The organism is Pseudomonas sp. TMW22089, assembly GCF_022496645.1.
In the GTDB taxonomy this organism is placed as follows: Bacteria; Pseudomonadota; Gammaproteobacteria; order Pseudomonadales; family Pseudomonadaceae; genus Aquipseudomonas; species Aquipseudomonas paraversuta.
In genome coordinates this window covers 229,431-287,101 of sequence record NZ_SCFG01000003.1, presented here as the reverse complement: position 1 = coordinate 287,101, position 57,671 = coordinate 229,431, and the positions used below count along the sequence as shown (strand labels likewise).

Here is a 57,671-nt window from a genome sequence, read left to right as displayed (position 1 = left end):
GACGTGATCATGCAGAGCCAGCTGGACCAGCGTGTCCACGAAGTTCAGCAGACCATTGCCAAGCGTGGCCAGGGCGTGCCGCCTGCCAGCGTTCTGGATCAGCAAGTACTTGAGCGTCTGATCGTCGAAAACCTGCAACTGCAGCTCGGCGAACGCTCAGGCATCCGGATCACGGATGAAGAGCTGAACCAGGCCATTGGCACCATTGCCCAGCGCAATAACATGACCATTGACCAGTTCCGCCAGGCACTGGCTCACGACGGCCTGTCCTATGAAGATGCCCGCGAGCAGGTTCGTCGCGAGATGATCATCAGCCGTGTGCGCCAGCGTCGTGTGGGCGAGCGCATTCAGGTGACAGAACAGGAAGTGAAGAACTTCCTCGCATCGCCTATGGGCGCAATGCAAATGTCCGAAGAATTCAATCTGGCCAATATTCTGATTCCAACGCCGGAAAGCGCGAATTCGGAAGCAGTCCAGACGGCTTACAAACAGGCTGAAGAGATCTACAACCAGCTCAAGAAAGGCGCCGACTTCGGTCAAATGGCCATCGCCCGCTCCGGCAGCGATACCGCACTGGAAGGCGGCGACATGGGCTGGCGTAAAGCCGCTCAATTGCCACCACCGTTCGACAGCATGCTGAGCAAAATGCCAGTAGGAGAAGTGACGCCTCCGGTACGTACACCGGGCGGCTTTATCATCCTCAAGCTCAACGGCAAACGCGGCGGCGAAACCGTGGTGGTGGACGAAGTCCATGTTCGTCACATCCTGATCAAGCCGAGCGAAATCCGTAGCGAAGCGCAGACCAAGGAACTGATCAACAAAATCTACGAGCGCATCACGTCGGGCGAAGATTTTGCCACCCTGGCCAAAACTTACTCCGAGGATCCGGGTTCTGCCCTTAACGGCGGCGACCTGAACTGGGTCAATCCGGACTCTCTGGTACCCGAGTTCCGTGAGGCCATGGCCGACACGCCCCAGGGCGTATTGTCCAAGCCGTTCCAGACTCAATACGGCTGGCATGTTCTGGAAGTCCTTGGCCGCCGCGCCACCGACAGCACCACCCAGGCCCGTGAACAGCAAGCAATGAACGCACTGCGTAACCGCAAGTACGACGAAGAGCTGCAAACCTGGTTGCGTCAGATCCGTGACGAAGCCTATGTAGAGATCAAACTTCCTGGCGCCACCTCGCAAGAGAGCGGAAACCAGGCAGCGCAGTGAAAACACAGCGTTTTGCACTGACACCCGGCGAGCCGGCAGGCATAGGTCCAGACCTGTGCCTGCTACTCGCCTCACAACGCCAGCCGCACCCCCTGATTGCCATTACCAGCCACGACCTGCTCCTTGAGCGGGCCGTGCAACTGGGCGTGGCTGTCAACCTGCTGCCGGTGAGCCCGGACAACTGGCCTGATCAGCCAGCCCCTGCAGGCAGCCTGTATGTGTGGGATACCCCGCTGAAAGCGAAGGTAATTGCCGGCACACTGGACAAAGCCAACGCCGGGTTTGTCCTGCAAACCCTGACCCGGGCTGCCCAGGGCTGTGTCGACGGGCACTTCGCGGGCATGATTACCGCCCCTGTACACAAGGGCATCATCAATGAGGCCGGGATTCCATTTTCCGGTCACACTGAATTCCTCGCAGACCTGACCCACACCGGGCAGGTTGTGATGATGCTCGCCACGCGCGGCCTGCGCGTAGCCCTGGTTACCACTCACCTGCCCCTGCGCCAGGTGAGCGACGCAATCACCCCTGAGCGACTGATGCGGGTTACCCGCATTCTGCACGCCGACCTGCAACAAAAATTCGGCATTGCCCGGCCCCGCATCCTGGTTTGTGGGCTCAACCCCCACGCCGGCGAAGGCGGCCATTTGGGCCATGAAGAAATCGACATTATTGAACCAACTCTGGAGCGCCTGCGCAGCGAAGGTATGGATTTGCATGGCCCGCTGCCCGCCGACACTCTGTTTACCCCCAAATATCTGGAGCACTGCGATGCAGTGCTGGCGATGTACCACGACCAAGGCCTGCCCGTACTGAAATACAAAGGGTTTGGTGCCGCTGTCAACATCACCCTGGGCTTGCCGATCATCCGCACCTCTGTCGACCATGGCACCGCCCTGGATCTGGCAGGCAGCGGCAAGATCGATACCGGCAGCCTGCAAGTCGCGCTGGAAACCGCCTATCAGATGTCCGAGACCCGTATATGAACGAGCAATTCCAACACAAGGCGCGTAAGCGTTTTGGCCAGAACTTCCTGCACGATGCGGGTGTCATTGACCGTATCCTGCGCGCCATCAACGCCAAGCCCACTGACCGTTTGCTGGAAATCGGTCCGGGACAGGGCGCCCTGACCAAAGGCATCCTTAACAGTGGCGGCCAGCTTGATGTCGTGGAGCTCGACAAGGACCTGATCCCGATCCTCAAGCAGCAGTTCGCAGGCATGAGCAACTTCACCCTGCACCAGGGCGATGCCCTGAAGTTCGATTTCAACAGCCTGGGCGCTGCACCACGCACCCTGCGGGTTGTCGGCAACCTGCCGTACAACATCTCCACCCCGCTGATTTTTCACCTGCTGAAAAACGCCGGCCTGATCCGTGACATGCACTTCATGCTGCAAAAAGAAGTGGTTGAGCGCATGGCTGCCGGCCCGGGCGGTGGCGATTGGGGCCGTCTGTCAATCATGGTTCAGTATCACTGCCGCGTGGAACACCTGTTCAACGTAGGTCCAGGCGCGTTCAATCCGCCGCCTAAAGTAGATTCGGCAATTGTCCGCCTGGTGCCACACGAAGTGCTGCCACACCCGGCCAAAGACCATCGCCTGCTTGAACGCGTGGTTCGGGAAGCCTTCAACCAGCGCCGCAAAACCCTGCGCAATACCCTCAAGGCCTTGCTCAGCAACGCCGAGATCGAAGCGGCTGGTGTTGACGGCAGCTTGCGTCCAGAGCAACTCGACCTCGCCGCCTTTGTGCGCCTGGCCGACGTACTCAGCGAACAAGCTGTGGCAAGCCCAGAAAAAGACTGATCATCTCCGGGCCAAGTGCCAGGCCTGTGCAGGAGCGTCAACCGGCGACTCCTGCAACTGCCCCGCCTTAACCGGCTGGCCTAGTCACCATTACTTGGCCTAGACTCAGGCATCAGTTTTATCCCGAACTGTGTCTACGCTTTCAAGTAAGGCCTCTCGCATGCCCGATCCCCGCTATCTGGTCGACGTCAACGTCGTCACGCGTTACCTGCCAGAACAATCCCAACCTGAACTTCAGCGTTTCGCCTTTGCTTACACCATTACGGTGCACAACAAGGGATCGATAGCCGCGAAGCTGTTGTCCCGGCATTGGGTGATCACCGATGGCGACGGTCATGTCGAAGAAGTCCGTGGCGCTGGCGTCGTCGGTCTGCAGCCATTGATCGAGCCGGACGGGCAGCATGTCTATAGCAGCGGCTCGGTGATCACCACCAAAGTCGGCACCATGCAAGGCAGCTATCTGATGCATGCCGAAGATGGTCACGAGTTCAAAGCCATCATTGCCCCTTTCCGCCTCGCCGTGCCCGGGGCACTGCACTGATGCCGGTGTACGCCGTTGGCGACCTGCAAGGCTGCCTGCAGCCACTCAGGTGCCTGCTGGAACGCGTAGCTTTCGATCCTGCCAAAGACAAACTGTGGCTGGTGGGTGACCTGGTAAACCGTGGCCCCGAATCGCTGGAAACGCTGCGCTTTCTATACCGCATCCGCGAATCGCTGGTGTGCGTACTGGGCAACCATGACCTGCACTTGCTGGCCGCCGCGCACAATATCGAGCGTCTGAAGAAAGGCGATACGCTGCGTGAAATCCTGCAAGCTCCCGATTGCGATGAACTGCTGTCCTGGCTGCGCCAGCAACCTTTGCTGCATTACGATGCCGAACGCAACGTCGCCCTCGTACATGCAGGAATACCGCCGCAATGGAGCCTGAAAAAGGCCCTGAAGTGCGCCAGCGAAGTCGAACACGCTTTGCGTGACGACAACCTGCTTGGCCCCTATCTGGATGGCATGTACGGCAACGAACCTGCCAAGTGGGACAACGACCTCACCGGTGTCGCCCGTCTGCGGGTGATAACCAACTATTTCACCCGTATGCGTTTTTGTACCCGCGACGGGAAACTCGACCTCAAAAGCAAAGAAGGCGTGGGCAGCGCTCCCCCCGGCTATGCCCCGTGGTTCAGCTATAAAGAACGCAAGACCCAGGACCTGAAGATCATCTTTGGTCATTGGGCGGCACTTGAAGGCAACTGCAAGGAGCCCGGGATTTTCGCCCTCGACACCGGCTGTGTCTGGGGTGGAGCCATGACCCTGCTCAACGTCGACTCTGGCCAGCGCCTCAGCTGTGATTGCGACGACCTTGGCCTTGCAGCCCACTCGACCATCGCGCTCCCCGACCAACCTTCCCAACCCTTGGGCGCCGTCTAGCCGCGCCCGCAGTCAGGCCACAGGAATCCTCCATGACCGAATTCAAACGTATCCCGCCCGAACAAGCACAGGCCTTGCGCGAAAAAGGCGCCGTGGTGGTCGATGTCCGCGACCCGCAGGCTTTCGCTGCCAGCCACATCAGCGGTGCGAAACATCTGGATAACCACTCGCTGCACGATTTCATCACCCACGCCGATCTCGATGCCCCTCTGATCGTTGCTTGCTATCACGGCAACTCCAGCCAGAGCGCTGCTGCTTATCTGGTGAGCCAGGGCTTTAGCGAGGTGTACAGCCTTGATGGCGGTTTCGAGTTGTGGCGTGCGACTTATCCGCAAGAAACCTCCCAGCTCCCCGCAGAATAATTTTTTATCAGCGCCAGCCCCCGTTATCCGCGGGCTGGCGCCCTGCCTGACCAACGGTCGAACGTAACAAATCTCGCATCGCGCCTTGACCTCTCCGATTACCAACTATCCTTTAGATCAGGCCATCCGAATCTGGGGAGAGCCGGTACTCCGGCGTATGGATTATCAGTAGTAAGTTCAAGGAGTTAACCACCTTGATGGTGTCCTGGGGGGTACACAGCAGCTGAAATGCTGCTGCATGCCAGCACTCGAACTGACCGATCTATCGCCGGCTCCACGTATCGAGCGAGGTGACGTCATGAGTATTTTTAGCCACTTCCAACAACGCTTTGAATCCACACGCCAAGAAGAACTGACCCTTCAGGAATATCTTGAACTGTGCAAACAAGACAAAAGCGCTTACGCCTCTGCCGCTGAAAGGCTGCTGCTGGCCATTGGTGAACCGGAACTGCTGGACACCTCCAACAACTCTCGCCTGTCGCGAATCTTCTCCAACAAAGTGATTCGCCGCTATCCGGCCTTTGAAGACTTCCACGGAATGGAAGAATGCATCGACCAGATCGTTTCCTACTTCCGCCACGCTGCGCAGGGCCTGGAAGAGAAAAAACAAATTCTCTATCTGCTGGGCCCGGTGGGCGGCGGTAAATCATCGCTGGCAGAAAAACTGAAGCAACTGATCGAGAAAGTCCCCTTTTATGCAATCAAGGGCTCGCCGGTCTTTGAATCGCCACTGGGGCTGTTCAATGCCACCGAAGACGGCGCAATTCTCGAAGAAGACTTCGGCATCCCGAAACGCTACCTGAGCACCATCATGTCGCCGTGGGCAACCAAGCGCCTGGCCGAATTTGGTGGCGACATCAGCCAGTTCCGCGTGGTGAAGCTCTATCCTTCGATTCTCAATCAGATCGCCGTGGCCAAAACCGAGCCGGGAGACGAGAACAACCAGGACATTTCGGCACTGGTGGGCAAGGTCGATATCCGCAAACTCGAGGAGTACCCACAGAACGACGCCGATGCCTATAGCTATTCGGGCGCACTGTGCCGGGCCAACCAGGGCCTGATGGAATTCGTGGAGATGTTCAAGGCGCCGATCAAGGTCCTGCACCCCTTGCTGACCGCGACCCAAGAGGGCAACTACAACAGTACCGAAGGTCTGGGCGCTATCCCGTTTACCGGCATCCTGCTGGCCCACTCCAACGAGTCAGAGTGGCACACCTTCCGCAACAACAAGAACAACGAAGCGTTTATCGACCGGATCTACATCGTCAAGGTTCCGTACTGCCTGCGCGTCAGTGACGAGGTGAAGATCTACGACAAACTGTTGTTCAACAGCTCGCTGGCCAAAGCCCACTGCGCACCCGACACCCTGAAAATGCTTGCCCAGTTCACGGTTCTGTCGCGTCTTAAAGAGCCGGAAAACTCGAACATTTACTCGAAAATGCGGGTCTACGACGGTGAAAATCTTAAAGACACCGACCCGAAAGCCAAATCGATCCAGGAATACCGCGACAGCGCAGGCGTCGATGAAGGCATGAATGGCCTTTCCACCCGTTTCGCCTTCAAGATCCTGTCCAAGGTCTTCAACTTCGACCCGCACGAAATTGCAGCCAACCCAGTGCACCTGCTCTATGTCCTGGAGCAACAGATCGAGCAAGAGCAGTTCCAGGCGGAAACCCGCGAGCGTTATCTGCGCTTCCTCAAGGAGTACCTGGCACCGCGCTACATTGAATTCATCGGCAAAGAAATCCAGACCGCTTATCTGGAGTCCTACAGCGAATACGGGCAAAACATCTTCGACCGCTATGTGCTCTACGCAGACTTCTGGATTCAGGATCAGGAATACCGCGATCCGGAGACCGGAGAAATCCTCAATCGCGTAGCCCTCAACGAGGAGCTGGAGAAAATCGAAAAACCGGCCGGCATCAGCAACCCGAAAGATTTCCGCAACGAAATCGTCAACTTCGTACTGCGGGCCCGCGCCAACAACAACGGCAAAAACCCGACCTGGCTCAGCTACGAGAAACTGCGGGTGGTTATCGAGAAAAAAATGTTCTCCAACACCGAGGACCTGCTTCCGGTTATCAGCTTCAACGCCAAGGCAAGCAAAGAGGATCAACAAAAGCACAACGACTTCGTTACTCGAATGGTCGAACGTGGCTACACCGACAAACAAGTACGGCTTCTCTCCGAGTGGTACCTGCGGGTCAGAAAGTCGCAGTGAGGCAGCTGTAAGCCTCTAGCCTCAAGCTGCAAGAAGAAGCACGCGCTACCGCTTCGACTTGCAGCTTGCAGCTCACAACTTGAAGCTGCCCGGAGGGCCTAATGAGCTATGTGATCGACCGACGCCTCAATGGCAAGAACAAGAGCACGGTGAACCGCCAGCGTTTCCTGCGACGTTACCGTGACCACATCAAGAAGGCCGTAGAAGAGGCCGTGGGCCGCCGTTCCATTACCGACATGGAACATGGCGAACAAATCAGCATTCCCGGCCGCGATATCGATGAGCCGGTGCTTCACCACGGCCGCGGTGGCAAGCAAACGGTGGTGCACCCTGGCAACAAGGAGTTCACCAGCGGCGAACACATTCAACGCCCACAAGGTGGCGCGGGAGGTGGTGGCGGCCCCGGCAAGGCAGGCAACTCCGGCGAAGGCATGGATGAGTTTGTGTTTCAAATCACCCAGGAAGAGTTTCTGGAATTCATGTTCGAAGACCTCGAACTGCCCAACCTGGTCAAACGCAACCTTACGGGGACCGACACCTTTAAAACGGTGCGTGCGGGCATCAGCAACGAAGGCAACCCGTCGCGCATCAACATCATTCGCACCCTGCGCTCGGCTCACGCACGGCGTATTGCCCTGTCCGGCAGCAGCCGGAAAAAACTCAAGGAAGCCAAAGCCGAACTTGAACGACTGAAGCGCGAAGAACCGGACAACTTCGGCGATATCAAGGCAGTAGAGGCTGAAATCGAGAAACTCAGCGCACGCATCCATCGCGTGCCATTCCTCGACACTTTTGACCTCAAGTACAACTTGCTGGTCAAGCAACCCAACCCCAGCTCGAAGGCCGTCATGTTCTGCCTGATGGACGTTTCCGGCTCCATGACCCAAGCCACCAAAGACATCGCCAAGCGTTTTTTCATCCTGCTGTACCTGTTCCTGAAGCGTAACTACGACAAGATTGACGTAGTGTTTATTCGCCATCACACCAGTGCACGGGAGGTTGATGAAGAGGAGTTTTTCTATTCGAGGGAGACCGGCGGCACCATTGTTTCCAGCGCACTCAAACTGATGCAGGAAATCATGGCTGAGCGCTATCCCACAAATGAGTGGAATATCTATGCAGCGCAGGCTTCAGACGGCGATAACTGGAACGATGATTCACCCATTTGCCGGGATATTCTGATCAATCAGATCATGCCGTTCGTGCAGTACTACACTTATGTAGAAATAACCCCGCGCGAACATCAGGCCCTCTGGTACGAGTACGAACGTATCAGCGAAGCGTATTCAGATACCTTCGCCCAACAGCAACTGGTCTCGGCCGGCGACATCTATCCGGTCTTCCGTGAACTCTTCCAGCGCAGGTTAGTGACATGACCGCCAAAGAGAATAAACGCCATCCCATTTCCACTGGCTCCGAGTGGACCTTTGAACTGATCCAGGCTTACGACCGCGAAATCGGCCGCCTGGCCGAACGCTATGCCCTGGATACCTACCCCAACCAGATCGAGGTGATTACCGCCGAGCAAATGATGGATGCCTATGCCTCTGTGGGCATGCCGCTGGGCTACCACCATTGGTCCTACGGCAAACATTTCTTGAGCACCGAAAAGTCCTATAGCCGCGGCCAGATGGGACTCGCCTACGAGATCGTGATCAACTCAGATCCATGCATCGCCTATCTGATGGAAGAAAACACCATCTGCATGCAGGCCCTGGTGGTGGCCCATGCCTGCTATGGCCATAACAGCTTCTTCAAGGGTAACTACCTGTTTCGCACCTGGACCGATGCCAGTTCGATCATTGACTATCTGGTGTTCGCCAAGCAGTACATCATGCAATGCGAAGAGCGCCACGGTATCGATGCCGTTGAAGACCTGCTCGACTCCTGCCACGCCCTGATGAACTACGGCGTTGATCGTTACAAACGGCCTTATCCGATTTCAGCCGAAGAAGAACGTCGGCGGCAGAAGGACCGTGAAGAGCACCTGCAAAAACAGATCAATGATCTGTGGCGCACCATTCCCAAAGGTGCAGACAAGTTCAGCGAAAAGGACAGCGCACGATTCCCCGACGAGCCCCAGGAAAACATCCTGTACTTCATCGAAAAACACGCTCCCCTGCTCGAGCCCTGGCAGCGTGAAGTCGTACGCATCGTGCGCAAGATTGCCCAGTACTTTTACCCACAACGGCAAACCCAGGTAATGAACGAGGGCTGGGCGACGTTCTGGCACTACACCTTGATGAACGATCTCTACGATGAAGGGCTGGTTACCGAGGGCTTTATGATGGAGTTCCTCATCTCCCATACCAGCGTGGTGTTCCAGCCAGGCTTTGACAGCCCTCACTACAGCGGGATCAACCCCTACGCACTGGGTTTTGCAATGTATTGCGACATCCGGCGCATTTGCGAACATCCAACTGACGAGGACCGCCACTGGTTCCCGGACATGGCTGGCAGCGACTGGCTATCGAGCATCAAATTCGCCATGAGCAGCTTCAAGGACGAAAGTTTCATCCTGCAATACCTGTCACCCAAGGTCATCCGCGACCTGAAACTGTTCAGCATCATGGACGATGATCAAAAGGACGACCTGCTAGTACCTGCCATTCATGACGAGAACGGCTACCGCACCATTCGTGAAACCCTGGCGGCTCAGTACAACCTGGGCAATCGTGAACCCAACGTGCAAATCTGGAGCATCGACCGCCGCGGCGATCGCTCTCTGACCCTGCGTCACCAGCAACATGACCGCAAACCCCTGGGCGACTCCACCGACGAAGTGCTCAAACACCTGCATCGCCTGTGGGGGTTCGATATTCATCTTGAAACCCTTCAAGGCGACCTGGTCATGAAAGTCCACCATGTCCCGCCAAAAGGAGAACATTCAGACTCTGACTACGGGCGTTTGGATATGAGCGCCATTCACCTGTAACACGGGAACCTCCGTTCTCACGGCGCAAGCGTTATCCTGTCGTGCTAACGGAGGTTTTTTATGCAGATTTATAAAGTTGGCGGTGCCGTAAGGGATCGCCTGCTGGGCAAGCCCGTCACAGATATAGATTGGGTAGTGGTCGGCGCAACAGTCGAACAAATGCTCAGCAAAGGGTTTCGCCCCGTGGGCTCGGACTTTCCGGTATTTCTTCACCCTGTAACCGGGGAGGAATACGCACTGGCCCGCACAGAGCGCAAAAGCGGCCAGGGCTATGGCGGCTTCATCTTTCATGCAAGCCCCGACATTACCCTTGAACAAGACCTGATCCGGCGCGACCTGACCATCAACGCAATGGCTGAGAACGACTCAGGTAATTTGACCGACCCTTTCCATGGTCAGCGCGATCTTGAGGCGCGGATTTTACGCCATGTTTCACCCGCATTCGCCGAAGATCCCCTCCGGGTATTGCGAGTTGCCCGGTTCGCCGCGCGCTATGCCGGACTCGGTTTCAGCATCGCACCCGAGACCCTGGAGCTGATGCGCCAACTGTCTCGCTCAGGCGAACTGCAAGCGCTGACCCCGGAGCGTTGCTGGAAAGAAATCTCCCGGGCCCTGATGGAAGATCAGCCTCAGGTATTCCTGGAAGTACTGCGCAGCTGCGAGGCTCTGGAAGTGCTGCTACCGGAGATCAATGCCCTGTTTGGTGTACCCCAGCCTGCTGCACATCACCCGGAGATCGACAGCGGCGTACACACCTTGAGCGTGCTTGAGCAGGCAGCCCTGCACAATCAGCCACTGACCGTGCGCTGGGCCTGCCTGCTGCATGATCTGGGCAAAGGGCTTACACCTGAAAAGGACTGGCCAAGACACATTGCCCACGAGCACAAAGGGCTGCGCCTGATCAAAGCGGTCAACGAGCGCTACAAAGTGCCGCGCGACTGTCAGGAACTGGCACTCCTTGTGGGCGAATATCACACCCACGGCCACCGCGCTCTGGAACTCAAGGCATCAACGCTACTGGAACTGCTGCAGCGTTTTGACGTATATCGTCGACCGCAGCGTTTTGAGGAATTTATCGTAGCCTGCGAGATGGACGCCAAAGGGCGCCTGGGACTGGAGAATCGCCCGTATCCACAGGCCGATTACCTGCGCGGAGCTGCCAAGGCTGCCCAGGCCGTGGCCGTCCAGCCTTTACTTGAGCAGGGTTTCAAAGGCCCTGAACTCGGGGAAGCGCTAAAGCACGAACGGCTAAAGGCGCTGCAAGCCTACAAAGAAGCAGCAAAAGCCTGAGACATCGTTCTTGTAGTCGATGGCGCAGGCTGCGCTAAGGGCCGAAGGACCTTCACCGCAGGGTCGCCAGGCAACCCATCACAGCCTGCACCAGCGACTACTAAGGCAAAAGCATCCCGGCCGGGGTCAACTGCTCCCCCCGCCATTCAAATGCTGCAGGCGCCAGAACTTGATCGATCTGTGCTTCTGCCCACATCTGAGCCAGAGTCTTGCCCACGCCCGGATGCACCTTGTCTGGCGCTATCAACGATAAGGGCCACAAGACAAAAGCATTTTTGAGAATCTCTGCACGGGGCAAAATCAAGCCATCAAAGTTGCCTTCCAGATCACCGTAAAACAACACGTCGATATCCAAAGGCAAACCTTTGCGATCTTGGGCATAACGTCCGTTATCCGCCTCGATCAACTTCAAACGTCGACTTAGTTCAGCCAGCGGAAAGTCAGTTTTTGCCGACACCACCAGGTTGAAAAAAGGCCCGCTCCTGATGCCCACCGGCTGACTTTCAAACACTGCAGAACAGCTCATGTCCTGCAAAAATCCCGCAAGGGCGTCAAGCCCGGCGCACAAATGCTTTTCACGCTCGACATTACTGCCCAGCCCGAGGAAAACCTGAGTTAGCGACATCCGCGCTCAATCTCCACGCCCACACCGGTGGCCGCCGAAACGGCGCCGGGCTTGGTCAGCTTCAGATGCAACCACGGAATATTGAATTCAGTCATCAGCACTTCGGCCAGACGCTCAGCAAAAGTCTCCACCAACTGGAACTGAGCTGCCTCGGCAAATGCCTGGATTCGCGAAGAAACACTCGCGTAATCCAGGGCCAGCGTCAGGTCATCACCGGCCGCAGCCGGGCGATTATCCCACGCGAAACTCAGGTCAAGCCGCAAGCACTGGCGGATGCCACGCTCCCAGTCATAAGCACCGATCACGGTGTCAACTTCCAGGCCTTCGATAAACACTCTGTCCAAGCACTTTTCTCCGCAGCACGACAAGGGCGCAATGCGCCGTTAGAATCAGGGCGTCCTCGCCCGGAATAGTTAGCATGTTTTGGTTACTGGCGATTTTCGCCTACCTGCTTGGCTCTCTGTCCTTCGCCATTTTGCTCAGCCGCCTGACGGGAAATCCCGACCCGCGAATGAGTGGCTCGGGCAATGCCGGCGCGACCAATATGTTGCGCCTTGCCGGCAAAAAGCTCGCCGTCCTGACTCTGCTCGGCGACCTGTGCAAAGGCTTGCTGCCTGTACTTTTGGCCAACCAGCTCGGTCTCCCGCTCCAGCAACAAGCCTGGATCGGTATCTGCGCCGTCTTCGGCCACATGTACCCGTTGTACTTCCGCTTTCGCGGCGGCAAAGGCGTTGCCACTGCCGCAGGCATGCTGGTGGGACTCTACCCGCCTGCCGCCCTGCTGGCCGTTGCCGCATGGCTACTGACCTTCCAGCTAAGCCGCACCAGCTCACTGGCAGCGTTGATAGCCACACCCCTGACCCTGCCATTGCTGGCCTGGCAAGAGCCTGCTGCCCTGCTGCCCATGTGCGCCTTGACGGCGCTGATTGTATGGCGCCACCGCAGCAATTTACGCGACCTGATGGCCGGGCGCGAACGGCATTTCTGAATAGCGCGCATGAAATACGCTCACGCAACACCGACTCATGCCTTACGCCCCGCACTCACAGCGGCTTCAATTGCTCCATCGGCCAGCGCGCCTGCACACTGATCGCCAGGCTTTCATGCTGACCGGCCTGCAACCGCTGGCAGCCGGCAAAGGCAATCATTGCGCCGTTGTCCGTACAAAACTCCGGTCGGGCGTAGTAAACATTGCCATTCATGTCGCCGAGCATTTTTTCGAGCGAAACCCGCAGCGCCTTATTGGCACTGACCCCGCCCGCAATCACCAGACGCTTCATGCCTGCGTGCTTCAAAGCCCGCTTGCACTTGATGGTCAAGGTCTCGACCACCGCCTGCTGGAACGCCAGAGAGATATCGCAACGGGTCTGCTCTGTGTCATCACCAGCCGCCACACAGCGCTGCCAGGTATTCAAGGCAAAGGTTTTAAGGCCGCTGAAACTGAATTGCAGCCCCGGACGGTCAGTCATGGGCCTGGGGAACACAAACCGCCCCGCAACGCCCTGAGCGGCCAGTCGCGCAATCTCAGGGCCGCCTGGGTAGTTGAGCCCCATCATCTTCGCCGTCTTGTCGAATGCTTCTCCGGCCGCGTCGTCCAGGGTCTCGCCCAACAACTCGTATTGGCCGATGCCATCCACACGCACCAACTGCGTATGACCGCCCGACACCAACAAAGCGACGAACGGGAATTCCGGGGGCTGCTCTTCCAGCATTGGAGCCAACAAATGGCCCTCCATGTGGTGCACACCCAAGGCCGGAATACCCCAGGCAAACGCCAGCGCCTGGGCACATGAAGCCCCAACCAGAAGGGCTCCGACCAATCCAGGCCCTGCCGTGTAGGCGATCGCATCAATCTCTGTAGGCACACAGCCAGCCTCAGCCAGCACCTGACGAATCAAGGGCAGCATGCGCTTGACGTGATCCCTTGAAGCCAGCTCCGGAACCACACCGCCATAAGCGCGGTGCAAGTCGATCTGACTGAACAGTGCGTCGGCCAAAAGCCCGCGTTCACTGTCGTAAAGCGCGACGCCGGTCTCGTCGCAGGAGGTTTCTAATCCCAGTACTAGCATGGGTTTACGCCTTGTAGAGGCTAAATTCGAAGGCGCGCATAATAGTCGCCACTCCCGCCCCCGGCCAGCGGTTTTCGATCAGAGGCTTTGCATTCCGGGCGATGAGGGGTTAACATCCGCAACCCTTAAAAACCGACGTCTTCCAACGCGATTTTGCCTTGAGACGTTGACCCCGGTAATGAATGAAGGTAGCTCTGGATGCCAGCCGTCAAAGTAAAAGAGAACGAACCCTTCGACGTAGCTCTGCGTCGTTTCAAGCGCTCCTGCGAAAAAGCCGGTGTTCTGGCTGAAGTTCGCAGCCGCGAATTTTACGAGAAGCCGACTTCTGAGCGTAAGCGTAAAGCAGCAGCTGCTGTTAAGCGTCACGCGAAGAAAGTTCAGCGCGAGCAGCGCCGCGCCGTTCGTCTGTACTAATACACAGACGTTCGAAGCACGCTTCTGCCAAGCCCGGCCTAAAGCCGGGCCGTAGGCAGTTGCAGCTTTAGTTACATGTTTTATTGTCAAGGCCGCAGATGCGACCGCGACAAAACGCTACATCACGTCAGACCTGGCCTAATAGCCAGCGGTGCACGTCTTTACTGACGAGCCTTCCAAGGCTACCGACGAGCACACCCCTCTGATTTTCCCAAAGACGATCAGCCCAAGGTACCTCTCCAGTACCTGCTTATGAGCTATCCGAGACCAGCCATTGGTCAATGCCGGACTCAGAGCGCGACACCTATCGAAGCCATTTACCCTGATTAAAAATAAATCAGTGACGTTTCGACAGATACACTCCCCCAACATGATTGAGCAGACGTCCCGCGATCTGGCAGCACACTTGCCTGCACGTACAACGACCAAGCCCTCATGCGGGTTAATTTCTGCGCAGAGATGACGAGAACGCCATGGCCGGGTTAATCCCCCAGAGCTTCATTGACGACCTTCTTAACCGTACCGATATCGTCGATGTCGTCAGCTCACGCGTGCAAATGAAGAAAGCCGGCAAGAACTACACCGCCTGCTGCCCCTTCCACAAAGAAAAAACACCATCCTTCAGCGTCAGCCCCGACAAACAGTTCTATTACTGCTTCGGATGCGGCGCAGGAGGCAATGCCCTCGGCTTTATCATGGACCACGACAACCTGGACTTCCCCCAGGCTGTAGAGGAACTGGCCAAAGCCGCGGGCATGGAAATCCCCCGGGAAGAAAGCGGCCGCCCACACAAGCCAAGGCAGCCCACCGACTCTCCGCTCTACCCGCTTCTGACAGCCGCAGCCGACTTTTATCGCCAGGCCCTAAAAGGCCATCCGGCACGCAAAGCGGCCGTGGACTACCTGAAGGGACGCGGCCTGACCGGCGAAATAGCCCGCGACTTCGGACTGGGCTTCGCCCCGCCCGGCTGGGACAACCTGTACAAGCACCTGAGCAGCGACACACTGCAACAAAAGGCCATGATCGACGCCGGCCTGCTGGTCGAAAATGCCGAAACCGGCAAACGTTATGACCGCTTTCGTGATCGAGTCATGTTTCCGATCCGCGACAGTCGTGGCCGCATCATTGCTTTCGGCGGCCGGGTACTGGGCGACGACAAACCAAAATACCTGAACTCCCCCGAAACCCCGGTCTTCCATAAAGGCCAGGAACTGTACGGGCTGTTCGAAGCGCGCAAATTCAACCGCAGCCTCGACGAAATCATCGTCGTCGAAGGCTACATGGATGTTATCGCTCTCGCCCAGCAAGGCCTGCGCAATGCCGTGGCCACACTCGGCACGGCAACCAGCGAAGAACACATGAAGCGCCTGTTCCGCGTGGTGCCCAGCGTCCTGTTCTGCTTTGACGGTGACCAGGCCGGCCGCAACGCTGCCTGGCGCGCACTGGAAGCGACCCTGCCTTGCCTGCAGGACGGCCGTCGCGCGCGCTTCCTGTTCCTGCCCGAAGGCGAAGATCCGGACACGCTGGTGCGTTCCGAAGGTACTGACGCCTTCAAGGCGCGTATCAACCAGCATGCACAGCCGCTGGCCGATTATTTCTTCCAGCAACTGACAGAAGAGTCCGACCCGCGCTCGCTTGAAGGCAAGGCCCACATGGCAACCCTGGCAGCACCGCTGATCGATAAAGTTCCGGGGGCCAACCTGCGGACCCTGATGCGCCAACGCCTGAGCGAGATAACCGGCCTCACCAGTGAAACCGTCAGCCAGCTGGCACAGAACGCACCCGCAAAGGTGCAGGCGCAACCTGCTTATGACCCGGGCATTGATTACGACGGCATGCCTGACTACAGCGACTTCCAGCAACCGGACACCTACCTCCCCCAACAGGAGTGGACGCCGAAAAAAACTGGCGCTGGCGGCAAGAAGTGGGAAAACAAGCCCTGGGACAAAAAATCCAAGCGCGGCGGCGACAATGACCAGCCCCGCGGGCCACGCATCCCGGCAGCGGTCGAGCCGCCAACCCTGGCCGCCCTGCGCACACTGCTGCATCACCCACAACTGGCTGCGAAAGTTGAAGATGCCGGGCACTTTGCCGCAGAAGACCAGACTAATAATCAACTGCTGATCGCTCTGGTCGAGGCCGTACAGAAAAATCCTAAGCTAAGCTCTATTCAGTTGTTATCCCGTTGGCACGGGACTGAACAGGGTCGTTTATTGCAAAGATTGCTGGAAAAGGAATGGTTAATTGATGCCGACAACCTTGAACAACAGTTTTTCGACACTATAACTAGCCTGTCAGCTCGCCAACGCGAGCGAAATCTGGAGCAACTTCTTCGAAAAGCACGTCAAGGCGAGCTCAGTACCGAGGAGAAAAATCAGTTACGCGACCTTCTAAGTCGCAATAATCCCGCATCAAACCCGACCTCAACTGGCGCGTGAGGTCATAGCTAAGGTATAATCCTCGGCTTGTTTTTTGCCCGCCAAGACCTTCAGTGGATAGGGTGTTATGTCCGGAAAAGCGCAACAGCAGTCTCGTATCAAAGAGTTGATCACCCTCGGCCGTGAGCAGAAGTATCTGACTTACGCAGAGGTCAACGACCACCTGCCCGAAGATATTTCAGATCCGGAGCAAGTGGAAGACATCATCCGCATGATTAATGACATGGGGATCCCCGTACACGAGAGTGCTCCGGATGCGGACGCCCTTATGTTGGCCGATGCTGACACCGACGAAGCAGCTGCTGAAGAAGCAGCTGCCGCGTTGGCGGCAGTAGAGACCGACATTGGTCGTACTACCGACCCTGTACGCATGTATATGCGTGAAATGGGCACGGTAGAACTGCTGACACGTGAAGGCGAAATCGAAATCGCCAAGCGTATCGAAGAAGGCATCCGCGAAGTGATGGGCGCAATTGCGCACTTCCCTGGCACGGTTGACCATATTCTCTCCGAGTACACTCGCGTCACCACCGAAGGTGGCCGCCTGTCCGACGTTCTGAGCGGTTATATCGACCCGGACGACGGTATTGCGCCGCCCGCAGCCGAAGTACCGCCTCCTGTCGACCCAAAGGTGAAAGCCGAAGGTGACGACGAAGAGGACGAAAAGGAAGAGTCCACCGAAGAAGAGGAAGAGGTCGAAAGCGGCCCTGACCCGATCATCGCGGCTCAGCGTTTCGGCGCCGTTTCCGATCAGATGGAAATCGCTCGCAAGGCACTGAAAAAGCACGGTCGCGGCAGCAAGCAGGCAATTGCCGAGCTGGTTGCACTGGCCGAGCTGTTCATGCCGATCAAACTGGTCCCGAAGCAATTCGAAGGCCTGGTTGAGCGTGTTCGTAGCGCCCTGGAGCGTCTGCGTGCACAAGAGCGCGCCATCATGCAGCTGTGTGTACGTGATGCACGCATGCCGCGCACCGACTTCCTGCGCCTGTTCCCGGGTAACGAAGTCGACGAAAGCTGGAGCGACGCGCTGGCCAAAGGCAAAAGCAAATACGCTGAAGCCATTGGTCGCCTGCAACCGGACATCATCCGTTGCCAGCAGAAGCTGTCTGCACTGGAAGCTGAAACCGGCTTGAAGATTGCCGAGATCAAGGACATCAACCGTCGCATGTCGATCGGTGAGGCCAAGGCCCGCCGCGCGAAGAAAGAGATGGTTGAAGCCAACTTGCGTCTGGTGATCTCCATCGCCAAGAAGTACACCAACCGTGGCTTGCAGTTCCTCGACTTGATCCAGGAAGGCAACATCGGCTTGATGAAAGCGGTAGACAAGTTTGAATACCGCCGCGGCTACAAATTCTCGACTTATGCCACCTGGTGGATCCGTCAGGCGATCACTCGCTCGATCGCCGACCAGGCCCGCACCATCCGTATTCCGGTGCACATGATCGAGACGATCAACAAGCTCAACCGCATTTCCCGCCAGATGTTGCAGGAAATGGGTCGTGAACCGACCCCGGAAGAGCTGGGCGAACGCATGGAAATGCCTGAGGATAAAATCCGCAAGGTATTGAAGATCGCTAAAGAGCCGATCTCCATGGAAACCCCGATCGGTGATGACGAAGACTCCCATCTGGGCGACTTCATCGAAGACTCGACCATGCAGTCGCCAATCGATGTAGCCACCGTTGAGAGCCTTAAAGAAGCGACACGCGACGTACTCTCCGGCCTCACCGCACGTGAAGCCAAAGTACTGCGCATGCGCTTCGGCATCGACATGAATACCGACCACACCCTTGAGGAGGTTGGTAAGCAGTTCGACGTTACCCGTGAACGGATTCGTCAGATCGAAGCCAAGGCGTTGCGCAAGCTGCGCCACCCGACGAGAAGCGAGCATCTGCGCTCCTTCCTCGACGAGTGATACCAAAACCCCCGGCCCTGCCGGGGGTTTTGCTTTATAGCAAACTGCCCTCCCCGTTCTTTCGCCTGCCAGGCGCATGTCACGTCCGCAGACCACTCCACGACTGCAACCTCTTGCCCCCTGCCTGCGAAGAAACCCCCGACAAAACCATCATTAGCGACGAGTGCCGAGACCTGGGCTCGACAGGATTTTCTTGCCGCACAAAGCTGCGAACGGATACAGACCCGCATCGCCAGCACGGCGCAAACCGCAAAAAATCGCAGAGACCATTGTTCAGGCCTCTATTTCAGACTTTTCGGATAGCACTCACGAGAAACCATCGTTATAATCCGCGACCTACTGAGGGCCTATAGCTCAGTTGGTTAGAGCAGGGGACTCATAATCCCTTGGTCGTAGGTTCGAGTCCTACTGGGCCCACCATACTCAAAGCCGCGCACTGCGCGGCTTTTTGCTGTCTGCGAAAAAAACAGCTAGACCAATCCTATGGTCCGCAGGTACAAAATCAGTACAGTGCCAATGCAACGGTGCGATTTTGGAGCAGCAACAAGATGGCCACCATCGTCAAAACAGATGCCGGCACCTGGAAAGCTTTAGTGCGCAAGACAGGCTGGCCCGCAAACGCGAAGACCTTTCGTACCAAACGTGATGCCGAAGACTGGGCTCGTCGTACAGAAGATGAAATGGTCAGGGGTGTGTACATTCAGCGAAGTGGCTCAGAGCGCATGACATTGGCTATGGCGCTGAAGCGATACCTTGCCGAGATCAGCCCTACGAAAAAACTTAGCACGCAGCGCTCCGAGGTAACGAAGTCTAAGCAACTGATAAACCATCTGGGCAAGTACTCGATGGCAGCACTCTCTGCAGAAATCATCGCTAATTACCGAGATTCACGCTTAGCCTCGATCACCAATCGCGGTATGCCAACAAGCAACAACACTGTGCGCCTGGAGCTCGCACTTCTAAGCCACCTATACACCGTAGCGATTCAGGAGTGGGGATTGGGGCTGAGCTTCAACCCTGTCCTGAACATCCGTAAGCCAAGCCCAGGTGAAGGCCGAGACCGGCGTTTATCTGCAGAGGAAGAACGCCGATTGCTAGCCGCAGTGAATGCTCACAGCAATCCCATGCTTGGTTGGATCGTTCGAATCGCCCTGGAGACCGGCATGCGCTCGTCGGAGATAACATCTTTGCGCCGGCATCAGGTTGACCTGAAAAAGCGCGTTGTACGCCTCTCTGACACGAAAAACGATAGCGCCCGCACTGTGCCACTGACCCGGTTAGCCACTGACACCTTCCAAGTGGCGATGAACAATCCAATCCGCCCAATCGATTGCGACCTGGTATTTTTTGGGGAGCCTGGCAAAGAGGGCAAGCGCAACGCGTATGCCTTCACCAAAACCTGGGGCAAACTGAAGACCCAGTTAGGAATGCCGGACCTGCGTTTTCATGATCTTCGCCATGAAGCCGTCAGCCGGCTGGTAGAGGGTGGCCTTTCTGACCAAGAGGTGTCTGCCATCAGCGGGCATAAGTCAATGCAGATGCTCAAGCGCTACACGCATCTGCGCGCGGAGGATCTGGTTGGCAAATTAGATAAACTTCCGGCAAGACGCTAGTAACTGGGTAATCGCATGGGCTTGCTAGCCCGTACACATTCGACGTGACCAATCATTCGGATAAAATTTCGGGACAACAGCAGGAAATCCAATGCGCCAGGAGGGACCTAACTGCGGGATCTCGGTGAACTTCAAGACCTATAACCACTGCTATGCACCCTATGGCCCAAGTTCTGAATAATTAAAAACGGTACATGAGAATTATGACGGATCAAGATCTTACGAGGAGCCAGCACTATGTTGCGCGCACCTATCAGAAAGGATGGTCGCCGCGTCGATGGCAGGTAGATGGTTACCCCACGGACTGTGTAGTGTGGATTCATGACCTTGTAAAAAAACAAGAGCGAGAAACAGGCCCGAATGCTCTATTGACTTCAAATTGGTTCTATGAGTCCAACAAGGCAGCTCCCGATAACGAGCATGAGAAGTGGTTTGGAGATTTCGAGTCTGCATATGCGAAGACGATGCGTTTCATAGACTCGATCCTTACGACGGTCGAAAAAAATATACCGGCTCCGGACCTGGGGCAGGGCCTCGCATCCGCGCTTGCAGAAATTGCTAAACGATCACCTGAGCTCATGATTGTGCTGAAGGAGTTTGCCGCACTCTCTTATGCACGCACTCCTGCGATGATGTTGCTTAAGCATGGGGAGCTAAAAGCAGATGCCACGGTCGGGCCTGAACTAGCGAATGCCTTGACCGAGCCATATACTTTTATCCAGCACTTCCGAGAGTCGACACTGTTGCAGCGGTTCAACTCGCTCAACATTCAGTTCTGGATATCTCCAGAGAAAGGTTTTTTGACATGTGATCGCCCGTGCTATGACTTTGGCGATGTCGCCTCGGGGCACTGGCCGCTTTCAGGGTATGATATTGGCCGTCGGGATGACGTAGCGGCATTCATGCCGCTCACACCCCGGGTGGCTATGCTTATGGCACCTACAACAGCGGTATTCCTTGGCAAAAAAATGAATTTCGCGCCCTTCAGCACCAAGGTTATAACGAACGAATCGTTGGATGTCGCCAATACGATGACCATCAATATGGCCGGGCGATGGGTTATCGGGAGTGAAAGACTCCTAGACATTTACGAACGGCGGGAAATGCCTCTGAGGAAAAAGTAGGGATTGGCTAATCCACCACCTAACTCCAGAGATACGGAAAAATCAGTAATCTTTATTCCCTCCTAGAGTGCAAACAGGTTTCTTGCTGTATATCGCGAACGTCTGCCACTGGCAGGTATCTGCCGCTCGTAAAATGCAATGCGCTGGTCAGATCAGATGCAAACGTTCGCTTAATCAGAACGCAATTGTACTGGTCGATAAATGCACGGACGAGTGGGCAATTCAGTGACCCACCTGACCCAACGCCATCGTCACTAGTCAAAGCTTCAGCCGCTTTTGCCCCGGCTGAAAATCCGCCGGAGCAAAAGCGGCTAGCACTGTGCTTTTGCTTTTAGCCCTCCATCAGACGTACCAACCCATCGACAGTCCCCTTGCTGAGCCCCACCTCCTTAGCGATTACCGTGATCGATAGCCCTTTCATGGCGGCATCCCTTATCGCCTTTCTAATTGGTTCCGGAACCTGCGCCTCGCCGGTTAGCGGGTTGATGTAGCTGCCTGCATGGTGCGTATTCATCAATAACTCTAGGCTTTTCTTGGCTTTTGATATCGCCTGACGCGATATTCCCAACCGCCTTGCCATCTCTGATTGGCTGATGCCCTCTTCGTGCATGAGCCAAACTTTTTCGCGTAGCCCAAGTGATGAGGGCTTACCTGTCGTCACAACGTGCAAGCCTGAGTGCACCTGGTCATAGGCGAGCTTTCTTATTTCCTGGATATCAGGGGAGCTGGGGGGCAGGAAATTGAACGCAAACTCAGATCTTCCCGACCTGCTGAGTGCGGATAGATGATTATGAAACGCAGCCTTGTAGCGTAAGTCAGCATGGTATTTTGCCGACCCGGGCTTGTGTACGGCGCAGTACCGGTAGCTTAGGTTCCCCGCCACGATTTTCTCGATACGAAACCGCTCGAATACGACGCGTAGCTTTGCAGCCTCTGCTTTCGATATCAAAGTACTGGATGGAGAAAGCTGGAGGCTGCTTACCAGCATCCAAGCCTCTGCCAGCCTGGCGCCCTGTTCTTCAGCAGAGAGCTGGCACTGACCTGAACGGACAATTTCGCCGACCTCGTAACGCTGTTGAGCTGCAAGCTCCTGCAGTCTGCTGGACCGAATGCTTACACGCCAGCATAGGTCACAGTAACCGCCATCCTGTGGACGGGTCCGGTCATCTATAGCGGCATCAAAGTCCCTCAATGCCTTTGTACGCAGAGGCCTGAAGTGGCGCATCAATCGAAACAAGTCACGTACAGATTCCAAAGCCCCGCAAAGCGATTCCGAGCCTTCGAACGGCACCCCGTTCGGACTGATCAAACTACGAATGGCGAATCTAATATTTGAATCCCAGCGATCCAAGTTCAGGAGCTGCCAGTCGATCTCCGGCATATTTTCTGGTCTATCGGGCATCACACCGCGAGCTAGAACATCTGCCATCAGACCGCCTCCACCTGACTCAGCGCGCGCAACGTAAGGTGCTGCGTAAAATGGTGGTGGGATATGGGCCATTTCCGACAGCCGAGCACCAGTCAGCAAACTCTTGGCCCACTCGCCCTCGTAGCCAGCTAGGCACTGATCAAACGGCGCATCCAAATTCGCCCTCACCAGAGGCCAGATGGGATAGCGCCTGGAGGTTAGGCTCGAGGATGCGTTAAGCCGACCTAACACCGCTCCGTAGCCAGAAGCAAACTGGACTGAACAACGAGGATCGTGATCGTAAACCTTGAGCAGATTCGTCAGATAATCGAGACGCGCCATGTCAACCTAGAAGTTAAAAACATTCGCCTCATTCTAGGCGTAATTACTCGTAATGTTCTACCTACATTACTTACTGTAGGCAAAGAAACATGACAACCGAAGAGCTAATTCTGACCAGCAACGGGGGCTCTCCCCTACTGTCACTATCGCAGGTCGCAGAGATCCTTCATCGCAGCCCTGAGGGGTTGCGCATAACATTATCGGGGGATAACGAAATCGCCCGAAACTTGAAACCCTGCAGGATAAAAATTGGCCGACGCGTCTATTTCCGCGTAGCTGGCATAGCTCGCTTTATCGACGAAGCGTAAGACTAGCCCGTGTCCGCAGTGACCAAACTATCGCGACTAGTGGAACGGGCTTCCAGGCTCCCACCTACTCCGACGGTGGTATCACTGGAACCAGTCCGGTCTGAAAAGGTGCTGACGAGTTGGCCTGACGAAGTAAGAGGCGTACCCAATATCACTCTCCGGTCTGCGCTTTTCGGGTCCAGTCGCTCCGCTAGCAACGCATTCCTACAGCGCGCCGAAATTTACACTCAGAGGCCCACGCAAATGAGATACACGGGGCCACGTTTGGACCAGGGCGATTTGGATGTCTGGATCACGTTGTTGCATATCGCTCGCCAAAAGCAGATGGGGAAATCTTTTAAAACCAGCGCATACGAGCTTCTGAAACTACAAGGGAAGACGGATGCCGGGAATAATAGAAAAACGCTCTACAAGCGCCTGTTCCGTCTCGCAGCGGGCACGCTTGAGTTAAGTGCAAAACACCAGTCCTATACAGGCGGCCTGATTGACTCGATCTATAGAGACGATATGGAGCAAAAGCTCGTCATCACCTTGAACCTTGAGCTTTCTTACCTGTTTGGACCAAATTACTTTACCCACATTGATTGGGGTGTTCGCAGAAGTCTGAACTCGAAACCATTAGCACAGTGGCTACATGGGTATCTATCGAGCCATGCTGAGCCCTTCCCTGTGTCGATTGATACGCTAATGAAGATGGCCGGTAGTCTCGACAGCTCTACATCAAGCCGTGAGCAAAATATTCGAAGGGCACTGGACTCGCTGCAGCACGCAAGCAACCTGCACGGACAGCCGTTCAGCTACGAAATCAGCGGTGGCAACGTGTATTTCACAAAAACCCCAACCAGTAGCCAGGCTAAGCACATTGCAAGGAAAAACAGCGGCTCCAAAAGCAAGAAATAAGTACCGTACCATTGGCTAGGCAGCACCGTACCGTTGGCTCGGATGTACCGTACCGTCGGCTAAAAAATACCGTACGGTTGGCTAACTTATTAACAAAAAAAAATTGCCACAAGCCGCGCCACTGAAGGGCTGCGCGAACAATCCAAAGCGCCTTAATCCTTTTATAATCATCTTAATACAGCTTGGAAACCATAATGAGTGAGGTCGAAGCAGGCAGCGGCAACGTATACACTGATCTTGGCGACCCTGAAGCGAAGGAAATGCTGGCCAAAGCACAGACGGTTTCCTCGATCATCCGACTCATCGAGGAAAAAGGGTTGTCACTCGGTGACGCAGCACGACTGGCGGACGTTCCACAGGTGCAGCTAAGCAAGCTTCTGATCGGTCAATTTCAAACTAACGCCCTGATCGATTTGGAAGAGATACTAAAAAAAATCCGGGATTACACAAAACATGACGACCGTATCTGTCGAGCAACCTAGCTACTGGCGAGACTATTTCATCACCTTAGACAAAACCCCGCTTGGCCTTGGCGTTTGGCGAGGAATTTTCGACGATACGGAGCTTTGTGAGATCCTCACGCTGCCAAAAAAAAACCGTCGAAGATGCACTTCAGTCAGCGACACCAACGCAAGTTGAAAGCCATGCTGCAGGTCTTGGAGGAAATCAATCTTCCTGAACTGGAATGGCTACCACCCAAAGTGCGGCAACAGTTAGAAATGTGATAGCCCAATCACTTTTAGCGCTCGATATCCGTCTCATGGGGACTCTGCTCTTTCGCGAGACGAATTGCGTCAGCGTCGGCTCTCATCTGCTCAAGCGTCCTGGATGCGCTGGAACGTTCTTGGTCAGGCTTTAACGCCTGATCTCTAACGTGACCTCGCTCCACTGCCTTGGATCGCATCTGCTCGATGCTTGAAACGTTCTGACCATGTACATGGTCGCGGCCTATTTCGCGCCCGCTGCGGCCCAATTGGGCCTTCATCTGTTCCATTGCGCTTGGTATGCCGGCACTATCCTCCCCCCTTTCCCGCTGTAATTGATTAATCCATCGCTCTCCGTGATCGCTTCGCGCTTGCTCCATTCTACGGATCTGGTCGCGGACCTCCTTCTCCTGGTCTGATCGCTCTTTTTGATCTCGTAATTCTTGAACTAACTTTTCCGCCTGCGGAATCTTTTCGATGTGTCGCATGGTTTCAAGGTTTTCGCGGCGCTCATTTTTTTGGGAGAGCGCTGTGGCGATTCGTCCGGCCTCTTCTCTACTAATTCGCTCAGCTCTTTCTTTATTATTAAGACTACGATTGGATTTATCTGACACGTCGCTTTGCCTCCCGACCGGACCGGCCGCAATGATGGTCTGTTGCGGGCTACCACCAGAGTTGTTTTGCAATTGAGTTCGCCGTTCGCGCTCTTTATCGAGGCTAATAATCTCAGCTCCAGCGCTAGGCACTTCGCGCCGTAAATCATCACGAGAACGGGAAAGCTCGGCTCGGGCCTGTCGGAAGTCGATCACCTTCGCACGCAGCAACGGATCTCTCCATTCGCTAGGCAAATATTTCCGCTCTGGGGTTAACCCAGTATCCCGTTCGGCATGACTACGCATGTCGATCCTCTCTGCAGACCCTGCTCGCTGTAGATGTGTGTTGCAGCTCGTCTCCCAGCGGTATCGCAACTGACGTAACTCCGCTTTACGCTCAGCCGCACTCAGTGTGAGTCCAGCGCTTGGGCCATAACCCTTACGAGCACCACCAATAGCTGGATTCTTGGAGTTATAGCGTTTGAAGTACTGCTCAGGATCACGCGCAAAGCCATCACACTGCCTTTCACTGAACATCAAATGCAGATGGGGCTGCTCGTTGCCGTCTGCTGCTTTCGGCGAGTGAATCGCCCATTGATAAGCGTGGCGCTCCCCTATTTCCTGGCGCACAAAGTCATGCACCAGGTCTACACGCTGCTGTGGTGAAAGCTCACGGGGTAATGCTATTTCCATCTCGCGGTAAGTAGTGCCATTTTGGCGCTCATTCGCGTCGGCGGCGTTCCAAAACTCTTGGGGACAATGCTGAGCCCAAGCCGGCATGTTCCCGGACTCGGTCGCCTCCAGTTTTTCATTTCGATCCAGTCGCGCGGCGTACTTACCCTCGCGGGCGATGTAGGCCGCATGCGGCCCTGCCTTCCCAACTCGCCCTACCTTCATACTTAAACGGCCAATAGCCATAGGCGCATCACCTCTACGCTTCTGAATTTTCGCGCCCGAGAAAATCTCACTTTTGATTTTAGCTTCTGCCCCCGGCAGGGCGCGCTGTTTCTGAGGAACGAAGAAACAACTAAGCGCGCCTTCCAATACTGGAAGGATAAAGCAGTCCGCGCGCACATCAAATATATAAAAGTTATAATTAAAATCCTGAAAACAAACTTAGCGTAATTAAGCGAAATGAAAGACAAATGGCTTAGCGATAGACTGCTTCATATAAAGAACTTGAAATCACCAAGTGAACAACAGCGATTACTTCTGCTACTTTCAGAGAAGCATCCTCGCGTAAATGACGAGGAACGAAAGCTCGGTTTTCTCATCAAGGCAGAGTGGGCAGAAGCTAAAGCACAGAAAGCCAGAAGTGATGTTACCCGCATTGTTAATGCCGAGAGGGCGTCTGCACGAAAAGCTCGGGATCGCGAGCTGTATCAAGTAGCAGGGCTGCTCATACTGGCAGATTTGGTTGACACTAAGACAGGACGCCCATTGTTGGATCGAGGCGAGCTATTAGGCGCTCTAGTGGGAATTGATGAAACCCCAGTTACTGATTCAGTCCGAGCCTACTGGAAGCGAACAGGGGATGCACTCATAGCTAGTCGTGAGCGGCCAATAAAGAATTGAATAGAGTCCCCGCCACACGTTGATCACATTTAAGCAGGCTAAAAACATGAGATTCTCTGCGAAGAGTAAATTTTTTGATGACCCCGTGTCGAAGCTAAAACATTGGCTTTTGCACCGAGAACAAAAAAGAATGCGCATTGTCATCAGTCGCAAATATAAGGGCATTCTAGACCCGCAGGTTTATTGGATTACTGGAACTGATACAGAGCATGAGGGCTTGTCTAGTGATCGAATCGAAAGAATGGCCCAGCGACTCTCGCTATCACAGATCGGTATTTTTCTTGCTCAACGTATCTGGGCAAAGCGAACTTGGATACTCGTACCAACGCTGATGATAATCGGTTTGATAATCACCTATATTTTGGTGAATACCGCTGGAGCTACTACAAGCGACAAACTTATCCCACTAGTACTGACAAGCACCGTCTGGCTCAGCTTCCTACTATGTTTCTCTGCAGCACTTTTCGGCCCATTGGTTGCTCAACTATTTCTGCCGAAAACACCAGTACGCCAAGATGAAATTGACTCCGTGAAAAGCGTAATCAGTCGCTGTGTCATTCGTAATTTTGGACCAGATACTCCGCTCGATCTGGCCGACCGCGCTCGCATCTTGGTAACAGACTCCGATGGCCAATCTGTTGCCGGCCAGGTGCTAGCTACTGATCTGGAGTTTTCCGCCGTTCGCGCCGAGTTGATGATTACAAGAGCTGTGCTCATTTTGATGGGCTTAGTCATGCTAGCTCCAGTCCTCGCAACCTCATCACCCATACTTGCGGTCTTGGAATACTTCTCACTTTTGGCCTGGGAAAAGATGGCCTTTTGGATTCCTCGCGATCAGGAAAAGTCACAACCCGGGAAACAGGAAAAAGATCCCTCCGTGTTCTTCTTCGTTCTCAAGGTAGCGATCATCCCACTCATGATTATGGTTGGTCTCTCAGCTTCCTATCGAGAACACCTAGATACTTTCGTTCGACTAGACGCGCAAATGGTCCACTGGATATATGTCATCGGGATGTGGACCTTCGCGATTTACCTCACCTTCACAGCCAAATCTCCACTTACCATTCGCGCCATGCTGCTAGATCAAGCCGTACGTGAAAGTGGTACGGAGCTGTTAATCGACAAGGTCGGACGGGCGTATTTCCAGCACCTCGAGGAAGCACGCACTGAGCAGATCCGAAACGCCCAAAAGGATAGCTCTCCGTTTATCCACCTTGGAACCAGCACTAGCCTGTTAGCGCAACGTCGTGACCCACTGGCTCCTACCGAGGCAGGCATACCTTTCGGCCTGTCCGTAAACGACTTGGCTACCCATGTTGGTGTACTAGGAGCTAGCGGCACAGGCAAAACCTCAGGGGTCATACGCCCCCTAACAAAACAATGGATTGATGGTGACTTTGGGGGGCTTCTAGTACTCGATGGCAAAGGAGCGTTGCCTCTCGAATTTAACGGTATCGAGGGCTATACACTCATCAGTCCGGATCACGGCCCGTTCAATCCAATTTTCGGTATGACGCCAGATGCTTTGGCTGATGTACTGCCCGATGTGTGCGACGACGGAAAAGGAGATACCTTTTGGCGTGACTCTGCACGTCTCATGCTACGCATGGCGGCAATTCTGATAGAAGCCCATCCCGACCTTCCTTACACGCTGACACAAATCCAACAGTTCTGCTTAGCCAGCCACCAAGAGCGCGCGGACTGGCTCGACCCTATCTCTAATGAAATTGACAGTAGTGTGCGTCTGCTCGCAGCAGCCCACTACTGGCTGCTGGAGTACCCCGATTTTCCAGAGAAAACTGCCGGATGTATCAGCAACATGCTTCGAACCTGGCTGGGAAACATCTTGCTTCAGGAAAAGCTCGGTCCTTGGGTCAACACAACTGACACCCAGTTCAAAGTTGAGAATGTGATAACCGGCCAGAAAATTGGGCTTCTGCTCCCTGAGTCGGAATATGGTATTGGCGGAGTAGCCATCTCAGCCATATGCATGCGCCGAGTTTACGATGCAGTGAAGAAACGCGGCGATAACTGGCAATGTTTACCGGGCCATCGGCCCGTCCTGCTCGCCGCCGATGAAGTTCAGAACCTATTGACCAAAGCAGACCTTGAAACTGTTCCCGTCGCCCGCAGTTTGGGACTGTACCTAATGTTTGCAACACAAAACGTCGACGGCCTGTACAAAAGACTAGAGCGTGACGGGGCGGTTCAGATGCTTGGAAATCTGGCTAGCATCATTGCCCTAGCCCCTCGTACAGATGACTCAAACAACTACGTATCCAAGCGGGTCGGTAATGTATGGAAGGCCTCTACACAGAGCTTTCAGGGGCTACCAGACGCAGCCAGCGACTTAGGTCTATACGCTAACTCCGGTACAGATCAAGTAATGCAGTCGACTACGCTGCATCGCCAGAGTCGCTTTGGCGCACCACGCTTATCCTACGCCATAGGACTCTGGCACCGTCAGTGGACTCCCAAAGCGGCGAACTGGCTGAATGGCATGGTGGTGCCTGATGATCCGAGTGAGGCATCACCGCGACCAACACTCCAGCTAGAGCTATCCCCACTCATCCCACCTGATGAGATCGACACCCTTCTCGCCATACCAGGTACCGCAATTGCCATCATCAACCGCGGCCGAATCCAACGTCGTGACGTGATCCGCCTGTACCCAAAACAGCAGGGGAGCGCGACATGAAAGCTATCGCAATCAATATGCCGGTGATGCGAGAAGCAGAGGGGCATTCGTATTGGCCAGGGGCAACGTCCCCGGCGACCTTACTTGCCTTGGCTCTTTTACTAACCGCATTTGTATGTGCTTACAGATACCCTGCAATGAAAGCTGACGAAGCGATTCAACGCATTGAAGCCATAAACGAGTTAAGTGACCAATCAGTAAAACGCACACAAGCAGCACTTTCTCGCCTCCAAGTTTTAATAGCCGACCAGCCTGAATGGCTGCGACAAGTGGCAGCTGAGCAGACCTCTAACCTCCAAGAGCAGCTATCCCTAGTCAATCCTTTGAGCAAGGAGCAGGTACTTCAGAAAGCAGTTGCGCAGCAAGAACGGTACAACCAGGCGCAACAGCTAATTGAGGAGTCTCCATTTAAAGGGCTAACGAAACAACAGGTGCCGCTGAGCGTTGAGGGTAAAACTTATCTAAGTGCACTTGAGGTTAAACGCCCCTCTCGATTCGACTATCAACGCTTATCGGATGGGGTGTTCGATGCACTGCCGGTGCTGCAAGAAGGATTCAAGCTTCAGGTTCAAACAGAGAACTTGGTTCATCGACTCGATTTGCAACTGAATGGTGATAAGGCAAGCGCTCTCGGGCCAGCCGCAGCTACAGCCCAGCAAGCTACCGACTATCCTAGTGAACTGCCACCAAAGTTTGTGCAGTCGCGGCCCTCTCCAGCAGCTTCTGTCGACACGCTCAACGACGCCATACGGCAAGCAGAGAGAAACGCAAAACGGCAACAGCGCCAAGCTGAGTTGGAAGCCAGGAATCTCGCACGTTTAGCGGAACGAGAAGCCCTAAGAACCGAACAACAGGTACAACGTGGGCAGCAGAAAGCACAGCGACTGGCTGTTCAACGTCAACGTGTTGATGAGCGTCAAGCCACCGCAGCTTTAGAGGCTACACGACGAGCAGATCTCAGGGTCGCAGCGGCGAGACGCCAGGCGGTAGCAGCGGCCGAGGCTAAGCAAAAGGAATGTACCGCTACCCTCGTGGCGAGAGCAAGATGCGCAGCACAAGGCTACAACCCACTGACAGGCACCAAGTATTAATTACTATGACCATCACCACGAGCCGTATCCACTTCCATCAACCCCCCTCAGTTTCGCGGGCGCGAAACTTGAGAAGGAATCCAAATTTTAACTGATCATAAAAATACATCGCACACAGCCCGCAATTGGAAGTACAAAAACTGCACTTCCAAGCGAGCTGGTGAGAGCCAGAGTGACTTGTCGCGCTGGGTATCACCAGCAACCATAGATTTTCGCGTCCGCAAAAATGTGAGCCGCCCGTACAACGAGAACCGAAAGAGATCAAGACGTAAAAAGTGCAAAGCAGCATGGTCGGAAAGCTGGGATTGCTCTCGGGCGACTCGTAGTGAGAAATACCACTTTAGGTTGAGCCAACTTTTCGGCTCGAGTCACGAGGATTTCAAGCTATCTGGGCATGTGCGATTTACCCTTAGAGCTTGAGCCTGTGCTTTTCCATATGTCGAAGCACTTCGAATCTATCGGTATGTACTAAAGAACACGCAGTGTAATCACCCTCCCAAACAGCCGTGGCCCACTCCCCTTCAAGACCCTGCCCCCAAAATGCTCCCCATTCACCGGTCGGCAGTTCAAGTAAGAGCCATTCAGGAAAAGGACACGCCCTAGCTAGACTTAAAACGTATTCGTCATGATGCGCTTCACTACACTTTCCCATAATTTTCGCTACCAGATCTGTAGACACGAAAGCCGTGCCTCTCTACCAACCCGGCCCCGCTTTTGACGGCGAGGCTGAATATCCTGGTTAGCCTTCCCTATAGATCCACGATTGAGATCACATAATGGCTAGCTTCGGCGAGAGCAGCTACAAGCCTATTCTATTGCCACAGCCCAACTCAATAACTGGACTTTGCCGTACTTATGCAGGAAGTTCCGTAGTCACTTGACTGGGTGATATGGGCGTGGAGGTCTTAAATATTGAATTGCCGCTCGATCATCCTTTGGACCGCATCTAAACCCTTGAGTGATAGCTTTGCGGAAGCACGTTTTTTCCGCCGATCCACGTCTCTTAAGACGGCCCCTGAAAGTAGGATGCCTACACATTAAACCTTAGCAGGTAAAAGAGACGAGCCAACCAACACCAAAACTTTTCACGCTAGCTCAATACGAAGGCGCCTGTTGAATAGCACAGTGCCATGGCCAAACTCGTCTTACCTTGGTTAAGCTACCGTCACTTACGCATAACAAAGCCAGACTTTGCGCTCTGACTGGACACGTAACCGAAGGATCGACCATGGCAGCCAGCAGTAACTTCGCTTTTCTCCAGGAGCACGATCCCGTCTTCCTAAAGCTTGCGAGCACGGCCGAGCAGGCATTCGCCAGCGATCCCAACACCACTCTGATCAAACTGCGCCAACTTGGCGAAGCCCTAGCCCAAGACCTGGCCAGCCGCTCCGGTATCGAATTTGATACCAATACCACCCAGTCCGACCTGCTCTACAAGCTCAGTCGTGAGATCCAGCTGGATCAAAATATCCGTAGCTTGTTTCATACCTTACGTGTCGAAGGAAACAGAGCCATCCATGGGTTCCGCACCCAACATCGTGAAGCTATGGATGGGCTAAAGGTCGGTCGTGCCTTGGCCATCTGGTATCACCAATCCTTCGGCAAGAACGCCTACGCCTTCAAGCCTGGTCCTTTCGTCACACCCAGCGACCCCAGCACCCCACTACGCGACCTGCAAAGCCAGATCGAACAGTTCAAAGCGCAGCTCAGCGAATCCAATCAGCAGTTGGAGAGTAACCAGCAGCTCGCCGAGCTGCTCAAACGCGAAGCCGAGGAATATGCTGTGCTCGCCGAGCAGATGGATGCCGAAGTTCGCAACCATAAGCAATTGGCCGCAGAACACGAAGCCGCTTTACACAAGATGCGCACCGAGCATGAACAAAGCCTCAAAGTACTGCAGCAAAAACTGGCCGCACAGCCACAGGTCAGCAAACAGGTTGCCAAGAAAACCCAGCAGGCCAGCAGCAGCTTTGATCTCTCCGAAGACCTTACCCGCATCCTGATCGACCAGCAGTTGATCGATGCTGGCTGGGCCGCAGATTCCCTCGACCTCACCTACAGCAAAGGCGCACGCCCCGAGAAGGGTAAGAACAAGGCAATCGCAGAGTGGCCCACCAGCAGCACCAAAGCTTGTGCCGACTACGTGCTGTTCGCCGGGCTTACGCCCATAGCCATCGTCGAAGCCAAGCGTAAACGCATCAATATCGCCGACCGCATTCCCCAAGCGGAGCGTTATGCCCGCGAGTTCAACCTTTCCCCCGAACATCTAAAGCCCTGGCTGCAAGCTGGCCAAGCACACCCTTGGAACGATGGTGACTGCAGCCACTTCCGTGTGCCCTTTGCCTTCGCCTGTAACGGGCGCCCCTTTATCAAGCAGCTCGCAGAACAATCCGGCACCTGGTTCCGCGACCTGCGCAGCCCCGCCAACACGCGCCGGCCGCTGCCAGACTTCCACACGCCAAGCGACCTGCTCGACCTGCTCAAACGCAGCCAGGCGGAAGCCGAAGCCAAGCTCGAAGTAGAGGGCTTTGCTTACCTCAAACTGCGCGACTACCAAGAGAAAGCCATCCAATCAGTGGAACAGGCCCTGGCTAACAACCAACGAGATTGCCTGCTGGCCATGGCCACTGGCACCGGTAAAACCCGCACAATCATTGGCCTGATGTATCGCTTCCTCAAGACCGAACGCTTCAAGCGCATTCTGTTTCTGGTCGACCGCAGTGCCCTTGGCCAGCAAGCTATCGACTCGTTCAACGACACCACGCTTGAGCAGAATCACACCCTAGGGCAGATATACGACATCAAAGAGCTAGGCGACATGGCTGCAGAAGCGGAAACCCGCGTCCAGGTAGCCACCGTACAAGCCATGGTCAGCCGTATTTTTCGCTCAGACACCCCACCGCCCGTGGGGGAGTTCGACTGCATCATCGTCGACGAAGCCCACCGGGGCTACACGCTCGACCAAGAGATGACCGAAGGCGAGCTGGCCGTGCGCGATCACAGCCAATACCTCTCGCAATACCGTCGCGTGCTCGATCACTTCGATGCCTGCCGCATCGGCCTTACGGCCACGCCCGCCAAACACACCAGCGAAATTTTCGGCAAACCGGTATTCACCTATAGCTATCGGGAAGCCGTTGCCGACGACTGGCTCATCGATCACGAGCCACCGATTCGCTATGAAACCCAGCTCAGTCAGCACGGCATACATTTTGAAAAGGGCGAATCGGTCAGCGTCATCAACACCCAGACCGGCGAAGTCGACATAGCGGAACTGGACGACGAACTGACCTTCAACATCGAATCGTTCAACCGCCGCGTAATCACGCCCGCCTTTGACAAGGTCATCTGCGACGAGCTGGCCAATGAGCTCGACCCGTTCGGCGAAGAGAAGACGATGATCTTCTGCGTCAACCAAGCCCATGCCGAACGAGTGAAAAACCTGCTTGATGACGCCTTCAAGTCCGCCTACGGCGAGCAATACAACGAAGCGACAGTGCGCATCATTACCGGCCAGAGCGACAAGGTTGAGCAACTGATTCGCCGTTACAAGAACGAGCCCCACCCCAGCATCGCAATTACTGTCGACTTGTTAACCACCGGCATTGATGTGCCGAAAATCTGCAATCTGGTGTTTATGCGCCGCGTGCGCTCGCGCATTCTCTATGAGCAGATGAAGGGCCGCGCTACCCGCCGTTGCGACGAAATAGGAAAAACCGTATTCCGCATCTACGACCCTGTCGACCTCTACACTAGCCTGGAGGCGGTCGACACCATGAAGCCGTTGGTAAAAAACCCAAAAATTTCTCTGGAGCAACTGGTCAGCGAACTCAGCAGCAGCGCCAGCCACGATGCACCCGGCAGCCAAGAAAACAGCAGCCACGCCCATGACGTACTCGACCAACTGAGTCAACGCGTCATGCGCATCCTGCGCAAAGCCCAACACAAGGCCGAGAGCAAACCGAGCCTCAAACAAAAACTCAATGAGCTGCAGGATGTCTGGGGTGTCGAACCGGCCAAGTTACACAGCCACCTGCATGAACTCGGTCCGCAGCAAGCTGCCAACTTTGTTCGCCAACATAGCCAACTGCTCAACCAGCTGGCCGCCGTCAGCGCCCTGCTAGGCTCGGAAAAATACCCGGTCATCTCCACCCACGCCGACGAATTGATGGTTCGCGAGCAAAACTACGGCCAGAACCAGAAACCCGCAGACTACTTGGAGAGCTTCCATGAGTTCATTCACAAACTGCTCAATCAGTCCGCTGCCCTTGGTGTCGTGGTTAACCGCCCCAAAGACCTGACTCGCGAACAGCTACGAGAAGTGCGCCTGCTGCTTGATCAGCACGGTTTCAGCGAAGCCAGCCTGAAAAGTGCCTGGCGCAATCAGACCAATCAGGAAGTCGCTGCCAGCATCATCGGCTATATACGGCAGGCAGCCATCGGCGAAGCGTTGCTACCGTTTGATCAGCGTGTCGCCATCGCCATGCAGAAGATTTATGCTCTACAATCCTGGACACCCGTGCAACGCCGCTGGCTAGACCGCCTTGCCAAACAACTAGTGCATGAAGTTGTGATTGATCAGCAGCAAGTCAGTGACGCCTTCAGGAACGATGGCGGCCTAAAAGGCCTGGACCGTAACCTTGGTGGGAAACTGGATCTGGTGCTGGAAGCCTTGAACGAAAACCTGTGGTCGGCTGCTGGATGAGTCTTGACCACTCAATATTTTATAGGCCGTCGGCGTCCACAGTCCCAGGACAGAGGACGCTTGCTCCCACGCCAGAGCATGTGGGAAAGCAGTGGGCCGAGGCAGGTCTGCAGGTATCCCAAACATCCTACAAAACACGACGCCCGCTTATCACTGCAGTGCCAAATATCTTGCAAAACGGCACTGCTATGCCTAATCTCCCCCGCAACACACCCGCCATGCCTATGGTTGCTTCGGCAGCTAAGCACAAATTGAGCGGGTTTTTTATGCCCGGTAGTTTTTCACCATGAAGCTTTTCAGCAAGCCCGCCATCGACATTCCTGCGCAACTGGCCCTGCTCAAGCAACGCGGGCTCACCATTCAGGACGAAGAAAAGGCGCACTGTTTTCTCGAAGCAGTCAGTTTTTTCCGCCTGACACCTTACATGCGCCCTTTCCAGCTTTCGGACGATGCCGAGCACGGCTTCAGACCCGGTACGCGTTTGAAAGAGCTTACTCGTCTGTATGATTTCGACCGACGCCTGCGGCTGCTAGTTATCGACTCGATTGAACGGATTGAAGTCGCCGCCAGGGCTGCTATCAGCAACCACATGGGGCCTCAACATGGGGCTCATTGGTATCTGGAGACTCGTTTCTTCCAGCGCGATTATCGTCATCAAACGCTGCTCGACAGTATTCGCAGCAAGCAGGACAAAGCGCGTCAGGACCATGTCCGCGAATGCCAGCGCATCGATACCTCCCAGTCACCGGATGCTCGAAAGGTTCAACTCAAGAACCTGCGAGCCAAGGAAAGCTATGCGCGTCATTACGCACTGACTTACAACGCACCTGATCTCATGCCCGCTTGGGCCGCCATGGAAGAGATCACCCTTGGCGAGCTCTCGCACTTATTCAAAGGCCTAGCACGCGATTCCGACAAAAAAGCTATCGCACGACGTATGGCCCTGCCTGGTCCACTGCTACAGTCCTGGCTGCACACCCTGACGACCATTCGCAATATATGCGCGCATCACGCACGACTATGGAATCGAGAGCTCGGCATTCGTCCTGAACTACCCAAAACGGTCAACTTCCTTTGGCCGCAACACCTGCAGAATCCAGGACTGCACGCCCGTATGTTCACAGTGCTATGCATCCTCAATCTGCTGATGCGTCGGGTCAGCCCCCATACCAGCTGGGATACACGTTTACATGAGTTGCTGAGCGAGTTCGCTGAGATCAATCTGACAGCTATGGGTTTCCCACCGAACTGGCAGAACGACCCATTCTGGCAAGCGCCAAACTGAGCGCGCCATGGACCTCCATTCAACCCTGTGAGCCGAGTAGCCTATTTACTCGGTTCGCAACCTGACCCATTTTGAGAACCCCTATGACCAACTCCGACATCGTCCAGAAGCTTTGGAACCTTTGCGACGTACTGCGCGACGACGGCATCAACTACAGCGACTACGTCACCGAGCTGGTACTGCTGCTGTTCGTAAAGATGGAGTACGAGCAAGTACAGAACAACGACAGCTTTAGCCACAAGCTGCCTGACGGTACCCGCTGGCCGGATCTAGCCGGCAGGTCAGGGCTCAACCTGCTCGACCACTACCGGCAGATGCTGCTGGATCTGGGCAAGAACAGAGATCCACTGATCGCCGCCGTCTATGCCGATGCCCAGACCCGTTTGAAAGAGCCCCGCCATTTGGAGCAGTTGATCAAAAGCTTGGACGGTATTGATTGGTTCAGCGCCCGCCGCGATGGCCTCGGTGATCTCTACGAAGGCTTGCTGGAAAAGAATGCCAGCGAAACCAAATCCGGCGCCGGACAGTACTTCACCCCACGCCCGTTGATCGACAGCATCATTCATTGCATCAAGCCCCAGCCGGGCGAAACTATCCAGGATCCCGCCGCCGGCACCGCTGGCTTCTTGATTGCCGCAGATGCCTATATCAAAGCAAACACAGACGATCACTACGACCTTGACGAAAAAGCTCGCAGTTTCCAGCGTAACCGCGCCTTTGTCGGCATCGAACTGGTACCTGGCACCCGCCGCCTGGCCCTGATGAATACCCTGCTGCACGGTATGGAAGGCGATGAGGAAGGCGTGGTCCACCTAGGCAACGCCCTCGGCCAAACCGGCGCCAACTTACCCAAGGTTGAGGTGATTCTCTCCAACCCGCCATTCGGCACTGCCAAGGGAGGCGGCGGCCCGACCCGCGATGACCTTACTTACAAGACCAGCAACAAACAGTTGGCCTTCCTTCAGCATATTTACCGAGGCTTGCAACCCGGCGGTCGTGCCGCCGTGGTGCTGCCGGATAACGTACTTTTCGAATCTGGCGTAGGTACCGACGTGCGCCGCGACCTGATGGACAAGTGCAACCTGCACACCATCCTGCGTCTGCCTACTGGCATCTTCTACGCTCATGGCGTGAAGACTAATGTCCTTTTCTTTCAAAAGGGGACGCAGGACAACCCACGTCAGGAGCACGGTTGCACCCAGCGAGTATGGGTGTATGACCTGCGCAGCAATATGCCCAGCTTCGGAAAACGCACGCCTTTTGGTGCGCAACACCTCCTGCCCTTTGAAGACGCCTATGGTGAGGATGCCAATGGCAATAGCCCACGCGCCGAGAATGTGGAAGGTATCGGCGAAACCAGCCGCTTCCGCGTATTTACTCGCGATTTTATTCGTGAGCGTGACGACTCGTTGGATATCAGTTGGCTGAAGGATGCTGACAGTCTGGACGCTGCCGATCTGCCTGCGCCGGAAGTGCTCGCTGGCGAGGCTATGGCCGAACTGACTGAGGCGCTTCATGAGTTGGAAGAGTTGATGAAGGCATTGGGTGCTGGGGATGAAGTGGCGGCGCAGAAGCAATTATTAGCTGAAATCATGGGGCTTTCCGCTGTTGAGGATGAAGCATGAAAAATGTCGCCCCTGCTAATTGGTTGCCTGCCAATTTCGAGGAAGTTTTTACGCAGATTTCAACTTCTGGAAAAAAGGTTAAAACTGCTGAGGCTCTGTCGAAAGGAAAATTTCCAGTAGTGGATCAAGGACGAACATTCGTTTCAGGCTATCTGGATGATGAAAGCCTGGTAGTGAGCGATGAGAATCCATTAATAATTTTTGGCGATCACACTCGCGAGATTAAATGGATAGATTTCGCATTCATTCCCGGCGCCGACGGTGTAAAAATCCTGAAACCAAACCCCGAAATGAATGGGCGATTCTTATATTTTTTTCTGCGCAACCTTTCGATTGAAGGCAAAGGTTATGCAAGACACTTTAAAATCTTAAAGGATGCTGAGTACCGGGTCCCACCTTTAGTCGAACAAACCCATATTGCTCAGAAACTCGATGAACTCCTGGCCCAGGTCAACACCCTCAAAGCCCGCATCGACTCCATCCCCGCTCTGCTCAAACGCTTTCGCCAATCCACCCTCACCGCCGCCGCCTCTGGCCGCCTAACCGCTGACTGGCGCACAAAATCCCACTCAAGTATTGAGTCAGGCCCCAAACTCCTTTTGAAGCTCTGCGAGCAGAAGGAGTCATGGTTGAAAGCAAACCCTGACCATAACGAAGCAAGTCGTGTGAAGAGACGTGTCTCCACAGCAAAACCTCCGATACCTAATAATAATACGCTTCCTGACACTTGGTGCTGGGCAAGACTCGAAGATACAGTTTTATTAGTCGTGGACTGCCATAACAAAACTGCGCCATATGAGTCAAATGGCATTCCACTGGTCCGCACAAGCAATATCCGAGATGGCCAGTTCATTTGGGATGACCTTCGATTCGTTAATCACGACACCTATCGTTATTGGTCAAAGCGATGCGTGCCTGAATCCGGCGATATCGTATTCACACGAGAAGCCCCAATGGGCGAGGCCGCAATAATCCCCAAAGGGAAACAGATATGCCTCGGACAGCGCACAATGCTAATCCGGACAATTGAATCTTGCACCTCGGCAAAATTCATTCTGACGGCATTACTTGATCCGAAATTTAAAGAGCGAGCAGCAGAAATGGCTGTGGGGACAGGCGTTAAACATTTTAGAGTCGGTGATGTTAGCGAGTTATTGATCCCCCTTGCTCCAACAGCAGAACAAACAGAAATAGTCCGCCGTGTCGAGCAACTGTTCGCTTTCACCGACCAGCTGGAAACCAAAATAAAAACCGCCCAGGCACGCGTCAATCATCTAACCCAAAGTATCTTGGCCAAAGCCTTCCGCGGCGAACTGGTGCCTCAAGACCCCAAAGACGAACCTGCCAGCGAGCTTCTGGCTCGCATCAAGGCCCAACGCTCTGCTGCCCCCAAGGGCAAACGCGTAAGAAAAAACGCCTGATGCCACAGCGTTCCAACCACATAAACAAAAGCATGGCTTTGAGCATCCATATGCTTAGGCATTCGGACCAGCTTGCGACTGCCCATTCACGGCAAGCCAGTTACTCTAGCCCAGCCTGCGGGCTTGTGTTGCTCGGCAACGCGCAGCAAAACAACCAGATCAAACGAGCGTCAATCAAAAGTGGAACAGGTATGTCGAAATGAAGCTTCTGCACTTTGAACTCTTTGGTCAGTACAAGGGACTAGCTAATCAGCAGTTTGACTTTTCTGATGCCCCAGGAAAAGTAATCGTACTTATTGGCTTGAACGGGTCAGGCAAGTCGCAGCTGATGGAGCTCATCGCAGAAGCCTTTGCCTATTTGGAGCGAAGAAAGCGGACCGACTTTCGCGTTCGAAAACCCCTAAAGTATCGCTTCAATCTGACCTATGAGTGGTCAGATGATGGGAATGACAGGGAACGACTTAGCCGCTATAGGGTACAACTTGAAGCAGACCAGTCACTTTTGGTCTGCCGCAGTACTTCCATACCTGCGGTCGCCATGTATGAAGATGAAGTTATAGCGAAATGGTCACCTGAGAAATACTGCGTACTCGCGGACCTGCCTTTACCTCGTTTAATAGGTTATGCCTCCGGTCTAAACGAGAACCTGCAACGCTCCTTCATGCGCAATGCCTTGCAGTACTTTGACGTAATGTGCACAAGGTCTCGACGTCGTATCGAGTTAGCGCAACCTAATGTCGATGCGGACGATTTCGAAGAGATAAACCATAAGTACAGAAGGCGCTTTCCAGGCATCTTTGGTGCTCCATCGGCAAGCGACATAGATGATCCATTGCGCACACGAGAATCTGACACGCCGCTGCCGAGCTCACTGTTTCTAGACTATGACTGCACCAATTTAGTGGTTGCTGCCCTTGGTTTATTAGGCGATGCCGAGCGCGATGCGCTTTGGCCAGAAATCCGATTGAGGCATCCGCGAAAAGTAGTTCTGCAGTACGACTTACGGCGCGCTCCTGTTGAGCAAGACAGCATCGAAGATCTCAAACAGCTAGTACGTGGAGTAGGGGACGGGGGCATACGCGGCCTATCAGTCCGGACTACAGATGAGCAGTACGAGCTGTACGAGCTCAATTATCTACGCGCTGAAATCACAATCGACTTCATGGACCCTAATGTCGTCGGGCAGCTCAGAGAAATATATCCTGACCCCGCTCGATTGTTCTGGAAACTCTACAAATTGCAATTATTAGGTGTTGGGCAATGGTCGCCCAAGATACGCAAAGTACTTCGAGACGACGCGTTAGACGAACATGTCAAAAAACCGATTAAGGGTAAGCTGCCGCTTATTGTGGTCCAACTGGAGCTGTCTGATGGAGAGCACTTTGCACAGATCGACGATTTGAGTGACGGAGAAGCTCAATTGCTCCACACGATTGGGGCGGTAAAGCTTTTTGGCGACGCCGAATCATTGTTCATATTCGACGAGCCCGAGACGCATCTGAACCCGAGCTGGCGCACCCGTTACCACCTCGGCTTTGAGCAGGCGGGGCGCGGCCTCATTACCTCACAAGCTTTGATTTCATCACACTCGCCGTTCTTGATTTCGTCCTTGCATCGCAAGGCCGTCTATCACTTCGAGAGGATTGATGGCCAGTCGGTCGTGGCCTCACCGCCAAGCGAAACATTTGGGGCTTCGTTTGAAGTCCTAATCAAGAAATTCTTCGGCCTCCGCTCTGCGATATCACAAACGGCAGTTGATGAAATTCGCAGCCACCTTAATGACGTAAATATGGATAACGCTCACAAGCGACAATGGATCGAAGAGCAGCTTGGCGAGTCAATGGAGCGCGCCTATTTACTACAACGCTTGGAGGGCTGATGTTACTTCCCGTAAGAGTAGGACTTGCCCCGAGCGCTGTATTTAGAGGCCTAAACACACTACTGCGTGAAGTGGTCCTCGCTAGTTGCTCCGGGAGAACCGTCGATGAATCAGCCCTCCCTTCTGGGCTTTGGACTGCAGCTCAAGCAAATCCCGCTACTGATGCTTGCTTTCAGGCTCTCGCAGTGGCCATTACAGCTCTTGATGATGAGTGCAGGTATCAGCTCTATCTTGGGGTCCGCTCGGCGTCTAGCGTGAAGCAACTCTTCACAGACCCTATTGCCGCGACGCAGGAGATTCCAGAGGCAGTGAATGTCGAGCTGAAGAACCTGACTGCACATCTATTCAAAAGTAGCTCTACGCTTGCCGGCATCACGGAGGCTTGCGGAGAAACCGTCAAGGATCATTACAACCGCTATAGCGCTATTCATCCTCCGGGCAACGGCAATGTCTGTGGTATATGCGCAACAGAGTATCTCGCGCAACGACGGAGTGGGGTCGCTGCAAATGACCAATGGCGAGCACCATATGACCATCTATTGGCGAAAGAAAAATATCCGCAATTTGGGATCGACCCCGACAACCTGATGCCTATTTGTCACACGTGCAATTCGAAAGCCAAACTAGCAAAAGACCTTTTGCACAATCTAGCGGGGCTGCGGCGTACGTGCTTCGACCCTTGGACAGAAAGTGTTCAAGGACAAGTTAGTCTACAGATCGATTTCCAAGATATCTCGCCAATTGTTACTTGGGTTATGGCGCCTCTAACCCCTACAAACCAAAACAAACTTACGACTTGGGATGAGGTTTATCGAGTCAAGGAGCGTGTTGAAGGAGAGTTTCTTACTTTACAGGAAAAGCTTGCAGAAGATTTAGACTGTAGAGATCTAGCAGCCTTTAAACATTCCATCGTAACCAAATCCCGCGCGAGGAAGCAATTTGAGAGAAGAACACCATTTAACTACTGGCGCCACTTGCTGTATGAGTCATTACTTCGATTAGCCGACGCGGACCTAGAGCAACTCCGAATGCTCTGCTACTCAACCCTGGACCCAAATGGCGATGCTGCAACAACATATGGCATCTGAGGTCTGTACCTTTTCCGAATTCAACCTCATAAAAGGTACAGCATCGGTACACACGTCAGTTTCTGCCGATTACGCTTAAACACGCTCAACCCCAGTAACCACGCTACTTGTAGATAAGCGTACCTACGCTAGGTTACGGCCGGTTTTACTGAGCTTACAGCGTTGCTGGGCAACTCATAATCCCTTGGTCGTAGGTTCGAGTCCTACTGGGCCCACCATACTCAAAGCCGCGCACTGCGCGGCTTTCGTGTTTCTGACTCCAGCGCAGCAGCGCTGGCTCGCCTGCGGCCGACACTTCTTCCGCCATCTGAAAGTCCCTAACGCTTAAAACAACAGGCTGATCTATTGCACCTGCAACCACGAGCCGTCAGGCCATGTACCATGACCACCCGCGTCACCAATGCCACAGGAGCCCTCCCTTGTCTGATGCCCACCCGCCCGCGCTGGATGAAACCGACCGCCAATTGATCGGGGCCCTGCAACTCAATGCCCGCGAAAGCGTGGCAATGCTGGCTCGCCAGCTGGGGATCGCGCGCACCACGGTGACCTCGCGGCTGGCACGACTGGAGAAAACCGGAGTGATTACCGGCTATGGCGTTCGCCTGGGCCAGCGACTGATTGATGGCGGACTGCAGGCCTATGTGGGCATCACCGTGCAGCCGCGCGCGGGCAAAGAGGTGGTCAGACGCCTGAGCGCCATGGCCCAGGTCCAGCAACTGTGTGCAGTCAGTGGCGAGTTCGATTATGTGGCCTGGCTTCGCAGCGACTCTCCCGAGCAGCTGGATCAATTGCTGGATCAGATTGGCAATGTCGAAGGTGTTGAAAAAACCACCACCTCGATCATTCTCAGCAGCAAAGTCGACCGCGGGTAACTTTTCAACCGTCCTACACAACAATATGCAGTCCATATTCGTCACATTGACCAATAAACAGTCATAACGACGACACATTGCGCCTTATTAACGTGTTCTGCGCTCCCTATCATGGTGCCTGTCTTTTCCTATACTCAGCGTTAAACGCGGGTCGCCAGCAGGTCAGCCATGAACAAGAATAATCGCCACCCCATCGACGGAAAAAAACCCATCACCATCTTCGGCCCGGACTTTCCGTTTGCCTTTGATGACTGGATTGAACACCCGGCAGGCCTGGGCAGTATCCCGGCCGACAAGCTGGGGACCGAAGTCGCGATCGTCGGCGCCGGCATGGCCGGAATGGTAGCGGCATACGAGCTGATGAAGCTGGGCCTCAAACCCGTAGTGTATGAAGCCTCAAAGATGGGTGGACGCCTGCGCTCGCAGGTCTTTGAAGGCAGTGAAGGGGTGATCGCCGAGCTGGGCGGCATGCGTTTCCCGGTGTCCTCGACCGCGTTTTACCACTACGTCGACAAGCTGGGACTGGAAACCAAACCGTTCCCCAACCCATTGACGCCCGCGTCGGGCAGCACCGTTATCGACCTCGAAGGCCAGACTTTCTACGCACAGAAAATGGCGGACTTGCCTGCACTGTTCCAGGAAGTCGCCGACGCCTGGGCCGATGCCCTTGAGTCAGGTTCGCGCTTTGGTGATATTCAGCAAGCCATCCGCGACCGTGACGTACCTCGCCTCAAAGAGCTGTGGAACACTCTGGTTCCGCTGTGGGACGACCGCACGTTCTACGACTTTGTCGCCACGTCAAAAGCCTTCGCCAAACTGTCGTTCCAGCACCGTGAGGTATTTGGCCAGGTCGGCTTTGGCACTGGCGGATGGGACTCCGACTTCCCGAATTCGATGCTCGAGATCTTTCGTGTCGTGATGACCAACTGTGACGACCATCAACACCTGGTGGTTGGCGGAGTTGAGCAAGTCCCGCTGGGCATCTGGCGTCATACACCCGAGCGCTGCGCACACTGGCCCGAGGGCACCAGCCTCAGTTCTTTGCACAACGGTGCCCCGCGCACCGGGGTCAAAGCCATCTCCCGCGCATCTGACGGACAGTTCTGCGTCACCGACAACCTCGGTGTAGTGCGCTCCCATGCAGCCATTTTGATCACCTGCCAAAGCTGGCTGCTGACCACCCAGATCGAATGCGAAGAATCGCTGTTCTCGCAAAAAGTGTGGATGGCCCTGGACCGCACACGCTACATGCAGTCCTCGAAAACTTTTGTCATGGTCGACCGCCCGTTCTGGAAAGACAAAGACCCGGAGACCGGCCGCGACCTGATGAGCATGACCCTCACCGATCGCCTGACCCGTGGCACCTACCTGTTTGATAACGGCGACAACAAGCCGGGGGTCATCTGCCTGTCGTATTCGTGGATGAGCGATGCACTTAAAATGCTGCCACACCCCGTAGAAAAGCGCGTGAAACTGGCGCTCGACTCGCTGAAGAAAATCTACCCCAAGGTGGATATCGCCAGCCGCATCATTGGTGACCCGATCACCGTGTCCTGGGAAGCCGATCCGCACTTCCTTGGCGCCTTCAAAGGGGCGCTGCCAGGGCACTATCGCTACAACCAGCGCATGTATGCACACTTCATGCAGCAGGATTTACCCGACGAGCAGCGCGGAATCTTCATTGCCGGCGATGATGTGTCCTGGACACCGGCCTGGGTGGAAGGCGCGGTGCAGACCTCATTGAATGCGGTATGGGGCATCATGACCCACTTCGGCGGCAGCACCCATGCCGAGAACCCGGGGCCAGGCGATGTATTCCATGAAATCGGCCCGATCGCCCTTCCGGACTGAACACCGCCGTGATACTCCCATGACCCTTGAGTCTGGCTGACCCAAGGGTTATGGAAGTCACCGCCACAAACAGTCAGCACTTACACCGGAGAACCCCATGCGCGTCGCCCTTTATCAATGCCCGCCCCTGCCGCTGGATGTCGCGGGCAACCTGCAGCGCTTAGGCAATATTGCGCGGCAATCCAAAGATGTCGACTTGCTGGTGCTGCCCGAAATGTTCCTCACGGGCTACAACATCGGCGCCAGGGCCGTGGCCGAACTCGCACAGACCCACGACGGCGACGCTGCGCAGCAAATTGCCGAGCTGGCCAAAACCACCAACAAGGCGATCGTGTACGGCTACCCCGAGCGCGGTGCCGACGGGCACATCTATAACAGCGTGCAGTTGATCGATGCCCATGGCAAAAGCCTGTGCAACTACCGCAAGACCCATCTGTTCGGTGAACTCGATCACTCCATGTTCAGCCAGGGTCCCGATGCGTTCCCGGTTGTCGAGCTCAATGGCTGGAAGCTCGGCCTGCTGATTTGCTATGACCTGGAGTTCCCGGAAAATGCCCGGCGTCTGGCCCTGGCCGGTGCAGAACTGATTGTGGTGCCCACTGCCAACATGGTGCCCTACGACTTTATCGCCGATGTCACCGTGCGCTGCCGCGCCTTCGAAAACCAGTGCTTCGTGGCTTACGCCAACTATTGCGGGCATGAAGGAAATATCCATTACTGTGGTCAAAGCAGTATCGCCGCCCCCAACGGCCGGCAGGTTGCCCTGGCCAAACAGGACGAAACCTTGATTGCTGCGACCCTCGAACACCCGCAACTGCTGGCTGCCAAAACCGCCAATTCCTACCTCGCCGATCGCCGCCCAGAACTTTACAACGAGCTGACCAAGCGCTAATTGCCCGTAATCCGCTAGCATGAGCGCTTCTCTGTTCCGGAAGTGCCCATGCCTGCGCTGAACCACCCTCACACCCAACGCTCGACCCTGAACAACGGTCTGAGTCTTTCTGTACGCCATGAGCCGCGCCTCAAGCGTTGCGCGGCCGTATTGCGCGTTGCCGCAGGCAGTCACGATGTGCCCGCCGCCTGGCCCGGCCTCGCGCATTTTCTGGAGCACTTGCTGTTCCTCGGCACGGAGCGCTTCCCGGCACAAGACAACCTCATGGCCTACGTGCAACGCCATGGCGGCCAAGTGAATGCCAGAACCAGCGAGCGTCACACCGACTTCTTCTTTGAGCTGTCAGCCGATACCTTTGCCGGCGGTGTTGAGCGGTTGTGCGACATGCTCGCGCATCCGCGCATGAATCTGGATGAGCAACTGCGCGAACGCGAAGTACTGCATGCCGAATTTATCGCCTGGGCTCGTGAGCCCTCGGCACAGCACCAGCTGAAACTGCTGCAACCCCTTAATCCGGCACATCCGCTCAGGGCTTTCCATGCCGGTAACCGTTACAGCCTGCCAATACCTCGCCAGAGTTTTCAGCAGGCGCTGCAGGACTTTTACCAAGCGTTCTATCAAACCGGGCAAATGAGCCTCAGCCTGACGGGGCCGCTATCCGTAGATCAACTGACCGCACTGGCTGAACACAGCTGCGCCGAACTACGACGCGCAGAAACCGTTGTACAGAGTGCGCCCCCCCGATTGATGACTGATGCCGGGCCGGGCTATCAACACATCGACGGCCAGCACCTGAACCTGATGTTCGCCTTCGAGCAGCTGCCGCCCGCCTCCAGACAGGCCCTGGACTTTCTGTGCCACTGGATCAATGCCAATAAACCCGACGGCCTGGTGGCCCGGCTATGCCAGCAGCAACTGATCACTAACCTGAAAGCTGCGGTGCTGTATCAGTTCAAGGGGCAGGCCCTGTTGCAAATCGAGTTCAGCGCAGCTGCCGAGATCACTCAGACCGCAACACAGATAAGCGAGATGTTCTACGACTGGCTGGCGTTCTTCAGCACTCAACAAGACTGGCCCGCTCTGCGGGAGGAGTTTCGTTTACTGCAACAGCGTCAGATGGAAGTTTGTGGCGCAATGGAATTGGCCCGCCTGGACTGCGAGCAAGCTGAGGGGCCGTTGTCGGATCAAGCCGTGGCGGCCCTTAAAGCCATACTGGGGCAGATGCAGCCCGTGCCGGTCTCGACCTGCCGGTACACCTGGCAATTGCCGGCGGCCAATCCATTTTTGCGCGCACCAAAAGAGCCGGTCAGTGCCGGCCTGATTCGCGGGCAAACCAGTGCTCACCGTGGCTTGCGCACCTTTGCCCAGGACCGTTTGCGCAGCCGTCGCGATATGTCCGCGATGAACTTCAGTTCGGCGGTGCCTGCCCATAACGGCGAAGCAGCGATTTACCTGCGCTGGCGCTTGCACGCAACACCTGCAGACGGCGTGCTGTCAGGCCTGGAAAACAGCCTGCGCCCGCTGCAGCAAGATGCCCGCGCGGCCGGGGTCGAACTGTCGTTCAGCCCTTGCGGCAATGACTGGCTGCTGAAACTGCAGGGCTTTCAGATGCCCATGCCCGCCATTCTCGAACACGCTCTGCGCGCACTGGCTACGCCCTCGACCGGGCCATTGACTAACGCCCCCCCTGCCAGGCCATTGATACCCATTCGCCAATTGCTCAAGCGCCTGCCCGAGGTCTGCCAGCCTGGTAGCGACTATGTGGCCGGCGATCTGCAGCAGTGCTGGGCCACGGCACAGTGGGACGGGCTGGCTGTCGGTTTGCCCGCCGCCACCCAGTCGCTGATCACAGCGGCACTGGCCAGAGTTCCCGGCACCCCGGATGCACAGATCAGACAGGAGCCCGAATCTGCAAACCGGCACTTCTGGCACACCGAACCCTGCGATTCCAGCGAACAGGCCCTGCTCCTATTTTGTCCTGCGCCAGTGGGCAATCTCGGCGCTGAAGCGGCCTGGCGCCTGCTGGCCCATATCGCCCAAACCCCGTTCTATCAGCGGCTAAGGGGCGAGCTGCAATTGGGCTACGCGGTGTTCAGTGGTTTGCGCCAAATCAATGGCCAGACCGGCCTGCTGTTCGGCGTGCAATCACCCCACGCCTCAACGGCTGAAATCTTCGGGCACATCCGGACCTTTCTCGCCGATTTGCCGCAATTGGTCAGCTCGCTGGATGAAACTTCTTTCACCCAGGCTCGTGATGCCTTGGCACGGCAATTCTCGACCGAGGCCCTGGGCGCGCTCCAGGCCGCTGAGCTGTTGTGGCAAGCCAAACTGGCAGGCCACCCGTCGGATTACCTCGAGGCCCTCTACGCCGCGCTTCTGGCGCTGGAACCAGGCACTACACTGAAAGCGGCACAGCACATTGCCCAGGCTGATATCGGTTACTTGTGCCTCGCAACACACACTGCAACTGAAACGTTTTATCAGGGGAGAAGCTGATCGTTACCATCTGTGTAACGAGCTTTTTCCGACATTGGTCGTTCAAGAACGGTCTGATTTAGTAACATGATCGCCTAAGCACAGGAACGACTCCCTCGGGAGCCGGACTAACGTTAGAGACCCCACCCACTACCGCTGAAGGAGTTACCTCATGGCTTGGACAAAACCTGCTTACACTGATCTGCGTATTGGCTTCGAAGTCACCATGTATTTCGCTAGCCGTTGATCTGCGCTGCTTCTGTGCACAACAGAGCTGAGCAGAGCAACCCAACGCCTCGGTTCGCCGGGGCGTTTTTATTTTCAGAATTGCAAGAGAGCATGCCATGTTTGTCCAGATTCTAGGTTCCGCCGCTGGCGGCGGCTTCCCGCAGTGGAACTGTAACTGCGTCAACTGTGCGGGTTTTCGCGATGGCACACTGAACGCCAAGGCCCGAACCCAGTCCTCGATTGCAATCTCCGATGACGGCGTGAACTGGGTTCTGTGCAACACGTCACCCGACATTCGTGCGCAACTGCAAAGTTTTGCCCCCATGCAGCCAGGCCGCGCCCTGCGTGACACGGGGATCAGCGCCATTGTTCTGATGGACAGCCAGATTGACCACACCACAGGCCTGCTGAGCCTGCGCGAAGGCTGCCCCCATGACGTGTGGTGCACCGACATGGTTCATGAAGACCTGAGCACCGGCTTCCCGTTATTCACCATGCTCAAGCACTGGAACGGCGGTCTCAACTGGCACCGCATCGAGCTTGAAGGCACGTTCACCATCCCGGCCTGCCCGAACCTGCGCTTTAGTCCACTGCCCTTGCGCAGTGCTGCGCCGCCCTATTCTGCGCATCGCTTCGACCCGCACCCCGGCGACAACATCGGCTTGATCGTCGAAGACCTGCGCACCGGCGGCAAACTGTTCTACGCCCCGGGACTGGGCAAGGTCGACGGGCCATTGCTGGACATCATGGCCGGCAGCGACTGCCTGCTGGTGGACGGCACGCTTTGGGACGACGACGAAATGCAGCGCCGTGGCGTCGGCACCCGTACCGGTCGTGAAATGGGCCATCTGGCACAAAACGGCCCCGGTGGCATGCTCGAAGTGCTTGAGCAATTGCCCGGGCAGCGCAAAGTCCTGATCCACATTAACAACACCAACCCGATCCTCGACGAAGACTCTGCCGAACGTGCCGAACTGGCCCGCCGGGGGGTTGAAGTGGCCTTTGACGGCATGAGTATCGAGCTCTGACCCGCAAAACCCTGTAGTCGCAGCCAGCGGCAGCGACTGCAAAAACGTATTTTCTGGAGGCACCATGACCCACGCCCCTCTCAGCACCACCGAATTCGAAGCCGCCCTGCGGGCCAAGGGCGCCTACTACCACATCTATCACCCTTATCAGGTGGCGATGTACGAAGGCCACGCGACCCGCGAGCAGATTCAGGGCTGGGTCGCCAACCGCTTCTACTATCAGGTGAATATCCCGCTCAAGGACGCCGCGATTCTGGCCAACTGCCCCGACCGGGAAGTACGCCGCGAGTGGATTCAGCGCATGCTCGACCACGACGGCGCCCCCGGCGAAGACGGCGGTATCGAAGCCTGGCTGCGGCTGGGCCAGGCAGTAGGGCTGGACCCGGAGCAACTGCGCTCCCAGGAACTGGTCCTGCCCGGCGTTCGCTTTGCCGTGGATGCCTATGTCAATTTCGCCCGCCGCGCCAGCTGGGAAGAAGCCGCCAGCAGCTCCCTGACCGAGATGTTCGCGCCGCAGATCCACCAGTCACGGCTCGACAGCTGGCCGCAGCACTACCCCTGGATCGATCCTGCCGGCTACGAGTACTTCCGCACCCGCCTGGGCCAGGCCCGGCGCGATGTGGAGCATGGGCTGGCGATTACCTTGCAGCACTACACCACTTACCAGGGTCAGCAACGCATGCTGGAGATCCTGCAGTTCAAACTGGACATTCTCTGGAGCATGCTCGATGCCATGACCATGGCCTACGAGCTGGACCGCCCGCCCTATCACAGCGTGACCGACCAACGGGTCTGGCACAAAGGAATCACCCTATGAGCTTCGATCGCAGCAAAATCCCGACCTGGCGCCAGGGCTATCGCTTTCAATACGAGCCCGCGCAAAAAGGCCATGTGCTGCTGTACCCCGAAGGCATGATCAAACTCAACGACAGCGCGGCATTGATCGGTGGCCTGATAGATGGCCAGCGTGACGTAGCCGCCATTATTGGTGAACTGGACCAACAGTTCCCCGGCGTACCCGAGCTCGGCGCAGACATCGAGCAATTTATGGAGGTCGCTCGTGCAGAGCACTGGATCGAACTTGCCTGACAGCCGTATCCCGCCCAAACCGGAAATCGGCCTGCCGCTCTGGCTGCTGGCCGAATTGACCTACCGCTGCCCGCTGCAATGCCCCTATTGCTCCAACCCGCTGGACTTCGCCCAGCAGGGCAAAGAGCTAAGCACCGAGCAATGGTTCAAGGTGTTCCGTGAAGCCCGGGAAATGGGCGCCGCACAGCTCGGTTTTTCAGGGGGCGAACCGCTGGTGCGTCAGGACCTCGCCGAGCTGATCGCCGAAGCCCGCAAGCTGGGCTTCTACACCAACCTGATCACTTCCGGCATCGGCCTCACCGAGCAGAAAATCAGCGACTTCAAAAAGGCCGGCCTGGATCATATCCAGATCAGTTTCCAGGCCAGTGACGAACAGGTGAACAACCTGCTGGCCGGTTCGAAAAAAGCCTTCGCGCAAAAACTTGAAATGGCCCGCGCCGTGAAGGCCCACGGCTACCCGATGGTGCTGAACTTCGTCACCCATCGGCACAATATCGACAAGATCGATCGCATTATCGAGCTGTGCATCGCCCTTGAGGCCGACTTCGTCGAGCTTGCCACCTGCCAGTTCTACGGCTGGGCCCAGCTCAACCGGGTCGGACTGCTGCCGACCAAAGAACAGCTGGTGCGGGCGGAGCGCATCACCAATGAATACCGGGCCAAACTGGCCGCCGAAGGCCATCCCTGCAAACTGATTTTCGTCACCCCGGACTATTACGAAGAGCGACCCAAGGCCTGTATGAATGGCTGGGGCAGCATCTTTTTGACCGTGACACCTGACGGCACCGCCTTGCCGTGTCATGGTGCACGGCAGATGCCGGTCGAGTTCCCCAACGTACGCGACCACAGCATGCAACACATCTGGTATGACTCCTTCGGCTTCAATCGTTTTCGAGGCTATGACTGGATGCCCGAGCCTTGCCGCTCGTGCGACGAGAAGGAAAAGGACTTTGGCGGTTGTCGTTGTCAGGCCTTCATGCTCACGGGCGATGCCAGCAATGCGGACCCGGTTTGCAGCAAATCGCCACAACACGACTTGATTCTCAAGGCGCGCGAAGAAGCCGAGCACGCCACCCAGACCATCGAACAACTGGCGTTCCGAAATGATCGAAACTCACGTCTCATCGCAAAAGGCTGAACCTTTCAGTGCCGCACTCGCCGTAGCCGCCGGGGTCGATTTCGCAGAGCTGCGGGTCGGCCCAAAAGGGCTGTTCTGGAATGAGTACCGCCCCACCGACGCGGCCTGTCGCATCTGGCACTGGCGCGACGGCCAGGCACATTGCCTGACACCCGACGGTTTCAGTGTTCGCAGCCGGGTCTACGAGTACGGCGGCGGCGCGTTCTGCCTGAGCGATAACGGGGTGGTGTTCGTCAACGAATCCGACCAGCAACTGTATCTGCAAACCCTGGATGACAAGGCCCCCCAGGTCCTGACCCGGGGCATTTGCCGCTATGGCGATGTGCAATACGCTGACGGGCACATACTGGCCGTCGAGGAAAATGTCGAAACCCATCGACTGGTGAGCATCAGCCTCAAGACCCTTGAGCGCCGGGTACTGGCTGAAGGCGCCGATTTCTACGCGGCGCCCGCCCTGAGCCCAGACGGTCAACGCCTGGCCTGGATCGAATGGAGCCGGCCGCATCAGCCGTGGACGTCGACCCGCCTGATGCTGGCGGAAGGCAACATCGATGGGCACTGGAATACCCCACGCTGCATCGCCGGAGATCTGCGCGAAGAGTCGCTGCAACAGCCGCGCTTCGACGAATACAGTCGCCTGTATTGCCTTACCGATCGCGCCGGCTTCTGGCAGCCCTGGGCACAATTTGCCGAAGGCCTGATACCTGCGCCAAGTGCCGCCGCCGATCACGCCCCGGCACCCTGGCAACTGGGCGCAAGTACCTGGCTGCCCCTGGGCGACAAGGCCTATCTGGCCAGCTGGACCGAGGCCGGTTTCGGACGCCTGGGCATCCATACGCCTGACGGCCATCTTGAAGATTACACCGCAGACTACAGCCGCTTTCGCTCCCTGGCGCTGGATGATGAGTTCATCTATTGCATTGCCGCATCACCGGTCAGCCCCTCGGCCGTCATTGCCATCCGCCGCCACGACAAACAGATCAACGTTTTGGCCGGTGGCATTGCGCCGCTCCCCCCCGGGCAAATCAGCCGGCCACATACCCTGCGCTACCCGTCCGGGGGCGGCGAAGCCCATGGCTTTTTCTACCCGGCAATGCACGGCGAAACCAAACCGCCATTGCTGGTGTTTGTTCACGGAGGCCCGACATCGGCCTGCTACCCGATGCTTGACCCGCGTATCCAGTACTGGACCCAACGCGGCTTTGCCGTCGCTAACCTGAACTATCGCGGCAGCAGTGGCTATGGCCGGGAATATCGCCAGGCCCTGCATCTGCAATGGGGTGAAGTGGATGTTGAAGACGCCTGCGCCGTGGTCAGCTACCTCGCGGCACAGGACTTGATCGATGGCGAGCGCGCGTTTATTCGTGGCGGCAGCGCGGGTGGCTACACCACCTTGTGCGCGCTGGCATTCCACAATGTCTTCCGCGCGGGCGCCAGTCTGTACGGGGTCAGCGATCCGGTCGCCCTGGCGCGCAGCACCCACAAGTTTGAGGGCGATTACCTCGACTGGCTGATCGGCGACCCGCAACGGGATGCCGAACGCTACGCGGCCCGCACCCCGTTACTGCACGCCAGCCAGATCCGCGTGCCGGTGATTTTCTTCCAGGGCGAGCTGGACGCCGTGGTGGTCCCGCAGCAGACCCGGGACATGCTCGAGGCGCTGCAAGACAACGGCATCCCGGCCCGGGCGCATTACTATCCCGATGAACACCACGGGTTTCGCAAGGCCAAAAACCAGGAACACGCACTGGAACAGGAATGGTTGTTTTATAGCGAGTTGCTGGCCAGATAACCCTTGGACTGCACACCACCTGCAGGAACGAGCTTGCTCGCTCCTGCAACGTCAGCGGCGCATCAGGAAGTTCCGGCCACAGGTTAGCGCTTGGCGATGATCCACACCGCGTGCACGATCCCAGGGATGTATCCGCACAAGGTCAGCAGAATATTCAGCCAGAATGCGCCGGCAAATCCCACTTGCATGAACACGCCAAGTGGAGGGAGCAAGATCGCAAAAATGATTTTAATAAGGTCCATGAGTTCAGCTCCCAATTAATAGCGGGCCCAATCGAGCCCTACAGTTAATCGACTGCGCACGTGATTAAAAGGTTCAGTCGGCACTCATCCGGGACAAAAAAACGCCCCGTGCCAAACAAAACTGGCACAGGGCGCGCGGTACACCGCGAGACGGTTCATTGAATTCTGTATGGCTCTAGGTTCTGCGGCACTGCAATTGTGCTGTCCGTACCCGGGCAAACGCCCGGGCCAGACGCAGCAGCATCTCATCGATGTTGCCTTTACTGACACACAGCGCAGGGGTGAAGCGCAGACAATCGGGCTGCGGAGCGCTGATCAGCAAACCTTCGTATAACGCCGCCTTTACCACTGCCTGCGCCGAATCATCCGACAGGGTCAGCCCCCAGAACATGCCCTGACCACGCAGTTCGCCCTGGGCATAACGGCTTGCCAGACGGGCCAGCCCCTCGCGCAAGTAGTGACCAGTATCCCGCACCTGTTGCAAGAAACCTTTTTCCAGCAGCGTCTCAAGCACCGCACCACCGGCAGCGGTCATCAATGCATTGCCATGATGGGTGCCACCCAGCTCTCCCGGTTCCAGGCAACAGGCCTTGCCCCGCGCCAGTAACGCGGCCAATGGCACGCCGCCGCCCAGGCCTTTGCCCAGGGTTACGATGTCGGCACGTACGCCGTAGTTCTGTTCTGCCAGCAAGGTGCCACAGCGGCCCATACCGGTCTGGACTTCATCCAGAATCAGCAAGATGCCCAACTCGCGACACAGGCGTTCGACGCCCTTGAGGTAATGCCCGGTCGCCGGAATCACACCGGCATCGCTCTGTACCGGCTCCAGCATGATGGCCACGGTCTGCGCATCGACGGCGGCGTGCAGCGCCGGCAGGTCGTTGAACGGTACGTTGATAAAGCCCGGCAATTGCGGTTCAAAGCGATTATCAAAGGTGCCGCAGCCTGAGGCGGACATCGCGCCAAAGCTGCGACCGTGGCAACTTTGGGTGGCGGTAATAACTCGGTGGGCACCGCCACGATGCAACTGGCCCCACTTGCGCGCCAGTTTGATCGCGCCCTCGTTGGCCTCGGCTCCGGTATTGAGAAAATGCACCTGGTCACTGCCGGTGCTTGCGCACAAGCGCTCGGCCAGGCCCAACATGCCCGGATTGTAAAAGGCCGACCCGGGATTGATCAGTGCCTGCGCCTGGTCTGCCATCGCCTTGATCAATACGGCCGGGCTATGCCCCAGGCTATTGACTGCACCGCCCTGGTAAAAGTCCAGATAAGCACGGCTTTCACTGTCCCACAGCCACGACCCCTGGCCCCGCACAAAGACTTGAGCCGCGCGCTCCACGCTGGGCATCAGGCAGGCCCGGGACTGGCGGCTGTCATGAACTGACGGAACGGACTCAGCCTCCAGCAGGTGATGGCTGGATCGGGGGCGACGCAGGTTGAACAGGTTCATGCAGGCAGACCTTGTGCTCATAAGCAGATCCGATTTGCAACCGTGAGTCTTGTGCATGGGTGACAACGCCACCGGCAAAACCTATTGCCTTTCCTATGCAAAAAACCTCGTTCAAATCAGTAATCTTCTGGCTCTCAGGCTCTACGGCCCTTGTGGAATGGGGGTAGACTAGGCGTCGTCGGGCCTTTGAGCCATTTCGTTTTTTAAGCATTTTCGATAAGCATTACTTATGGATTTCAAGCAACTGCGTTATTTCGTCGCGGTCTACGAAGAAGGCCATGTGGGCCGTGCTGCCGAGCGTTTGTCCATCTCGCAACCGGCGCTCTCGCAACAGATACGCCACCTGGAGCACAACCTTGACGTCAGCCTCTTTGAGCGCAGCAGTAAACGCCTACTACCGACGCTCGCTGCGCATACCTTGTACAACCACGCCTTGCCACTACTCGATGGTCTGCAACGGGCCAAAGAGGCTCTAAGCAACTTCCAGGGCCAGGCCCTGCGCACCATTGCCATCGGCGTGCTGCAAACCGTGCATACCAGCCTGGTGCCGCAAATGCTCGAACGCGTGCGTCAGGCCCAGCCGCATCTGGTGGTGCAAATCTACGAACTGACCGGCATCGAGATTGAACGGCGCCTGCTCAATGGTTCCCTCGACATCGGGATCAGCTATCTGCCGCCACGTCAGCCGGGGCTGAACGGCATGTTGCTGTACGAAGACGAGTTGCAACTGGTAATTCCGGCTGACCATCCGTTGCGCGAATTCAAGAAGGTGTCACTGACCCAGGCTGCCGAACTGCCGATGTTGCTGCTGGGGGAGGAGTTTCAGGTGCGGCAAATCTGGAAGAGCCAGCTCGCGAGCCTGGGCCGTCGGCCACAGGTTCAGGCTGAGCTGAACACCATGGCCGGAATTCTCGAAAGCCTGCCCCATACCAGGCTGGCGACCGTACTGCCGGGGCGCTCGCGCCAGGAACATGAAAATCAGGTACTGCTCTGGAAGCCCCTCAGTGAACCGCGGGTGCCGCTGAAGGTGGGGTTGGTGTGTCGCGATGTGCAGCGCCAGCAAGCGACGCTCGAATTACTGCGCACATTGCTGGAAGACGTGAGGCATCCCAAGGATGCAGCGCTGTTGTAGTGCAAACCGGCTTGCAGCGGTGCAGCAAGGGCGGCCATCTGAACAAAAACGATGATGCCATCGCCGCCAGGCCGGCTCCCGCAGGACATCTATTGTCGGCCGGGGCCCAGCAAAATTCAGACGCACAAAAAAGAAAACCCCGCCTAGGCGGGGTTTTGCAGACTGTTTCCCTGACATCCTTTTCACTCCGCCTTCCTGGCAGAATCCTACGTGTCCCTGTTGTTGCTTTGAGCTTCCTGCTCTACGTCCCTGATAAGTAGATTACCCATGGATCCAATCTGGCGATATGGGCGAATGGCAGTACGCCATGTAAGCAAATGCTTACATGGCTCTGAAATGATTTCAGAAGTGCGCTTCATCCAGCAGGTAAAGCGACTCGCTACCAGCTTTGATCGAGGCGCTCAGCGAGTGAA

At 55.9% G+C, this 57,671-nt stretch carries 47 protein-coding genes and 1 tRNA gene (2 of these 48 cut by a window edge); 40 read left to right on the top strand and 8 right to left on the bottom strand.

What is annotated here, in order from left to right; all coding sequences use genetic code 11:
* The 10 genes from surA to EQV90_RS05375 form a co-directional block, all read left to right on the top strand.
* Positions 1 to 1,218, top strand: partial view of a peptidylprolyl isomerase SurA gene (gene surA, locus EQV90_RS05420; RefSeq protein ID WP_177412985.1) — the 3' portion only. 123 nt of this gene lie to the left of the window's left edge; only the last 1,218 of its 1,341 coding nucleotides appear in the window; its start codon lies beyond the left edge, outside the window; its stop codon occupies positions 1,216 to 1,218.
* Positions 1,215 to 2,204 (top strand): 4-hydroxythreonine-4-phosphate dehydrogenase PdxA, encoded by a 990-nt coding sequence (gene pdxA, locus EQV90_RS05415; protein ID WP_003444500.1) that lies wholly within the window; start codon positions 1,215 to 1,217, stop codon positions 2,202 to 2,204. Before surA ends, pdxA begins: the two co-directional genes overlap by 4 nt.
* Complete coding sequence (gene rsmA / locus EQV90_RS05410; protein ID WP_003444501.1) at positions 2,201 to 3,019, top strand: 16S rRNA (adenine(1518)-N(6)/adenine(1519)-N(6))-dimethyltransferase RsmA; 819 nt, start codon at positions 2,201 to 2,203, stop codon at positions 3,017 to 3,019. The genes pdxA and rsmA overlap by 4 nt, the downstream gene beginning before the upstream one ends.
* Positions 3,020 to 3,179: 160 nt before the next feature.
* Positions 3,180 to 3,560, top strand: a complete 381-nt coding sequence (gene apaG, locus EQV90_RS05405; protein WP_003444502.1) for a Co2+/Mg2+ efflux protein ApaG — start codon at positions 3,180 to 3,182, stop codon at positions 3,558 to 3,560.
* A complete protein-coding gene (locus EQV90_RS05400) occupies positions 3,560 to 4,441 on the top strand; it encodes a symmetrical bis(5'-nucleosyl)-tetraphosphatase (protein WP_003444503.1) in 882 nt (293 codons plus the stop codon). Before apaG ends, EQV90_RS05400 begins: the two co-directional genes overlap by 1 nt.
* A 32-nt stretch (positions 4,442 to 4,473) precedes the next feature.
* The gene (gene glpE / locus EQV90_RS05395) at positions 4,474 to 4,803 is read left to right on the top strand and encodes a thiosulfate sulfurtransferase GlpE (protein ID WP_003444504.1); all 330 of its coding nucleotides are present in this window, start codon (positions 4,474 to 4,476) and stop codon (positions 4,801 to 4,803) included.
* Between the two features lie 298 nt (positions 4,804 to 5,101).
* Positions 5,102 to 7,024 carry a PrkA family serine protein kinase gene (locus EQV90_RS05390; RefSeq protein WP_003444505.1) on the top strand — a complete coding sequence of 641 codons (1,923 nt, stop codon included), beginning with the start codon at positions 5,102 to 5,104 and terminating at the stop codon, positions 7,022 to 7,024.
* A gap of 101 nt (positions 7,025 to 7,125) precedes the next feature.
* A complete protein-coding gene (locus tag EQV90_RS05385; protein WP_010656647.1) occupies positions 7,126 to 8,400 on the top strand; it encodes a YeaH/YhbH family protein in 1,275 nt (424 codons plus the stop codon).
* Complete coding sequence (locus tag EQV90_RS05380; protein ID WP_240877840.1) at positions 8,397 to 9,959, top strand: SpoVR family protein; 1,563 nt, start codon at positions 8,397 to 8,399, stop codon at positions 9,957 to 9,959. Before EQV90_RS05385 ends, EQV90_RS05380 begins: the two co-directional genes overlap by 4 nt.
* A 60-nt stretch (positions 9,960 to 10,019) precedes the next feature.
* Positions 10,020 to 11,249: a multifunctional CCA addition/repair protein gene (locus EQV90_RS05375; protein WP_240877839.1), complete on the top strand. Its 1,230-nt coding sequence runs from the start codon at positions 10,020 to 10,022 to the stop codon at positions 11,247 to 11,249.
* A gap of 100 nt (positions 11,250 to 11,349) precedes the next feature.
* On the opposite strand, the gene folK is transcribed toward EQV90_RS05375, so the two are convergent.
* Positions 11,350 to 11,874, bottom strand: a complete 525-nt coding sequence (gene folK / locus EQV90_RS05370) for a 2-amino-4-hydroxy-6-hydroxymethyldihydropteridine diphosphokinase (protein ID WP_003444512.1) — start codon at positions 11,872 to 11,874, stop codon at positions 11,350 to 11,352.
* Positions 11,865 to 12,218, bottom strand: coding sequence for a dihydroneopterin aldolase (gene folB, locus EQV90_RS05365; RefSeq protein WP_003444513.1), 354 nt, complete (start codon positions 12,216 to 12,218; stop codon positions 11,865 to 11,867). The genes folK and folB overlap by 10 nt, the downstream gene beginning before the upstream one ends.
* A 74-nt stretch (positions 12,219 to 12,292) precedes the next feature.
* On the opposite strand from folB, the gene plsY reads away from it, so the two are divergent.
* The gene (plsY, locus tag EQV90_RS05360; RefSeq protein WP_003444514.1) at positions 12,293 to 12,862 is read left to right on the top strand and encodes a glycerol-3-phosphate 1-O-acyltransferase PlsY; all 570 of its coding nucleotides are present in this window, start codon (positions 12,293 to 12,295) and stop codon (positions 12,860 to 12,862) included.
* Positions 12,863 to 12,917: 55 nt separating this feature from the next.
* Here the strand turns inward: plsY and tsaD are convergent, their stop codons facing one another.
* Positions 12,918 to 13,943: a tRNA (adenosine(37)-N6)-threonylcarbamoyltransferase complex transferase subunit TsaD gene (gene tsaD / locus EQV90_RS05355; RefSeq protein ID WP_161719884.1), complete on the bottom strand. Its 1,026-nt coding sequence runs from the start codon at positions 13,941 to 13,943 to the stop codon at positions 12,918 to 12,920.
* A gap of 198 nt (positions 13,944 to 14,141) precedes the next feature.
* Between tsaD and rpsU the strand changes: the two genes are divergently transcribed.
* From rpsU to EQV90_RS05325, 6 genes are all read left to right on the top strand, one after another.
* Positions 14,142 to 14,357 (top strand): 30S ribosomal protein S21, encoded by a 216-nt coding sequence (gene rpsU / locus EQV90_RS05350; RefSeq protein WP_002551877.1) that lies wholly within the window; start codon positions 14,142 to 14,144, stop codon positions 14,355 to 14,357.
* 473 nt (positions 14,358 to 14,830) lie between these two features.
* Complete coding sequence (dnaG, locus tag EQV90_RS05345; RefSeq protein ID WP_240877838.1) at positions 14,831 to 16,795, top strand: DNA primase; 1,965 nt, start codon at positions 14,831 to 14,833, stop codon at positions 16,793 to 16,795.
* 67 nt (positions 16,796 to 16,862) lie between these two features.
* Complete coding sequence (gene rpoD / locus EQV90_RS05340) at positions 16,863 to 18,710, top strand: RNA polymerase sigma factor RpoD (protein WP_003444517.1); 1,848 nt, start codon at positions 16,863 to 16,865, stop codon at positions 18,708 to 18,710.
* A 343-nt stretch (positions 18,711 to 19,053) separates the two neighbouring features.
* Positions 19,054 to 19,130 (top strand) — tRNA-Ile (locus EQV90_RS05335).
* Positions 19,131 to 19,258: 128 nt separating this feature from the next.
* Positions 19,259 to 20,323, top strand: a complete 1,065-nt coding sequence (locus EQV90_RS05330) for a site-specific integrase (protein WP_240877837.1) — start codon at positions 19,259 to 19,261, stop codon at positions 20,321 to 20,323.
* 203 nt (positions 20,324 to 20,526) lie between these two features.
* Positions 20,527 to 21,447, top strand: coding sequence for a DUF4238 domain-containing protein (locus tag EQV90_RS05325; protein WP_240877836.1), 921 nt, complete (start codon positions 20,527 to 20,529; stop codon positions 21,445 to 21,447).
* Between the two features lie 331 nt (positions 21,448 to 21,778).
* Here the strand turns inward: EQV90_RS05325 and EQV90_RS05320 are convergent, their stop codons facing one another.
* Positions 21,779 to 22,876 (bottom strand): MarR family transcriptional regulator, encoded by a 1,098-nt coding sequence (locus EQV90_RS05320; protein WP_240877835.1) that lies wholly within the window; start codon positions 22,874 to 22,876, stop codon positions 21,779 to 21,781.
* Between the two features lie 410 nt (positions 22,877 to 23,286).
* Between EQV90_RS05320 and EQV90_RS05315 the strand changes: the two genes are divergently transcribed.
* The 3 genes from EQV90_RS05315 to EQV90_RS05305 all read left to right on the top strand — a co-directional run bounded on the left by EQV90_RS05315 (position 23,287) and on the right by EQV90_RS05305 (position 24,887).
* On the top strand, positions 23,287 to 23,505 hold the full coding sequence (locus EQV90_RS05315; protein WP_054998860.1) for a hypothetical protein: 219 nt from the start codon (positions 23,287 to 23,289) through the stop codon (positions 23,503 to 23,505).
* Positions 23,506 to 23,514: 9 nt separating this feature from the next.
* Positions 23,515 to 24,405, top strand: coding sequence for a plasmid replication initiator TrfA (gene trfA / locus EQV90_RS05310; protein WP_346769530.1), 891 nt, complete (start codon positions 23,515 to 23,517; stop codon positions 24,403 to 24,405).
* Positions 24,406 to 24,599: 194 nt separating this feature from the next.
* Positions 24,600 to 24,887 (top strand): XRE family transcriptional regulator, encoded by a 288-nt coding sequence (locus EQV90_RS05305; protein WP_240877833.1) that lies wholly within the window; start codon positions 24,600 to 24,602, stop codon positions 24,885 to 24,887.
* 257 nt (positions 24,888 to 25,144) lie between these two features.
* On the opposite strand, the gene EQV90_RS05300 is transcribed toward EQV90_RS05305, so the two are convergent.
* The gene (locus tag EQV90_RS05300) at positions 25,145 to 26,776 is read right to left on the bottom strand and encodes a MobA/MobL family protein (RefSeq protein WP_240877832.1); all 1,632 of its coding nucleotides are present in this window, start codon (positions 26,774 to 26,776) and stop codon (positions 25,145 to 25,147) included.
* Between the two features lie 60 nt (positions 26,777 to 26,836).
* Between EQV90_RS05300 and EQV90_RS05295 the strand changes: the two genes are divergently transcribed.
* From EQV90_RS05295 to EQV90_RS05205, 19 genes are all read left to right on the top strand, one after another.
* A complete protein-coding gene (locus EQV90_RS05295) occupies positions 26,837 to 27,277 on the top strand; it encodes a conjugal transfer protein TraD (protein WP_240877831.1) in 441 nt (146 codons plus the stop codon).
* A gap of 46 nt (positions 27,278 to 27,323) precedes the next feature.
* Positions 27,324 to 29,975, top strand: a complete 2,652-nt coding sequence (locus EQV90_RS05290) for a TraM recognition domain-containing protein (RefSeq protein WP_240877830.1) — start codon at positions 27,324 to 27,326, stop codon at positions 29,973 to 29,975.
* Complete coding sequence (locus EQV90_RS05285; protein WP_240877829.1) at positions 29,972 to 31,066, top strand: hypothetical protein; 1,095 nt, start codon at positions 29,972 to 29,974, stop codon at positions 31,064 to 31,066. The genes EQV90_RS05290 and EQV90_RS05285 overlap by 4 nt, the downstream gene beginning before the upstream one ends.
* Before the next feature lie 1,228 nt (positions 31,067 to 32,294).
* Positions 32,295 to 35,771: a type I restriction-modification system endonuclease gene (hsdR, locus tag EQV90_RS05280; RefSeq protein WP_240877828.1), complete on the top strand. Its 3,477-nt coding sequence runs from the start codon at positions 32,295 to 32,297 to the stop codon at positions 35,769 to 35,771.
* A gap of 286 nt (positions 35,772 to 36,057) precedes the next feature.
* Complete coding sequence (locus EQV90_RS05275) at positions 36,058 to 37,056, top strand: Abi family protein (protein WP_240877827.1); 999 nt, start codon at positions 36,058 to 36,060, stop codon at positions 37,054 to 37,056.
* A gap of 83 nt (positions 37,057 to 37,139) precedes the next feature.
* Positions 37,140 to 38,681, top strand: coding sequence for an N-6 DNA methylase (locus EQV90_RS05270; protein WP_240877826.1), 1,542 nt, complete (start codon positions 37,140 to 37,142; stop codon positions 38,679 to 38,681).
* Complete coding sequence (locus EQV90_RS05265; protein WP_240877825.1) at positions 38,678 to 40,102, top strand: restriction endonuclease subunit S; 1,425 nt, start codon at positions 38,678 to 38,680, stop codon at positions 40,100 to 40,102. Before EQV90_RS05270 ends, EQV90_RS05265 begins: the two co-directional genes overlap by 4 nt.
* A gap of 199 nt (positions 40,103 to 40,301) precedes the next feature.
* Positions 40,302 to 41,981 (top strand): AAA family ATPase, encoded by a 1,680-nt coding sequence (locus tag EQV90_RS05260; protein ID WP_240877824.1) that lies wholly within the window; start codon positions 40,302 to 40,304, stop codon positions 41,979 to 41,981.
* Between the two features lie 254 nt (positions 41,982 to 42,235).
* Complete coding sequence (locus EQV90_RS05255) at positions 42,236 to 43,069, top strand: hypothetical protein (protein WP_240877823.1); 834 nt, start codon at positions 42,236 to 42,238, stop codon at positions 43,067 to 43,069.
* A 419-nt stretch (positions 43,070 to 43,488) separates the two neighbouring features.
* Entirely contained in the window at positions 43,489 to 43,941 is a 453-nt protein-coding gene (locus EQV90_RS05250; protein WP_010656665.1) for an Lrp/AsnC family transcriptional regulator, read from the top strand.
* Between the two features lie 168 nt (positions 43,942 to 44,109).
* On the top strand, positions 44,110 to 45,792 hold the full coding sequence (locus EQV90_RS05245; RefSeq protein ID WP_240877822.1) for an NAD(P)/FAD-dependent oxidoreductase: 1,683 nt from the start codon (positions 44,110 to 44,112) through the stop codon (positions 45,790 to 45,792).
* A 97-nt stretch (positions 45,793 to 45,889) separates the two neighbouring features.
* On the top strand, positions 45,890 to 46,684 hold the full coding sequence (locus tag EQV90_RS05240) for a carbon-nitrogen hydrolase family protein (protein WP_003444520.1): 795 nt from the start codon (positions 45,890 to 45,892) through the stop codon (positions 46,682 to 46,684).
* A 48-nt stretch (positions 46,685 to 46,732) separates the two neighbouring features.
* Positions 46,733 to 49,180: a pyrroloquinoline quinone biosynthesis protein PqqF gene (gene pqqF / locus EQV90_RS05235; RefSeq protein ID WP_240877821.1), complete on the top strand. Its 2,448-nt coding sequence runs from the start codon at positions 46,733 to 46,735 to the stop codon at positions 49,178 to 49,180.
* Between the two features lie 151 nt (positions 49,181 to 49,331).
* A complete protein-coding gene (pqqA, locus tag EQV90_RS05230; RefSeq protein ID WP_003444522.1) occupies positions 49,332 to 49,406 on the top strand; it encodes a pyrroloquinoline quinone precursor peptide PqqA in 75 nt (24 codons plus the stop codon).
* A gap of 97 nt (positions 49,407 to 49,503) precedes the next feature.
* A complete protein-coding gene (gene pqqB, locus EQV90_RS05225; protein ID WP_004419441.1) occupies positions 49,504 to 50,415 on the top strand; it encodes a pyrroloquinoline quinone biosynthesis protein PqqB in 912 nt (303 codons plus the stop codon).
* A 64-nt stretch (positions 50,416 to 50,479) separates the two neighbouring features.
* A complete protein-coding gene (pqqC, locus tag EQV90_RS05220) occupies positions 50,480 to 51,232 on the top strand; it encodes a pyrroloquinoline-quinone synthase PqqC (protein WP_240877820.1) in 753 nt (250 codons plus the stop codon).
* Complete coding sequence (gene pqqD, locus EQV90_RS05215; RefSeq protein ID WP_004419445.1) at positions 51,229 to 51,504, top strand: pyrroloquinoline quinone biosynthesis peptide chaperone PqqD; 276 nt, start codon at positions 51,229 to 51,231, stop codon at positions 51,502 to 51,504. The genes pqqC and pqqD overlap by 4 nt, the downstream gene beginning before the upstream one ends.
* The gene (gene pqqE, locus EQV90_RS05210; protein WP_029612684.1) at positions 51,476 to 52,642 is read left to right on the top strand and encodes a pyrroloquinoline quinone biosynthesis protein PqqE; all 1,167 of its coding nucleotides are present in this window, start codon (positions 51,476 to 51,478) and stop codon (positions 52,640 to 52,642) included. The genes pqqD and pqqE overlap by 29 nt, the downstream gene beginning before the upstream one ends.
* Positions 52,608 to 54,434 carry a S9 family peptidase gene (locus EQV90_RS05205; RefSeq protein ID WP_240877819.1) on the top strand — a complete coding sequence of 609 codons (1,827 nt, stop codon included), beginning with the start codon at positions 52,608 to 52,610 and terminating at the stop codon, positions 54,432 to 54,434. Before pqqE ends, EQV90_RS05205 begins: the two co-directional genes overlap by 35 nt.
* A gap of 83 nt (positions 54,435 to 54,517) precedes the next feature.
* On the opposite strand, the gene EQV90_RS05200 is transcribed toward EQV90_RS05205, so the two are convergent.
* Both EQV90_RS05200 and EQV90_RS05195 read right to left on the bottom strand, forming a co-directional pair.
* Positions 54,518 to 54,676, bottom strand: a complete 159-nt coding sequence (locus EQV90_RS05200) for a YqaE/Pmp3 family membrane protein (RefSeq protein WP_004419451.1) — start codon at positions 54,674 to 54,676, stop codon at positions 54,518 to 54,520.
* Positions 54,677 to 54,851: 175 nt separating this feature from the next.
* Entirely contained in the window at positions 54,852 to 56,126 is a 1,275-nt protein-coding gene (locus tag EQV90_RS05195) for an aminotransferase class III-fold pyridoxal phosphate-dependent enzyme (RefSeq protein ID WP_010656669.1), read from the bottom strand.
* 229 nt (positions 56,127 to 56,355) lie between these two features.
* Here EQV90_RS05195 and EQV90_RS05190 point away from each other — a divergent pair, with 229 nt between their 5' ends.
* The gene (locus EQV90_RS05190; protein ID WP_004419455.1) at positions 56,356 to 57,258 is read left to right on the top strand and encodes a LysR substrate-binding domain-containing protein; all 903 of its coding nucleotides are present in this window, start codon (positions 56,356 to 56,358) and stop codon (positions 57,256 to 57,258) included.
* Positions 57,259 to 57,600: 342 nt separating this feature from the next.
* On the opposite strand, the gene EQV90_RS05185 is transcribed toward EQV90_RS05190, so the two are convergent.
* A protein-coding gene (locus EQV90_RS05185; RefSeq protein WP_240877818.1) for an acyl-CoA dehydrogenase C-terminal domain-containing protein crosses the window boundary here: on the bottom strand, positions 57,601 to 57,671 show its final stretch. 1,708 nt of this gene lie beyond the right edge of the window; 71 of the gene's 1,779 nt are visible here — the last part of the coding sequence; its start codon lies off the right edge, out of view — the gene reads right to left on this strand; its stop codon occupies positions 57,601 to 57,603.

Coding starts and splice junctions, on each gene's coding strand:
- EQV90_RS05330 (WP_240877837.1), top strand. CDS start 19,259: ATGGCCACCATCGTCAAAACAGATGCCGGCACCTGGAAAGCTTTAGTG.
- EQV90_RS05375 (WP_240877839.1), top strand. CDS start 10,020: ATGCAGATTTATAAAGTTGGCGGTGCCGTAAGGGATCGCCTGCTGGGC.
- EQV90_RS05290 (WP_240877830.1), top strand. CDS start 27,324: ATGAGATTCTCTGCGAAGAGTAAATTTTTTGATGACCCCGTGTCGAAG.
- EQV90_RS05205 (WP_240877819.1), top strand. CDS start 52,608: ATGATCGAAACTCACGTCTCATCGCAAAAGGCTGAACCTTTCAGTGCC.
- EQV90_RS05265 (WP_240877825.1), top strand. CDS start 38,678: ATGAAAAATGTCGCCCCTGCTAATTGGTTGCCTGCCAATTTCGAGGAA.
- rsmA (WP_003444501.1), top strand. CDS start 2,201: ATGAACGAGCAATTCCAACACAAGGCGCGTAAGCGTTTTGGCCAGAAC.
- EQV90_RS05240 (WP_003444520.1), top strand. CDS start 45,890: ATGCGCGTCGCCCTTTATCAATGCCCGCCCCTGCCGCTGGATGTCGCG.
- rpsU (WP_002551877.1), top strand. CDS start 14,142: ATGCCAGCCGTCAAAGTAAAAGAGAACGAACCCTTCGACGTAGCTCTG.
- dnaG (WP_240877838.1), top strand. CDS start 14,831: ATGGCCGGGTTAATCCCCCAGAGCTTCATTGACGACCTTCTTAACCGT.
- EQV90_RS05400 (WP_003444503.1), top strand. CDS start 3,560: ATGCCGGTGTACGCCGTTGGCGACCTGCAAGGCTGCCTGCAGCCACTC.
- EQV90_RS05315 (WP_054998860.1), top strand. CDS start 23,287: ATGACAACCGAAGAGCTAATTCTGACCAGCAACGGGGGCTCTCCCCTA.
- EQV90_RS05380 (WP_240877840.1), top strand. CDS start 8,397: ATGACCGCCAAAGAGAATAAACGCCATCCCATTTCCACTGGCTCCGAG.
- EQV90_RS05305 (WP_240877833.1), top strand. CDS start 24,600: ATGAGTGAGGTCGAAGCAGGCAGCGGCAACGTATACACTGATCTTGGC.
- hsdR (WP_240877828.1), top strand. CDS start 32,295: ATGGCAGCCAGCAGTAACTTCGCTTTTCTCCAGGAGCACGATCCCGTC.
- EQV90_RS05285 (WP_240877829.1), top strand. CDS start 29,972: ATGAAAGCTATCGCAATCAATATGCCGGTGATGCGAGAAGCAGAGGGG.
- pqqD (WP_004419445.1), top strand. CDS start 51,229: ATGAGCTTCGATCGCAGCAAAATCCCGACCTGGCGCCAGGGCTATCGC.
- EQV90_RS05270 (WP_240877826.1), top strand. CDS start 37,140: ATGACCAACTCCGACATCGTCCAGAAGCTTTGGAACCTTTGCGACGTA.
- EQV90_RS05325 (WP_240877836.1), top strand. CDS start 20,527: ATGACGGATCAAGATCTTACGAGGAGCCAGCACTATGTTGCGCGCACC.
- EQV90_RS05200 (WP_004419451.1), bottom strand. CDS start 54,676: ATGGACCTTATTAAAATCATTTTTGCGATCTTGCTCCCTCCACTTGGC.
- glpE (WP_003444504.1), top strand. CDS start 4,474: ATGACCGAATTCAAACGTATCCCGCCCGAACAAGCACAGGCCTTGCGC.
- plsY (WP_003444514.1), top strand. CDS start 12,293: ATGTTTTGGTTACTGGCGATTTTCGCCTACCTGCTTGGCTCTCTGTCC.
- folK (WP_003444512.1), bottom strand. CDS start 11,874: ATGTCGCTAACTCAGGTTTTCCTCGGGCTGGGCAGTAATGTCGAGCGT.
- pqqC (WP_240877820.1), top strand. CDS start 50,480: ATGACCCACGCCCCTCTCAGCACCACCGAATTCGAAGCCGCCCTGCGG.
- apaG (WP_003444502.1), top strand. CDS start 3,180: ATGCCCGATCCCCGCTATCTGGTCGACGTCAACGTCGTCACGCGTTAC.
- pqqF (WP_240877821.1), top strand. CDS start 46,733: ATGCCTGCGCTGAACCACCCTCACACCCAACGCTCGACCCTGAACAAC.
- EQV90_RS05275 (WP_240877827.1), top strand. CDS start 36,058: ATGAAGCTTTTCAGCAAGCCCGCCATCGACATTCCTGCGCAACTGGCC.
- EQV90_RS05320 (WP_240877835.1), bottom strand. CDS start 22,876: ATGGCAGATGTTCTAGCTCGCGGTGTGATGCCCGATAGACCAGAAAAT.
- EQV90_RS05260 (WP_240877824.1), top strand. CDS start 40,302: ATGAAGCTTCTGCACTTTGAACTCTTTGGTCAGTACAAGGGACTAGCT.
- pqqB (WP_004419441.1), top strand. CDS start 49,504: ATGTTTGTCCAGATTCTAGGTTCCGCCGCTGGCGGCGGCTTCCCGCAG.
- tsaD (WP_161719884.1), bottom strand. CDS start 13,943: ATGCTAGTACTGGGATTAGAAACCTCCTGCGACGAGACCGGCGTCGCG.
- EQV90_RS05385 (WP_010656647.1), top strand. CDS start 7,126: ATGAGCTATGTGATCGACCGACGCCTCAATGGCAAGAACAAGAGCACG.
- EQV90_RS05295 (WP_240877831.1), top strand. CDS start 26,837: ATGAAAGACAAATGGCTTAGCGATAGACTGCTTCATATAAAGAACTTG.
- EQV90_RS05195 (WP_010656669.1), bottom strand. CDS start 56,126: ATGAACCTGTTCAACCTGCGTCGCCCCCGATCCAGCCATCACCTGCTG.
- EQV90_RS05245 (WP_240877822.1), top strand. CDS start 44,110: ATGAACAAGAATAATCGCCACCCCATCGACGGAAAAAAACCCATCACC.
- EQV90_RS05190 (WP_004419455.1), top strand. CDS start 56,356: ATGGATTTCAAGCAACTGCGTTATTTCGTCGCGGTCTACGAAGAAGGC.
- rpoD (WP_003444517.1), top strand. CDS start 16,863: ATGTCCGGAAAAGCGCAACAGCAGTCTCGTATCAAAGAGTTGATCACC.
- EQV90_RS05390 (WP_003444505.1), top strand. CDS start 5,102: ATGAGTATTTTTAGCCACTTCCAACAACGCTTTGAATCCACACGCCAA.